The sequence below is a fragment of the Caecibacteroides pullorum genome (assembly GCF_019239235.1).
Taxonomy (GTDB): Bacteria; Bacteroidota; Bacteroidia; order Bacteroidales; family Bacteroidaceae; genus Bacteroides; species Bacteroides pullorum.
Map to the genome: position 1 here is coordinate 1 of NZ_JAAZTS010000001.1, position 57,671 is coordinate 57,671.

Here is a 57,671-nt window from a genome sequence, read left to right on the forward strand (position 1 = left end):
ATTGAGTTTCTCATATTTAATCGTTTAGTTCTTGCCGAATTTCCCTCTCCGTTTGTAATTTGTTTTACACTTATTAAGCTAATTAATTCTTCCGTTATTTCGCAGATAACGGATTAAAAGTCGTGCAAACATACGGTATTTTGCAAAACTGTGCAAATAATATCCCCTTTTTTTATAAAAAAACTACGCATTTTGAACCATTTCAAGTCGTTTACGCAATCTCTCATATAAATAAAGTGGTTATCGGTTTTCATTCGCTTTATTATTGTGTTACACAAATAGCAACACGGTTCTGCTCATTCACTTCAAAGGGCTGTTCTGTATCGCCCTTGTATTCTATCTGTATACGCTCTTCAGCAATGCCTTTGGCTTTCAGGGCTTCTGCTGTTGCCTTAGCTCGTTTTTCAGAGATACGAAGGTTGATGTTTTCATTTCCTGTTTTTACGTCAGCATATCCGCTGATAAGGACCTTGGAGTCTTTGTTTTCGTTCATGTATTGAACCAATTCATTAATCTTCTGTTCCTCAGACGGACGAATCTTTGCTGAATTCAAGGTGAAGAAGATATCCTTGCGGATTGGTTCTACTACCACTTCTTTTTCTTCTACTACAACAGGTTTCGGTTCGGGCTTCTTCTCGACAACCGGTGCGGGCTGAGGTTCCGGCTCGTAGTATACCGGTTCGGTCTTGGTGTAGCCCTTTCCGAATTTGATGGTGAAACCTGCCATCAGATTGAACTGCCAGTCGGCGTTTCCTGCCTTCTTGGAGTTGAACTTGTCTGAAAGGACATTGCCGTTGGCTTCAATGTTGAAGTTAACCCTGTCGCTCAGACGGAAATCAAGTCCCAGTCCCAGTCGGCCTGCCACGAGTACTTTGCTGTCGTTCCACAGGTAAGCCATGTCGTAACCTTTTGTGCTGAGAGCGACTGCTTCGTCGTTGTTGAATGCGCCGTTAATGCCTACTCCTGCAAAAAGGTAAGGGTTGACTACTCTCTTGGGATTAAACTTTCCAAACAAGTTGCAGAGGTCGAACATGGCATCTACATTTCCTTGCAGGTAGTTGTACTTGTAGGTTGTGTAGGGAGAAGCCCATGCACCCTTTGCTTGCCAGCCACTTAATCCGGCGCGTACTCCCAACCAGGGATTGAACTTATAGCCTACATACAGAGCTGCGGCGGGTGAAAGCAAGTCACCGAAGTCGCCTTCGCCAATCGTATGGGCTACACCACCTTGAATTTGCATAAAGAAGTGGGGATCGAAGATCGTTTTCCCTTCTTCCTTGATGCGACGCTGTGAAGTTTCTCCACTCGTCTGCTGGGCGGAAAGGCCTGTAGTCCAGAGCAGCATGACCGCCAGCATTAGTTTACTCATTGTTTTCATTGTGACTCAAATTAAAAATTGAACCCTAAATCAACGCAAATATGGCAAAAAAAGTTATAATACCAAAGATTTTTGAAATAACTTTTTTTAGGTCATGAAACAAATTGTATTAAAAGATGTGTTTACGGCAATCATAGATGATTTCCGTGACAATGAGAGATGGGGGAGTGCCCACATTTATCAGTCTGCACTAAACGCTTTTCTCGCGTTTAGCGACAATCCTCGTTTCAAACTCAAAGATTTATCGCCAGCTGTGCTGAAGCATTTCGAGCAGTATCTGAGAAAACGTAATTGTAGCTGGAATACGGTTGCAACCTATATGCGTTCGCTTCGTTCGGCTTATAACCGTTGTGTGGATATCGGACGTGTACCCTACGTGCCTCGTCTGTTTGAGCATGTTCATACAGGGGCACGAACCAACATCAAACGTGCTTTGGATACGTCGGATCTTAAACGTCTGCTGGCTTGGATTGATGATGGAGAGGATGACTGTATCTCGCCGGATGTGCGTAAGGCGGGGGTGATATTTGCCCTTATGTTCCTGTTGCGTGGCTTGCCGTTTGTCGACCTGGCTTTTTTGCGCAAAACGGATCTTTGTGGAAATGTGCTGGTTTATAGAAGAAAGAAGACGGGACGACTGCTGACGGTTGTGTTGCCCCCTGAGGCTATCCGATTGATGGTGGAAATAGAGAACCGGGATCGCAGGTCGCCTTATTTATTTTCTATTATCGGTAATTGGGAAGATCAGGAAAAGGCTTATCGGGAATATCAGTCTGCTCTTCGCTTTTTCAATTACAAATTGGTGGAACTTGGTCGGTATTTGGGAATTGATGCGCATCTGAGTACCTATGCAGCCCGTCATAGTTGGGCTACTTTGGCCTATCATTGCGAAATCCATCCGGGTATTATTTCGGAAGCAATGGGGCATTCGTCAATAGCTGTGACGGAAACTTATCTGAAACCATTCCGGGGTGAACGGATAGACGAAGCAAACAAACAAATTATAGCTTTCGTCAAGCGATGATCGGTGGAATGCAAATGCCTGCAAAATATTACAATTGGGTGACTTACTCCGTATCTGCTCCGTACTTGCTCCGTATCAACTCCGGGTTGGGGTACTTTTATTTGGAGCAAGTGCGGAGCAGGTCGGGGAGTGGTCATTTGAGATTCTTTTTGTCGCTTTTTATTGCTATGTTGAAAATTTGTTTGTGAGATAATAGACGATTTTCTGTTTGTTATCCAGTGGAGTTTTGTATCATAATATAGTGCTGTGTAGCGTTTTGGCATGCGATTTCTTGTATTCTGATGAGGCGTAGTATCAGCAGATTAGTATGTGTTATGTACACTTTCGTCTGGTTGCGTATTTAAGTTGTTTTGATATAATGAAAATTAGAAGGCTCTATTTTGATGTAAAAGTTTGGATTCTGAATTACAATAAATGTCGGAAACATTTCCGCCTAAAATTTGCTCGTTTCCCGAATAAATCGTTACTTTGCACAAATTTTGGAAAGTAATATGCAATCACAGGAAATGGGTACCAGTTTTTATTTCAGTTCGGATGATTTTCATTCGCCGGCTGGTGGTTTCTTCGTTTCCGGTAAGATATTAGTTCTTTGGTAAATGCGTTGTCCGTTGTCGGGTGACGCATTTTTTTTATTCAAAAGCAGACTGAAGCTATTTAAAAACAACTTATAAAGAGAAACAATGAAGAACGATTTGAAGAAAGTGCTCGTCTTGGGTTCAGGTGCGCTCAAGATCGGTCAGGCCGGAGAGTTCGACTACTCCGGTTCGCAGGCGCTGAAAGCGTTGCGTGAAGAAGGTATCAGCTCCGTGCTGGTGAACCCCAACATCGCTACCATCCAGACTTCGGAAGGTATCGCCGATCAGGTTTACTTCCTGCCGGTGACTCCTTATTTCGTGGAAGAAATCATCAAGAAGGAACGTCCCGACGGCATTTTGCTGGCTTTCGGTGGACAAACGGCGCTGAACTGCGGTACGGAACTCTATCAGAAGGGCATTCTCGAAAAATACGGTGTACGTGTGTTGGGTACCTCGGTAGAGGCTATCATGTACACTGAAGACCGTGACCTCTTCGTGAAGAAACTCGACGAAATACCGATGAAGACGCCCAAGAGCCACGCTGTAGAGAGCATGGAAGATGCTTTGAAGGCTGCCCGTGAAATCGGTTATCCTGTCATGGTACGTTCGGCTTACGCCTTGGGTGGTCTTGGTAGTGGTATCTGCCCCGACGAAGAAGCCTTCATTAAGCTGGCCGAAAGTTCGTTCACTTTCTCCAAACAGATTCTGGTAGAAGAGTCGCTGAAAGGCTGGAAAGAAATTGAGTTTGAAGTAATCCGCGATGCTAACGACCACTGCTTCACTGTGGCCAGCATGGAGAACTTCGACCCGCTGGGCATTCACACGGGTGAGTCTATCGTAGTGGCTCCTACCTGTTCGCTCACCAATGAGCAGGTGGAGATGTTGCAGGACCTGTCGCGCAAGTGTATCCGTCACCTGGGTATTGTAGGCGAGTGTAATATTCAGTATGCTTTCAACGCTGAGACTAACGATTACCGTGTCATCGAGGTGAATGCCCGTTTGAGCCGTTCTTCTGCTTTGGCTTCCAAGGCTACTGGTTATCCGTTGGCGTTTGTGGCTGCCAAGATTGCTTTGGGCTACACGCTCGACCAGATTGGCGAGATGGGTACCCCTAATTCGGCTTACGTTGCACCGCAGCTTGACTATTTGATCTGTAAGATTCCTCGTTGGGACTTGACGAAGTTTGTCGGTGTGAGCCGCGAAATCGGTTCCAGCATGAAGTCTGTGGGTGAAATCATGTCTATCGGCCGCTCTTTCGAAGAAATCATTCAGAAGGGGCTGCGTATGATCGGTCAGGGCATGCACGGCTTTGTGGGCAACGACGGTACTCACTTCGACGACCTCGACCACGAACTGTCTCATCCGACAGATCTGCGTATCTTCGCTATCGCACAGGCATTGGAAGAAGGTTATACCATCGACCGCATCTACGAATTGACCAAGATCGATCCCTGGTTCCTGGGTAAACTGAAGAACATTGTCGACTACAAGCATAAGCTTTCTCAGTATAATAAGGTAGAGGATCTGCCTGCCGACGTTCTTCGTGAGGCTAAGGTATTGGGCTTCTCCGACTTCCAGATTGCCCGCTTCGTTCTTCATCCTACGGGCAACATGGAGAAGGAAAACCTTATGGTGCGTGCCCGTCGTAAGGAATTAGGTATTCTGCCGGCTGTGAAGCGTATCAATACGGTGGCCAGCGAACATCCCGAACTGACCAACTACCTCTACATGACCTACGCTGTCGAGGGGTACGATGTGAACTACTACAAGAACGAAAAGTCCGTTGTCGTGCTTGGTTCGGGTGCTTACCGCATCGGCTCCAGCGTTGAGTTCGACTGGTGCTCGGTGAATGCCATTCAGACGGCTCGCAAGCTGGGTTACAAGTCTATCATGATCAACTATAATCCTGAGACCGTATCTACTGACTACGATATGTGCGACCGCCTCTACTTCGACGAGTTGTCGTTTGAACGTGTACTCGATGTTATCGACCTTGAGCAGCCGCGTGGTGTCATCGTATCCGTGGGTGGCCAGATACCGAACAACCTGGCTATGAAACTCTATCGCCAGTCGGTACCTGTATTGGGTACTTCTCCGATATCTATCGACCGTGCCGAGAACCGTAACAAGTTCTCCCACATGCTCGACCAGCTGGGCATCGACCAGCCTGCATGGCAGGAGCTGACTAGCCTTGAAGACGTGAAGGGCTTCGTGGCCAAGGTGGGTTATCCCGTTCTGGTGCGTCCGTCTTATGTTCTTTCGGGTGCAGCTATGAACGTATGCTACGATGAAGACGAGTTGCAAGAGTTCTTGAAGATGGCTGCCGAGGTGTCCAAGGAATATCCTGTAGTCGTATCACAGTTCTTGCAGAATACCAAGGAAATCGAGTTTGATGCCGTGGCACAGAACGGTGAGATTGTAGAATATGCCATTTCCGAGCACGTTGAGTTTGCCGGTGTACACTCGGGCGACGCCACGCTGGTGTTCCCTGCCCAGAAGATCTACTTCGCAACAGCTCGCCGCATCAAGAAGATCAGCCGTCAGATTGCTAAGGAGCTGAACATCTCCGGACCGTTCAACATTCAGTTCCTGGCACGTAACAACGAGGTGAAGGTCATCGAGTGTAATCTCCGTGCTTCCCGTTCGTTCCCCTTTGTCAGCAAGGTATTAAAGCGCAACTTCATCGAGACTGCTACAAAGATTATGCTTGACGCTCCTTACTCCAAGCCCGACAAGTCGGCTTACGATATCGACTGGATTGGTGTGAAGGCCAGCCAGTTCTCCTTCTCCCGTCTGCACAAGGCCGACCCCGTGCTGGGTGTCGATATGTCGTCTACGGGCGAGGTAGGCTGTATAGGCGACGACTTCTCTGAAGCTTTGCTCAACGCCATGATTGCTACCGGTTTCAAGATTCCTTCACGCGAAAAAGGCGTGATGTTCTCCAGTGGTGCCATGAAGTCCAAGGTCGATTTGCTCGACGCCAGCCGCATGCTCTTTGCCAAGGGGTATAAGATTTACGCGACGGCCGGTACAGCTGCTTTCCTTAATGCTCATGGTGTAGACACTGTACCAGTATTCTGGCCTGATGAGCGTCCCGATGCAGAGAACAACGTGATGAAGATGATTTCTGAGCACAAGTTTGATCTTATTGTCAACATCCCGAAGAATCATACCAAGCGTGAGCTGACCAATGGTTACAAGATTCGTCGTGGTGCAATCGATCATAACATTCCGTTGATTACCAATGCACGTCTGGCCAGTGCCTTCATCGAGGCCTTCTGTAGCATGAAGCTGGAAGATATTCAGATTAAGAGCTGGCAGGAGTATAAATAAGGAACTATTTTTTCTCTAAGAGATTTTTTCTGGAGGAAAAAGTACGAAGATAATGTCATTCTGAGCAAAGCGAAGAATCTCGTGGGTTATGCAGAGGTTCTTTATTTCGCTCAGAATGGCATTTTGTTTTGATAGTACACATCTTTGTTTGTCCCACTTCCGGAGATGATTGGGTAGTGCTAAACGTACTTGTGGTGTATGCTGTAGTACGTTTCTACCAAGGATAGATAATATTTTTAGAAAAAAAACAAGCATTTGTTTGCAGATATCAAAAAATGTCGTACCTTTGCAGCGCTTTTGAAACGAAAGTGACGGGCGTTTAGCTCAGCTGGTTCAGAGCATCTGCCTTACAAGCAGAGGGTCGGCGGTTCGAATCCGTCAACGCCCACAAAAATAAACCTTCACTTTCGTTATTCAACTATCGGGCGTTTAGCTCAGCTGGTTCAGAGCATCTGCCTTACAAGCAGAGGGTCGGCGGTTCGAATCCGTCAACGCCCACTTCCGACAGAGACTGCATCATAAGAATGATGTGGTCTTTTTTATTTTCTACCTTTAATAAAAGCCTGCGGTCTGGAATTAATGTTATCTTTGTGGCAGGTATAGTTCCTTTATTATTTTAATATTTTACGGACGATGAAACGTAGTAGTATTTGGAAAGCTGCCTTCGGAGCAGTATGTTTGGGCGGATTGTGTGCAGCCTGCATCTCCCGTCCGGAGATTCATATTACGGGATCCGTGCGTCATGCGGATGGGGCACTTCTGGTTTGCCAGCGGTCGGTTGGCGGAATGTTCAATTCGCAGACGTTTGATACGTTGAAGTTGCAGGCGGACAGCACGTTCACGCTGACACTGCCCGGGGGAGAATACGAGCGGGTTCAGTTCTATCTGTATGGAAAGAAGAATATGGGTTCACTTCTTGCCAAGGAAGGAACGATGCGGATCGAATTGGACGGATGGGCCGAAAAGCCGATGACCATTACCGAAGGACAGGATGACAAGACGGTCCGTGTGGCGGAACTGCTGGACCAGCTGTATGACGATGTGTTTGATATCCGTGCTTATGGAAAAGACCATTGGGAGATAACTCGCGATACCGTGGCTACATCGGTGCGCCGCAAACTGACGGACTATGCCCTGTCGCTGGATAAGGAGGTGGAAGGCGTGGACGAGGACTTGCGTACCAAGGTCCGCCAAGACATACGCATGCAGTTGCTGCTGGCTTTCCAGAACCAGGTGCTGGCTACTGTCTTCCGCTCGTCCGAGGTCACGAAGCAGGAATGGCTGGCCCAGCTGGACAGCATGACGGCCTTCTGCTCCATCAATCATCCTGGTAGCCCTTTCTCCCTTTCGTTCTACGACGCGGCAAGTTATGATACCGGCATTCGTTATTATACCAAGGGCGAGCCGAAGCCGGAAGGAGTGGAGAAAGGCGTGCAGCTGACTTTCTACGATTTTACGCACCGGCTGACAGGCAAGGCGCAGGAAGCCGCTCTGGCCCAACTCTTCCTCGAAGACGAGTCGCAGCAGCGTTATGACCCGCAGCTGCTTCCGCTGGCCGACGAGTTCCGTCGTCTCTATCCCGAAAGCGGATGGATGCCGTGGGTGGACCGTGCCGTGGCCAAGAACCGTGCCTTCAATGAAACGACTATCCCGGCCGATATCCATTTCCCCGATGTCAGCTCGGCCAAAACGATTAAGGACGTGACCGATCGTTATAAAGGGAAAGTCATCTTCATGGACATCTGGGCCACGTGGTGTGGTCCTTGCCGTGCGTCGTTTGCCCACGTCGGTCCGTTGCAGGAGTATGCCGCGGCCAACGATGTAGTGCTGCTCTACCTCTCCATCGACCGTCCGGAGGACGATGAAAAGTGGCGGAAGATGGCCGCGCACTACAACCTGAAAGGCGAACACGTCCGTGGGCAGGAGGCCTTCCATCAGGAAATCTATGATACCTTCGGCCATAAGGGTGCCCTGAGTATTCCGCGCTGCGTCATCTTCGACAAGCAGGGGAACATCCGTTTCAGCACGGCCGCCTCGCCCGAGCAATGGGACAAGCTGAAAGAACAGTTGCAGGAAGCGGCCAGGTAAAGAGAGTGGTGCGATGAACAGGCATGGGATAATGGGGCCGCTGACGGCGCTGGCCCACCGTGTAGAGCAGTTCGGCAAGGCACTGCCACAGGAAAAGGTGGCCCTGCACCTCGACAACACCAGCTATTATCAGGGCGACGACATCTGGTTTCAGTGTTACGTGGTGGCCTCCGGACTGAACCGTCCCACGGAGTGGAGCAAGACGCTGTATGTGGAACTGCTCAACCCTGGAGGCGAGATTGTGTCCAAGCAGATTCTTCCTGTCAGGAACGGCCGTTGCCACGGCCACTTCGCCCTGACGCAATTGCCGTTCTATTCCGGCTTCTACGAGGTGCGGGCCTATACCAAATACATGTTGAACTTCGATGAGGCTTCGGTCTTCTCGCGCATCATCCCCGTCTTCGACAAGCCGGAGGTGCCGGGCCACTATGTGGAAAAGGAAATCAGCCCGCGGGTAGGCAAGTATCCGCAGGAACGCAAGCGGCCGCGGAAGGAGAAGAAACTGAACCTCCGCTTCTATCCCGAAGGCGGCTATCTGGTGAAGGACGTGCCGGTGCGTGTGGCCTTCGAGGCGACGGATGCCTCACCTTTGCCACGGGCCACGAAGGGAAAGGCTGCTTTACCTATACGGCCGGCGAGGAAGAAGGTCGGGCCGAAGTCATCTGGAATGAAAAACGATACCGTTTCGACCTGCCGGAAGCCAGGGAGCAGGGCTTTGCCTGTTCGGTGGACAACCTCAGCTCGCCGGACAGCCTGCTGGTGACGGTACAGAAGAACGCCCGTACGCCGGGCAGTATGCTGGGGATGGCGGTCATCGGCGGAGGGCAGCTCTACCACTTCAGCATGCTGACGGTCACCCGCAGCCGTCCCGTCCGCTTCGGGCTGGACAAGCGGGACCTACCCGTAGGCGTGGCGCAGGTCGTGTGGTTCGACCCTTCCGGCCGGCTGGTGGCCGACCGTCTGATTTTTGCCGGGCAGCCCGACACCCTGTCGGTGGCGGTCCGTTCGGACAAGGCTGCCTATCAGCCCTACGACTCCATCCGTCTGGACGTTGAAGTCCGGGATGCGGAAGGTCGCCCCGTGCAGGCGCCTCTCTCGGTTTCCGTGCGCGACGGCTGGCAGGAGATGGAGAACCGCCACAGCCTGCTGACCGACCTGCTGCTGATGTCGGACATCAAAGGATACGTCCACCGTCCTGCCTGGTATTTCGAGTCTGGTGACCTGGCGCACCGCCGTGCGCTGGACGAACTGCTGATGGTGCAGGGCTGGAGGCGGTACGACTGGGAGAGCATGGCTGGTGTACGCCTCTTCGACCTGAAGTACCTGCCCGAACAGGGCATCGAGCTGCACGGCACGGTGGTGTCGATGGTGCGCAGCAAACCGCGTGCCGGGGTGGAAGTGTCTTCCTTCCTGAGCAGTCCCGGCGAAGACCCGGAGGTGGGCAGGCAGCAGTCCTTCGGCCTCTTTACTACCGACAGCTTGGGGCGTTTCTCCTTCGTCTCGCAGATAGAGGGGAAGTGGAATCTGATACTGGCCGTGACGAAGGAGGGCAAGAAGAAAGACCACCGCATCGTGCTGGACCGTGTGTTTGCTCCCGCGCCCCGCATGTATTCGCTGGCCGAGATGCAGGTACGGGTACCCGGCGAGGAACAGAAAGTCGGGCCGTCGGCCGACGAACCGGCCGATACGGTGCAGGTGGAGGAAGACTACAACCTGTTCCTTCAGGCCTACGAAGACTCGTTGCGCCGCCTGGGCATCGACGAGAAGATACACCACCTGGACGAGGTGGAGGTGAAAGCCCGCAAGCGCGACAAGGCCAGCGATGTCTATCAGGCCCGCACCAAGTCCATAGCCTACTACGACGTGGCCTCGGAGATGGACGACATTCAGGACCGGAACGGCTTTGTGGGCGACGACATCCACGAACTGATGAGGAACATGAATCCCGATTTCTATACGCAGTTCAGTCCGTCGGGCGAGGAGTATTTGTTCTACAAAGGCCGTCTGGCTTTGTTTGTCATCAACTATGAGCGTACCCGCCACGAGGAAATGGACTTCAACAAATATCGTAGTCTGACGCTGGAGTCCATCAAGTCCATCTACATCAGCGAGGATCTTGGGACCATGTGCCGCTACGCCGACCCGCGGTTCACGCCGATGAACATCGACAAACTGTATGGTTGTGTCGTATTGATTGAAACGAAACCGGAGGGAGAAATACCTGCCAAGGGGGCGAAAGGTGTGCGCAAGACGTGGCTTGAGGGCTATAGCAAGGTTAAAGAGTTCTATTCGCCGGATTATCGGGTGCTGCCTCGTGAGGAAGATTACCGCCGGACACTGTACTGGCAGCCGGAACTGATGACCGACGAGCAGGGATGTGCTACGGTGCGCTTCTTCAACAACAGCCGTTGCCGCTACCCGCGCGTCACGGTCAATGTGCTCGATTCTGACGGGCGTATCGGTAGCCTGGAATAATAATCCGACTTGATTTGTATGTATTTGATAAGTCGATAGTTATCAGTTTATTTTCGTTTGCGGAAAATAAACTGCCAGTTTACTGGCTTTAAACTGTCGGTTTACTCCGTTTAAACTGCGAGTTTAAAGCTTTTAAACTGACAGTTTAACGCCTTTGAACTGGTAGTATACTGCGTTTGAACTGATTGGTCAGCACAGGGGAAGCTGGCGGATAACGCTTGCTGACAAAAAAAGAGGGCATATCCCGATTGGGATACACCCTCTTTTCTTATTTCAGGCTGGCAGCCTACCGATGCGGTTGACGCATCAGAGTCCTGCCAGTTCTACAATCTTGTCGACTGCTGCATTCAGGCCGTCGGGGTTCTTGCCACCGGCTGTTGCGAAGTGGGGCTGACCGCCACCGCCACCCAGAATGAGTTTGGCGGCTTCCTTCACCAGGGCGCCGGCCTTCAGGCCATTGGCCACCAGGTTGTCGCTCAGCATGACGGTGAGCATCGGCTTGCCTTCGAACTCGGTGCCGGCCACGAAGAACAGGTTCTCCGTGATCTGGCCGCGCAGCTGGAAGGCAATGTTCTTCACTGTCTCGGCGGGCAGGGGAGCGCAGAACTTGATGAGCTTCACGCCGTTCACTTCCTTGATGCTCTGCAACAATTTTTCTTTCAGCAGGGCTTCCTTTTCCTTCATGAATTCCTCTACCTGCTTTTTCAGTCCGGCATTCTCCTCGATGTACTTGCGGATGGTTCCGCCCAGGTCGGGGGCGTTGTTGAAGAGTGCTTTCAGGTCGCGGATGGTATCTTGCAGTGTATCAATCAACTCTTCTACACGGGCACCTGTATAGGCCTCGATACGGCGTACACCAGCTGCTACAGAGCTTTCGGAGATGATTTTCACCATGCCGATATTACCCGTAGCGGCTACGTGCGTACCACCACAGAACTCGATGGACGAGCCGAACTGGATGACGCGGACGTGGTCGCCGTACTTCTCACCGAAGAGGGCGATGGCGCCCAGTTCCTTGGCTTCCTCGATAGGAATGTTGCGGTATTCCTTCAAAGGAATGTTGGCGCGGATCTTGGCGTTGACCAGATGCTCTACCTGACGCAGTTGCTCGTCGGTCACCTTTTGGAAGTGTGAGAAGTCGAAACGCAGCGAGTCTGGCGTAACCAGCGAACCTTTCTGCTCTACGTGGTCGCCCAGCACGGTGTGCAGTGCTTCGTCCAGCAGGTGCGTACACGAGTGGTTGGCGGCGCAGGCGGCGCGCTTGTCGGTGTCCACGCAGGCCATCATGGGTGCGTCGAGGTGTTCGGGCAGCTTCTTGGCCAGGTGGATGGGCAGGTTGTTCTCTTTCTTGGTGTCGATGATGTCGATGGTCTCGAACTCGCTTACCAATACACCCGTATCGCCTACCTGACCACCGCTTTCAGCGTAGAACGGAGTCTTGTCCAGCACAATCTGGTAGAGTGTTTGGTTTTTCTGCTTCACCTGGCGGTAGCGCAGGATGCTGGTTTCATATTCTGTATAGTCGTAACCTACAAATTCGGTGGTACCTTCCTTCAGCGTAATCCAGTCGCCGGTCTCTACGGCGGCGGCATTGCGGGCACGCTGCTTCTGCTGCTGCATCTCGGCATCGAATTCCTTCGTGTCGGCTGTCATACCGTTCTCGCGCAGGATGAGTTCGGTCAGGTCGAGCGGGAAGCCGAAGGTGTCGTATAGCGTAAAGGCGTCCTTGCCGCTGATTTCGGTCTTGCCGGTAGCCTTGGCCTCGGCCATGGTCTTTTCGAGCAGGCGGATACCCGTCTCCAGTGTGCGCAGGAAGGCTTCTTCCTCTTCCTTGATAACCTTGGCGATGAGGTCCTTCTGGGCGTTCAGTTCGGGGTAGGCGGCTCCCATGTTGTCTATCAGCACGGGCAGCAGCTTGTACATGAACGACTGCTTCTGACCCAGGAAAGTGTAGCCATAGCGGACGGCACGGCGCAGGATGCGGCGGATGACGTAGCCGGCCTTGGCGTTGCTGGGCAGCTGTCCGTCGGTGATGGAGAAGGCGATGGTACGGATGTGGTCGGCAATGACGCGCATGGCCACGTCCTTCTGCTTGTCTTCGCCATACTTGGCACCAGCCATGGCGGCGATGGCCTGGATGAGTGGCTGGAAGACGTCGGTGTCATAGTTGGACGTCTTGCCCTGCATGGCCATACAGAGACGCTCGAAGCCCATACCGGTATCGATTACCTTGGCGGGCAGACCTTCGAGGCTGCCGTCGGCCTTGCGGTTGAACTGCATGAACACGAGGTTCCATATCTCGATGACCTGCGGATGGTCGTGGTTCACCATGTCGCGGCCGGGTATCTGCTTCTTTTCTTCTTCGGAACGGAGGTCGATGTGGATTTCCGAGCACGGACCGCAGGGACCTGTATCGCCCATTTCCCAGAAGTTGTCATGCTTGTTACCGTTGATGATGTGGTCCTTCGGCAGGAACTGTTCCCAGTAGGAAGCAGCTTCATCGTCGCGGCTCAGGCCTTCTTCGGGGCTGCCTTCGAAGACGGTAGCATAGAGGTTTTCGGGGTTGATCTTCAGCACGTCCACCAGGTATTCCCAGGCCCAGGAGATGGCTTCCTTCTTGAAGTAGTCGCCGAACGACCAGTTGCCCAGCATCTCGAACATAGTGTGGTGATACGTGTCGTGTCCCACTTCTTCCAGGTCGTTGTGCTTTCCGCTGACGCGCAGGCACTTCTGTGAGTCGGCCACTCTTTTATATTTGGCGGGATGATTGCCCAGGATGATGTCTTTGAACTGGTTCATACCTGCGTTGGTAAACATCAGCGTAGGGTCGTCCTTAATCACCATGGGAGCGGAAGGGACGATGTGGTGTCCCTTGCTTTCGAAGAAACTCTTGAACGAGTCTCTGATTTCGTTTGCAGTCAACATATACTATCTAATTTTTTAAGTTTCAGAATACTGAGGTTTTTCAAGTTAGCTGATGGCTTGCCCCTGATTCTTTTGCAGGGTGGGAACATTCTGCTTGTTGGAAAACGGAATGTGCAAAAGCTCAATAACTTAAAAACTCAAAAAAACTGTGCAAAGATAGCTTGTTTTTATTACTTTTGCCGCATAGACCACTGAAATATTTCCAAAAAGATGCGCAAAGTATACTATATATACAATCCTCAGACGCAGACCTACGACCGCATTTATCCTACGATGAAGCAGCGGGCAATGAGTTATCTGCGCCGTCTTTTTATTGGCATGGGACTGGGAGCGGGCAGTTTTATTGTGCTTCTGCTCATCTTCGGTTCGCCCTCGGAAAAGGAATTGAGGATGGAAAACAGCCAGTTGCAGGCTCAATACAATGTGCTTTCGCGTCGGATGGATGAGGCTATCGGCGTGTTGCAGGATATCCAGCAACGCGATGACAATCTCTATCGGGTCATCTTCATGGCCGACCCTGTGCCGACAGCTATTCGCCAGGGGGGATATGGTGGAACCAACCGTTACGAACACCTGATGAAGATGGCTAACTCGGAGCTGGTAGTACATACCACGCAGAAGATGGATATGCTTACGAAGCAACTCTATATTCAGTCGCGTTCGTTCGATGACGTTGCACGCATGTGCAAGCAGCATGATGAGATGCTTCGTTGTATTCCAGCCATACAGCCCATTTCAAATAAGGATTTGAAGCAGACGGCTTCGGGCTATGGCACACGTGTCGATCCGATTTATGGCACGACTAAATTCCATTCGGGCATGGACTTCTCTGCCCATCCAGGTACAGACGTTTATGCGACGGGCGATGGTACGGTGGTGAAGATGGGATGGCAGACTGGATATGGCAATACCATCATCATTGATCATGGTTTTGGCTATCAGACGTGGTATGCCCACTTGCAGGACTTTCGTACGAAGCTGGGTAAGAAAGTGGTACGCGGTGAAGTGATAGGCGGCGTGGGCAGTACTGGTAAGAGTACCGGTCCGCATTTGCATTATGAGGTTCACGTCAAAGGGCAGGTGGTCAATCCCGTCAATTATTACTTTATGGATCTGAGTGCCGAGGATTATGACCGCATGATACAGATTGCAGCCAACCAGGGTAAGGTGCTGGATTAGTCGAGAGAGTTATGTATTATTTATCGTCAGATTGTTAAATAATTGCTTCCGTGTTGAATATCGATAAGAACTTGAAGTTGTATTACTCAATCAGTGAAGTCGCCGAGATGTTCGGGGTTAACGAGTCGCTGCTTCGATATTGGGAGAAAGAGTTTCCTCAGCTTTGTCCTAAGAAAGCTGGGCGTGGTGTTCGCCAGTATCGTAAGGAGGATGTAGAGACAGTGAGGCTGATTTACCATCTGGTGAAGGAACGGGGCATGACACTGCCCGGCGCCCGTCAGCGTCTGAGGGACAACAAGGAAGCCACGTTGCGCAATTACGAAATCGTGGATCGTTTGAAGACTATCCGTGAGGAATTGTTGTCCATGCGCGATGCGCTCGATGCCTTCACTTACGACGACCTGGAGGCGTTGAAGGAAAACATCGGGAGCTTGCAGTCACCGCCAGAGGAACGTTAGTCTTCGATTCTTGATACCTGCTTGATGTTCTGCACCTGCTTCAGGTTGTTGCAGATGGTGCGTACGTCGTCCACATCGTGTACGTAGAGCTGTATTTTCCCTTCAAAGATACCATCGTTGGTTTCCATGGTCAGTTTGCGGATATTGACATTCAGCTGACGCGAGATGACCTGTGTCACTTCATTCAGTAGTCCTACATTGTCTATACCTTTGATATAGATGGTTACAAGGAAGGAAAGTTCCTTGTGTGTATCCCATTGGGTAGCTATGATACGATTGCCGTAGCTGCTTTTCAGACGGGCTGCTACAGGGCATTGGCGCTTATGGATAATGACTTGATTGTTCTCGTTGATGTAGCCTAACACGTCGTCACCTGGGATGGGGTGGCAACAGTCGGCCATGATGTATTCTTTGGAGATCGCTTCTTCGGTCAGTTTCAGGATCTTTTTGGTATCTATCTTTTCCTGTTGTACTTTCTCTTGTGAACCTTTTCCTTCATTTGTATCTTTTTCTTCTTTTCCATTGCCGAACGAGAAGGATAGTAGCTTTTTCCAACTCTTTTCCTGTTTCTCCTTGAAGGCATTGCGGTCAGCATCGCCCAGCACCAGTTTCTTGCTGCCGATGGCAACCAACAGTTCGTCGTGGGTATGGAAGTTGTGCAGGCGTGTCAGTTTGTTCAAAGACACTTCATCCATACGGATCCCCTCTGCATTAAGGAATTCGGCTAAAATCTTTTCTCCCTCCTTTTGGTTGGCTTTGGCTTCTTTGCGCAGAATGGAGGCTATTTTGGCACGTGCACGTGCTGTGGTGGCATAGTTCATCCATTCGGGTTGCACGCGTTGCGATTTCGAGGTAAGTATTTCTACCTGGTCACCGCTTTGTAGTTTGTGGCTCAGGGGGACCAGCTTGTGGTTGACCTGTGCACCGATACAGTGGCTGCCGATATCGGTGTGTAGGGAGAAGGCAAAGTCTAGGGCCGTACAGTTCTGGGGCATGGTCTTCAGGTCGCCCTTGGGTGTGAACACAAATATCTCGGACGCGAAGAGATTCAGCTTGATGGTGTCGAGGAAGTCGATAGCGTCAGGTTGCGGATCATCTAGAATCTCTTTAATGGTTCTCAGCCATTTTTCCAGTTCGCCTTCGTCTTCACTACCGCCGCCTTCTTTGTATTTCCAGTGGGCGGCAAAGCCCTGTTCGGCCACGTCGTTCATGCGTTCGCTACGGATCTGTACTTCGATCCACTGGCCGTTGTTGCCCATCAGGGTGACGTGAAGCGCCTGATAACCGTTGGCTTTCGGGTGGCTTACCCAGTCGCGCAGTCGGTCGGGGTGGGGCTTGTATATCTTGGAAATAGCTACATAGATGTCGAAACAGTCATTCAGTTCTTCTTCCAGATTCTTGGGCGTGAAGATGATGCGGACGGCCAGGATGTCGTAGATTTCTTCGAAGGGAACATGCTTGGTCTGCATCTTGTTCCAGATGGAGTAAATGGACTTGACACGTGCCAAAATATGGTACTTCATGCCCATTTTGTCCAGTTGGGCACGGATAGGAGCCGTGAAGTCCTTGAAAACCTTGTCGCGTTCGGCGGCTGTAGCTTCCAGCTTCTTCTCGATGACTTCATATTCCTCAGGATGTTCATATTTGAAGCTGAGATTTTCCAGTTCGGTCTTGATCTTGTAGAGGCCCAAGCGGTTGGCCAGTGGGGCATAAATGTACATGGTTTCACCGGCAATTTTGTATTGCTTGCTGGGAAGCATGGAGCCGAGGGTGCGCATGTTGTGAAGTCGGTCGGCAATCTTGATGAGGATGACGCGGATGTCATCGCTCATTGTAAGCAGCAGCTTTTTGAAGTTTTCAGCCTGTGCGGAAGCCTTGTCGCCAAAGATACCACCTGAGATTTTGGTCAGTCCGTCTACAATCTGGGCAATCTTAGGGCCAAAGATGTTTTCGATGTCTTCTACTGTGTAATCAGTATCTTCTACAACATCGTGCAGCAGAGCTGAGCAGATGGAGGTTGAACCCAATCCGATTTCGGTGCACACAATCTTGGCTACGGCGATGGGGTGAAGAATGTAGGGTTCGCCCGAGCGTCGTTTGATGCCTTTGTGTGCCTGGTTGGCGAAGTTGAATGCTTTGGTGATGATTTCAACACGCTTGCGGTGTTTGGTAGCCAGATAGCAGTTCAGCAAGTCCTGAAAAGCTTCCTGTATCATCGCTTCTTCCGCTTTCTCTTTCTCTTTCAGATCAAGGTTCTCTTCCATATCCGTATCCAATTTACTTCACTTTCTGCAAAAATAAGCAAATTTTGACATCGGACAAGCATTTTGTCGTTTAAAACATCGGTTATGCCCGAATTATTTGGAAGAGGCGGTAAGGTAAGTATACTTTTACTTGTATATCTTCAGCGTCTTTCCTGCGCGGATATTGTTGCCTCGCAGGCCATTCCAGCTACGCAGCTTGCTGACACTGACACCATAACGTTGTGCGATTCCACCCAGCGTGTCACCATTCTTTATCTTGTAGTAGATGGGCTTGCCATTGCCAGCTACGGCTTTGGAAGTATTGCTACTGGCCACGGATACGGTACGGCGATTTTTGAACAGCTCGGCCTGGCGGTGGTTGTAGATGGTGTCTTGGTTGTCTATAAAGGTGCTGATGGCATTCATGGGGAGGCGCAGGGTTTGCGGCTTGCTGTCACCTGGGATAATGCTGCGTTTGTATTGCGGGTTGAGGCTCTTGAGTTCGTCCATCGGTACGTGGCAGATGTCAACGATTTGCTCGAAGTGCAGGTTGCGGCTTACCTGGATGGTGTCTGTAGCCTCAGGAATGTTGGTTTCCATCGGGCAGATATTGTGCTTGCAGTAGTAGGACATGATGTAGTTGGCCGCAATGAAAGCAGGTACGTAGCCACGTGTTTCACGGGGCAGATAGTTATAGATGGCCCAATAGTCGGTCTTGCCTCCTGCCCGACGAATGGCCTTGTTGATGGTGCCGGGACCGCAGTTGTAGGCGGCGATGACCAGATTCCAGTCGTTGTAGATGCCGTAAAGGTCTTTCAGATAGCGTGCTGCAGCCCAAGTGGCCTTGATGGGGTCGCGGCGTTCGTCTACGAGGCTGTTGCTTTCCAAACCATAGAGTTTGCCCGTCTGAAGCATGAATTGCCAAAGTCCGGCAGCGCCCGCGCGCGATACGGCCGAGGGGTTCAGGGCCGATTCGATGATGGGCAGGTATTTCAGTTCGAGAGGCAGGTCGTAGGCATCAAGGGCCTTTTCGAAAATAGGCATGTAGAAATTGCAGGCGCTGAGCATGAAGGCCACCTGATTGCGCAGGCGGGTGGCGTACATGTCGATGAACTTGCGTACGATTTCATTGTAGGGCATCTCCATAATGACCGGCATGCGTGACAGGCGGTCGATGTAGATGGAGTCGCTGAACAGCGGATTTTCATGCGAAGTGCTGCAATCCTTTCCCAAGTCGATGTAGGTCTTGGCTTTCCAGTCGTTCAGCAGGCTGTCCAGCGGATAGGTCATGCTTCGTGGCAGGTCGATGGTTTCTTCGCGTTGAGTTCCGTTTTCGTTGATGACTACGTTTACACTTTCCTGCGCATGGAGAGGGGCGGCCAGGAAGGTGGCGAACATCAGGGCGGAACTTATGATCAATTTCTTCATATTCTTTCTATATCGGTTTGGTGGTGAGTATTCGTTTTTCAGAAGCGGAAGCTGCATTGCACGCCCACGGATTTGTCTTTCAGTGTGGCTGGGTTGTAGTAGCCTCCTGTCTGATTGTTGATGAGGGTGGGTTCCACCTTCATGCTCAGGTCGGGGCCGATGTCGAAATTGGACAATTCGGCGTCCACATAAGCATCGACCACGGATATCAGATAGACGCCGATGAAGGCGAAGATACTCAAGTCGCGCCAACGGCGATAGGTGTCCTTGCGCTTACGCAGGGTTTCTGTGATTTGCGAGTGCGATACGCGGTCGATGTAGCCCGGCGGTAGCAGGTCGGTGATACTGCTGGAGTCCCATTTCTCGTTGACGGCGTCGACGTAGGCAGCTTGGTAATCTTTGTACATTTTGCCGTTCCATGTCAGGGCATAGGCACAACCAGCAAATCCGCCGTAGACGATGGGCAGCTTCCAATACTTGCGGTTGTAGATTTGTCCGCCGCCGGGGATGACCAGTGCCAGCCAAGTAGCTTTGGTCGGATTGGGTACCCATTGCTTGCGTTTCAGTTCGCGGCTCAGGCTGTCCGTCGGATCTTTTTCTTGCTTGATGTCGGGGCTGGCCGTCAGTTCAAGCATTTTTTTCTTGTTCTCGTTGGCAATGCTGTCGGCCGTTGCTTTTGCCAGAGCGTCCAGCGTGTCGGCTTTTAAGACCTGTTGCTGGGGGGAGAGTGTCTTGTGGGTCGTGTCGGCCTGCAGCTCGTGCGATCTGCGAAGGGCGGCGCGAGGGCGGTTCTGCCCATACACGACAATCCCTGCCGCCTGTAGGAAACAGAGCAGCAGGGCTGTCAGTATCTGATATTTAAGTCTTCTTCTTGTCATTTATTTTTCAGCGTGTCGAGGATGCCGATGATGCGTTCTAATTCTTCTTCGTTGCTGAAAGGGATGCTGATTTTGCCTTTTCCCTTTTCTGAACAGGTCAACTGGACCTTGGCGCTGAAGAAGTTTGAAAGTTGTTGTTTCAACAGGTTGAATTCTTCGGGCAGTTTGGCTCGTTTGGGAGCTATCTTGCGCCCTCCGCTTTTCACGGCTTCGCCTTCGCTCAGCGACTTGACGATTTCTTCCACCTTGCGGACGGAGTAGCCATGCTCCAGTATTTCCTCGTAGATCTTCACTTGCAGCTTGGGGTCGTCCAGCGTCACGAGAGCGCGGGCGTGTCCCATGTCTATCTGCTTGTTTTGCAAGCCCATCTGTACGGGCGCGGGCAGCTTCAGCAGGCGCAGGTAGTTGGCGATGGTGGTGCGTTTCTTGCCCACGCGTTCGCTCAGGCGCTCCTGCGTCAGGCCGTACTGTTCGAGCAGGTGCTGGTAGGCCAGGGCTATTTCCACCGAGTTGAGGTCTTCGCGCTGGATGTTCTCGATGAGGGCCATTTCCATGACGTTCTCGTCGTCGGCGGTGCGGATGTAGGCGGGTATGCGGGTGAGGCCTGCCATCTGCGAGGCACGGAAGCGTCGTTCGCCGGCAATGAGCTGGTACTCGTCGTCCGAGAGCTTGCGCAGCGTGACGGGCTGGATGATGCCAATCTCGGCGATGGAGTCGGCCAGTTCCTGCAGGGCAGTCGGGTCGAACTCACGTCGCGGCTGGTTGGGGTTGACGACAATCTTCGACAACTCTATCTCGTTGATGGAGGAAGAGCCTTCGGTCTGCACGTCGTCCATGGAGAGCAGTGCGTCTAGGCCGCGTCCTAATGCATTTCTTTTTAGTGCCATATCTGTCAGTTTCCTTTTTTTCTTTATTTTTCTCTTTCTATCAGCTCCTTGGCCAGTGCCATGTGGTTCTTGGCGCCTGTAGAGTCTGCGTCGTAGAGGATGGTGGGCAGGCCGTAGCTGGGCGCTTCGCTCAGTTTCACGTTGCGCTGGATGACGGTCTTGAACACCAGTTCCTGGAAGTGGCGTTTCACTTCGTCGTAGATTTGGTTGGCCTGTCGCAGGCGCGAGTCGTACATCGTCAGCAGGAAGCCTTCGATTTCGAGGGCCGGGTTCAGCTTCGACTTGATGATCTTGATGGTGTTCAGCAGCTTGCTGATGCCTTCGAGCGCGAAGTATTCGGCCTGCACGGGGATGATGACCGAGTCGGCGGCGGTAAGCGCGTTGACGGTAATGAGTCCCAACGACGGCGAGCAGTCTATTAGAATATAATCAAATTCGCTTTTCAGCGGCGAGAGCACTTCCTTCAGGATCCGTTCGCGATTCTTCAGGTTGAGCATTTCGATTTCGGCGCCTACGAGGTTGATGTGAGAAGAGATGACTTTCAGCGTGTCTATCTCCGTGTCATGGATGGCTTCACGCACGTCGGCACGGTCGATAATGCACTCGTAGATAGTACATTCGGCTTGCTTGATGTCCACTCCAAGTCCCGATGAGGCGTTGGCTTGGGGGTCGGCGTCCACAACGAGCACTTTCTTTTCAAGGGTGGCCAGCGAGGCTGCCAGGTTGATGGTGGTGGTAGTCTTGCCCACGCCTCCCTTTTGGTTTGCCATTGCAATAATTTTTCCCATATTCTCTATCATTTATCGGCGGCGAAATAAGCGATTATTTCTGATAGTGCCAGCATGAAAAGGGAAGAGATTGCAAAAACGGTTGATAAGTCGCCCTTTTTGTTAATAACTTGCGGGCGGCAGGTTGCTCCTCCTCTTCTTCCGTTATTTTTCTCTGGGTAGTTCCCCTTTCGAGCCGACGGCAAATATACACAATTATATTGGAAATCTTAGACTTTTGTGCCGTCGCTTGGGGAAGATTAAGATTTATTTTCCGCCTTTTGAGGCTTGGAGGCGGGGAGTGAACTCAGTGCTGTATCTGCCACGCCAGGGAAAGCACTGTTTTTTGCAGAGGAAAGCAGTGCTTTCTGGTGGAGAAAGCATTGCTTTCCTTTTTTTCACCATACGGCTTCCACAAACTTCCAAAGGAAATAGCCGCAGAGGGTGCACTTCACTACTGTGCCCAGCAGGAAGCCTACCAGCGAGCCAAGACCTGAACGGAGGGCTTCTTTCGTCTCGCGTCCGCCCAGCAGTTCGCCGATGAAAGCACCCAAGAAGGGGCCGAGGATGATGCCCCACGGCATGAAGAACAAGCCTACGAGGGTGCCTGCCAGGCATCCACGCTCGCCCCATCGGCTGCCACCGCTATACTTGGCGCCCAGCAGGGGGACGAAGTAGTCGAGCACCTGGACGATAACGACCAGCACGAGCCACACCACCAGCTGCGTAGGACTGAACTGTACGCGGTCGGTAAAGTGGAGCAGTAACATGCCCCCATAGGCCAGCGGAGGGCCGGGCAGGGCAGGGAGGATGCATCCCGCCAGGCCTGCCAGCAGGCAGAGGATGCCCAGAATGATTAACAAGATGTTCATAGCCGAATCATGAAGTTTTTCGCAAAAATAAACGTTACCTGCCGAATTGCCAAATTTTTGCCGTTATAGAAGTTTGACGGCTCTTTTTTTTATTTCCCCTCTAAAGTTGCTACCTTTGTCGGCAGTTAACAAAAATGTTTGTATGAGTATGGAAAATCAAAGACCTTTGATATTGGTATCGAACGATGACGGCATCGTTGCGAAAGGAATCAGTGAGCTGATCAAGTTTCTCCGTCCGCTGGGTGAAGTGGTAGTAATGGCCCCCGACAAGGCCCGTTCGGGCACGGGTTGTGCGCTCACTACAGGCGAACCTATCCACTACAGCCTTGTGCGCAAGGACGTAGGCTTGACGGTCTATAAGTGCTCGGGCAACCCTGCCGACTGTGTGAAGCTGGCTTTTGAGACGGTGCTCGACCGCAAGCCCGACCTCGTGGTGGGCGGCATCAACCACGGTGACAACTCGGCTACGAACGTTCACTACTCGGGCACAATGGGAGTCGTCATCGAAGGATGTCTCAAGGGAGTGCCTTCCATCGGCTTCTCTCTGTGCAGTCACGAGCCCGATGCCAACTTTACGGCCGCAGGTCCTTACGTGCGCGACATTGCCCGCCTGGTGCTCGAGAAGGGACTGCCCGCGCTGACCTGCCTCAATGTGAACTTCCCCGACACGCAGGAACTGAAGGGCGTCAAAATCTGCCGTCAGACGAAGGGACAATGGACCAGCGAATGGGAAAACTTTGCCCATCGCGGCGACAACCATTACTATTGGCTGACGGGTTCGTTTGTGGACGAAGATGCCGACCAGGAGGATACCGACCACTGGGCGCTGGCCAACGGTTATGTAGCCATTACACCTACTACGGTCGATGTCACGGCCTATGGCATGATTGACGAGCTGAAGACTTGGTTCTAATCGTATGAAATACTACCTGATTGTCGGCGAAGCCTCGGGCGACCTTCATGCGTCGCACCTGATGGTGGCCTTGCGTCGCGAAGACCCGCAGGCGGAGTTCCGCTTCTTTGGGGGCGACCTGATGGCTGCCGCGGGCGGTTGTGCGCCTGTGAAGCACTACCGCGACCTGGCCTACATGGGCTTCGTCCCCGTCCTGCTCCACTTGCGCACCATCTTTGCCAACATGGACTTCTGCAAGCACGACATCGTGGAGTGGCGGCCCGACGCCTTGATACTGGTGGATTACCCAGGCTTCAACCTCAGCATCGCCAAGTACATCCATGCTCGCACGCGTATCCCTGTCTACTACTACATCGCTCCCAAGATATGGGCGTGGAAGGAGTACCGCATCAAGAACATCAAGCGCGACGTGGACGAGCTTTTCTCCATCCTGCCTTTCGAGGTCGATTTCTTCGAGGGAAAGCACCAATACCCCATCCATTATGTGGGCAATCCGACGCTGGACGAGGTGGTCGCCTTCCGTGCTTCCTACAAGGAGACACGCCAGGACTTCTTCGAGCGCAACGGCTTGCAGGCCAAGCCCGTTATCGCTTTGCTTGCAGGCAGCCGCAAGCAGGAAATCAAGGACAACCTGCCTGACATGATTCGGGCGGCTTCCTCCTTCGGTGGTTATCAGCTGGTGTTGGCAGGCGCGCCAGGCATCGATGCCGACTACTATCGCGCCTATATAGGCGACGCCGACGTGAAAGTCATCTTCGGCCAAACTTACGAACTGCTGAGTCATGCCGACGCGGCGCTGGTCACTTCGGGCACGGCCACACTCGAGACGGCCCTCTTCCGCGTGCCGCAGGTGGTGTGCTACCATACGCCCATCGGACGCGTCATCGCTTTCCTGAAGCGGCATATATTGAAAGTGAAGTATATCTCGCTTGTCAACCTGATTGCAGGGCGCGAGGTGGTGCGCGAGCTGGTGGCCGACACGATGACGGTAGCGCAGATAAAGATCGAACTGGGTCGTATCCTCAACGACGAAAGCTGGCGCAGGGAGATGCTGGCAGGCTACGACGAGGTAAGCAAACGCCTGGGTGAACCAGGCGCCCCTGCCAAGGCGGCTTGTCTTATCCGTTCGTTGTTGGCAAAGGACTGATTGTAAACCAGTCTGTGTATTTCAAATAAAATGTTAAAAGCGGGCAGGTCGATGCAGTAAATGCGCGATCTGCCCGTTTTCTTGTCAGAAATCAGAAGATAAATTGTGAGGATTATGAAAAAAGTACATTGGTTTGTCCTGTTGTTATGCCTGGCTTTGTCGCCCGTCTTCCAGTCGTGCGACGATGGCGATGGCTATTCAATAGGTGATTTTACGCCTCCTTTGTGGGCGACGGTTCGTGTCGGTGGAGGCGCTTTCTATCTGGATTGTGATGTTTGGGGCACGCTTTGGCCTGTCAATACCGATATGGGGTGGTATACGCCTGTCGACGGCCAGCGAGTCATCACTTACTTCAACCCTCTGTGGGACAACTACGAGGGATACGATCATGCGGTCAAGATTTTGGGTATCCAAAACGTGTTGACCAAACAGGTGGAGACCTTGACGCCCGAGACGGACGAAGAGTTTGGTAACGACTCTGTTACTATTTACCAGGGCGATATCAGCATTAGCGGTGGATACATGAACATTATCTTCCTTCAGAATCTGCCTGCCAAGGAGAAACACCGTATCAGCCTTGTGCGTCCGCAAGACGATGCCGAGCTCTATGGTGAAGACGGCTATGTCCATCTGGAGTTGCGCTACAACGACTATGACGATGTGACGGGCTATGGCAATTGGGGAGCTGTTTCCTACAACCTCAGTAGCCTGAACTTCACAGATGCCACAAAGGGTATCAAGCTGAAACTCAATTCTTCGGTCAATGGCGAAGTAGAAGTCGCATTCGACTTTGTTTCGTCTGATGATGAAGGCGAAGGCAGCTCGGAAAAAGGCTTGCAACGTAATGTAGACCTGTCGAAGATACAGCTGAAATAATGTCTTTTTAAATTGGTATGTAAAGTCGGAGGCCCCGAAAGCGGATATATGTCCAGCTTTCGGGGCCTCGTTTTATAGGGTTGTCCCAGGTGGAAATCTTTTAGAGCAGCGTCAGTGCAAACAGGTAGCAGACGGCGGCAGGGATAGCCATCAGAGCGCTGTCGAAGCGGTCGAGCATGCCTCCATGGCCTGGCAGGATATTGCCCGAATCCTTGATGCCCAGCTGACGCTTCATGAGCGATTCGGTCAGGTCGCCCCATGTGCCGAAGATGACCACTACTACAGCCAGCCCGGCCCATTGGCCTACCGACATGAAGTCGTAGTAGTGGGCAAAGATAAATGAGGATGCGATAGAGAAGACAGCTCCTCCGATACTGCCTTCCCATGACTTTTTGGGCGAGATACGCTCGAAAAGACGGTGCTTTCCTATCAGCGAACCAACGCAATAGGCACCCGTGTCGCTCAGCCAGATGAAGACAAAGATGGAGAGCGGCAGGATGGGGTTGTAGCTCACGCTGCTCGCCGCTGGGTCGTTGTGGAAGGCCAGTACATTGAGCAAGGCGAAGGGCAGGGCCACGTAGAGCTGGCTCATCATGGAGAAAGCCCAGTTGCCCAGCGGGTTCTTGTGCTTCAGGTAGAGCTCTGTGATCATCATGTAGAGCAGCAGGGCCAGGTAGGGCAGGAAGACGCGTGCGTCGGTAGCCTGCGTGCAGAAGCCCATCAGAGCCAGACAGAGGTAAGCTCCGCCCAGCGAGGTAATGGTGCGGTTGATTCTTACTTCGCCGCTGGCGTTGACCAGGTGGCCGAACTCATGCACACTCAGGGCGGCAATGAGGGTGAACAGAAGTCCGAAAGACAGGGGGCTGTAAAGGATGCAGCCCACCAGTACGATGATGAACAGGACGCCTGTAATGGTTCTTTTCACGAGATTGCTTTGCATGGCTTTCCTCCTTTATGCTTCAGTAGGTTGTTCTCCTTTCTTCTCGTCCGCCTTGCCTTCTGCCTGTGCTTTTCCTTCGGCAGGTTCAGAGGCATTTCCCTTTTCCTGCTCTTTCACATCCAGTACGGCTTGTTCGGCACGTTTGCTTTCTTCTTCAGCTGCTTCCTTCAGCTCCTTGGAAGTCTTGTTGGCGGTGATGATCTCTTCCGAACGCGAAGCCCAAGGGCGCTTGCCGAAGATTTGCTCCACGTCTTCAGCAAAGATGACTTCCTTCTCGATGAGCAGCTGGGCCAGCTTGTTGTGTCCTTCCTTGTGTTCGGACAAGATTTGCTTGGCGCGTTCGTACTGCTCGTTCACCATGCGCTTCACTTCCTCGTCGATGAGTTCGGCGGTCTTTTCGCTATAGGGGCGGTTGAAGGAGTATTCTTCGTTGTTGTAGTAGCACAGGTTGGGCAGCTTTTCGCTCATGCCCAGGTAGGCTGTCATGCCATAAGCCTGCTTCGTCACACGCTCCAGGTCGTTCATGGCGCCTGTCGAGATGCGGCCCAGGAAGAGGTCTTCGGCGGCGCGTCCGCCCAACGTGGCGCACATTTCGTCGAGCATCTGCTCCTTGGTCGTGATCTGTCGCTCTTCGGGCAGGTACCAGGCGGCACCCAAGGCCCGTCCGCGTGGCACGATGGTCACCTTGATGAGCGGGTTGGCATATTGCAACAACCAGGAGATGCTGGCGTGTCCTGCCTCATGGATGGCGATGGAGCGGCGCTCTTCTTCGGTTGTGATCTTGGTCTTCTTTTCCAGACCTCCCACGATGCGGTCGACGGCATCGAGGAAGTCCTGCTTGCCTACGAACTTCTTACCGTGGCGGGCGGCTATCAGGGCAGCTTCGTTGCACACGTTGGCGATGTCCGCGCCCGAGAAGCCAGGTGTCTGACGTGCCAGCAGGTCGACGTCCACCGTTTCGTCTATCTTGATGGGGCGCAGGTGTACGCCGAATACTTCCTTACGTTCGTTCAGGTCGGGCAGGTCGACGTGTATCTGACGGTCGAAGCGGCCTGCGCGCAACAGGGCCTTGTCGAGCACGTCCACACGGTTGGTGGCGGCCAGGATGATGATGCCGCTGTTCGAGCCGAAGCCGTCCATCTCGGTCAGCAACTGGTTCAGCGTGTTCTCGCGCTCGTCGTTGCCACCCATGGCGGCCGCTTTCGAGCGGGCACGTCCCACGGCGTCGATCTCGTCGATGAACACGATACAAGGAGCTTTCTCCTTAGCTTGGCGGAAAAGGTCGCGCACACGCGAAGCACCCACGCCGACGAACATCTCCACGAAGTCCGAGCCTGCCAGCGAGAAGAAGGGTACGTTTGCTTCGCCTGCTACAGCCTTGGCCAGCAATGTCTTACCCGTGCCCGGAGGGCCTACCAGCAGGGCGCCCTTGGGGATCTTTCCTCCCAGGTCGGTATATTTCTGAGGCTCCTTGAGGAACTCCACGATTTCTTCCACTTCCTGCTTGGCTTCAGCCAGGCCGGCTACGTCCTTGAAAGTCACCCTGATGTTCGATCCCTTTTCGAACAGCTGTGCTTTCGACTTGCCGACGTTGAAGATACCTCCACCGCCGCCCATGCCTCCGCCACTGCTCCAGCGGCGCGACAGGTAGATCCAGAAACCTACCACCAGCAGGATGGGCACTACATTCCACAGGATGAGGCTCATGTAGTTGCCTTTCTTTTCGTAGGTGATGGCTCCGTCGAAGTGGTTTTCGTCCTTTTCTTTCTGAAGGAAGTCGCCCAGGCTTTCGCGCGAGGGAGCTTCGGTTGTGACCATCGGATTGCGTCCCACACGGGTGGAGTCGATTCCGAATACGTTTCCTACGTGTTGTGGCTTGATGTAAGCCTCTACCGAATTGTCGTCAAAGCCCGTCACGCGGCTGATGTAGCCTTTCTGCACATAGCTTTGAAATTCATCATAGGAGACGTTCTTGCTGCTGACGCCATTTTTGTTGGTCAGCCACAGGCCGGCCAGCATCATCAGGAGAATCATGTACAGCCAGTTCAGGTTGAACTTGGGCAGGTTCACCTTGTTGTTGCCGTTGCCGGTGTTCTTTTTATTGATGTTATTGTTGTCCATATTCGTTTGTTAGTCTAAGTCGGGTATTTCGGTAAGTTTGGCGTCTGCCCAAAGGTTTTCCAGATTGTAGTAGTTGCGCACTTCGGGCAGGAATACATGCACCAGTACCTCAGCATAGTCCATGGCCACCCATTGGGCGTTTCTCAGGCCGTCTACTGCATAGGGCTTGGCGTTGGCTCCCTCGCGTGCGAAGTCTTTGACAGACTCCACGATGGCAGTGACTTGGCTGGGTGAGTTTCCTTGGCAGATGATGAAGTAGTTGCAGATGGTGTCATCTATTTGCGTCAGGTCCGCAATGACGATTTTTTTTCCTTTTTTATCCTGGATTCCTTCGGTGATTTGTTCGATCAGTTTTTTTGTTTCGTCCATTTATACATTATTATATTAAACAGTCGGCAAATATACGCCGTTTTCTTATATGTAACACGTAAAATGTGAAAAGTATTTTGATTTTAGTTTTTTTTTAGTGATGTAATTGCTTGTAGAAAGCCCATTTATCATTTTTCTGCAAAAAAAATCTTCCGAAATGTTTGCGTTTCACAAAAAGTTCGTATCTTTGCAACCGCAAAACGGAAACGTTGACATGTATTGGGCTATGGTGTAATGGTAACACTACAGATTCTGGTCCTGTCATTCCTGGTTCGAATCCAGGTAGCCCAACAGAAAAGAGGACACTTCGATTGATGAGGTGTCCTTTTTTTATTGTCTGTCTGCGTGTGCGTAGGCTTAAAAAGAAGAGGGTGTGTAAAAACAGGAAGTACTTTCTCGTTTTTTACACACCCTCTTGTCAGTTGTATATCGCTTTTCCCTTATGCTCAGCCTTCTTTCTGGATGCTTTCGTCGATAACCTTGATTTTCTCCTTCACCAGGTCGATGTCGGCTTTCAGTTTCTCCACCTTGCGGTTGAGCTCTGTCAGCAGGCTGTTGCCCTTCTTCGAGGCGGCGTTCAGGAAGCCCAGGTTGTTCTCATACGTCTGCAGTTCGCTCTTCATGTTGTCGTAGGCGCGCATCAGCTTTTCGCGTTCGCGGTAGAGTGCCTGCGGGCTTCCCTCCTGAATGTTGCTGATGGTGTTCTTGAAGCTGCTCAGCTTCTTGTTCGACTGGCTGATGTTGTAGCGTTCGAACAGTTTGTCCACCAGTGCGTGGTATTGTTTGTACACCTTGTCCTTGTCCTTGAAGGGCACGAAGCCTACGGCGTTCCATTCCTTCATCAGTGTGCGCACCTGTTCGATGGCCGTGTCGGCTTCGGTTTCTTCGCCGATAGCTTCCAGCTGGGCGATGATGGCACGTTTCTTCTCCAGGTTGGCCTGCTCTTCCGAACGTTGTGAGGCGCCTGCCTGGTTCTTCTGTTCGAAGAAGTAGTCGCAAGCCGTGATGAAGCGTTTCCAGATGACGTCAGAGTGTTTCTTGGCTACAGGGCCGATGGTCTTCCATTCCTTCTGCAACTTCACCAGCGTGTCGGCCGTAGCTTTCCAGTCGGTGCTGTCCTTCAAGGCTTCCGCCTTTTCGCAGAGGGCGCGTTTCTTCTCGAGGTTCTCGTTCATGTTTTCCTTTACCGTCTTGAAGAACTCGGCTTTCTTGTTGAAGAAGGCGTCGCAGGCGGCGCGGAAGCGTTCGAAGATCTTTACGTTCATCTTCTGTGGCGCGTAGCCTATGGTCTTCCACTTGTTTTGCAGGGCGATGATCTCCTGTGTCTTGGCGTCCCAGGCGGCGAAGTTGGTCAGTTCGTTGTAGTCGATGCCCTCGATGATTTCGCAGATCACCGTCTTCTGGTCGAGGTTCTGTTGCTCGGCCTCCTTCAGGGCGTCGAAGTGCTGCTGGTGGCGGCGGTTGACGGCGGTCGATGCGGCCTTGAAGCGTGCCCATATCTCTTCGCGCAGCTCTTTGGCCACGGGGCCTGTCTCGCGGAATTCCTGATGGAGCTTCTGCAGCTGGTGGAAGGCCGACACGACGTCTGTCTCCTCGGCCAGCTTCTCGGCAGCTTCGCAGAGGTGGGTCTTTATCTCGAGGTTCTTCTTGAAGTCGTATTCGCGGAACTCATTGTTCAGCTTCAGCAGGTCGTAGAACTTCTCCACGTAGAGCTGGTAGTTCTTCCACAACTCGTTGACGCTGGCTTGCGGCACGAGCTTCACCTCGTTCCATTGTTGCTGGAGGCGCTTGAACTCCGTGTAGTTCTTGTTGGCGTCTTCGGGCGACTCCAGCAGGTCTTTCAGCTCTTCGATGATGGAGAGTTTCACCTGCAGGTTCATTTCCTTCTGTTTCTCCACCTCGGCGGCCAGTTCGTTCCGTTTGTTCTTGATGACGGACATTGCGTTTTTCATTTCCTCCTCCAGGGGGTCGGGTGTGGGCACGTAGTCTTCGGGTGCTCCTCCTGCTTCGGCAAACTTCTTGCGTGCTGCTTCCTGTTCGGCGTTGTGCAGCTTGTAGAATGTCTGCTTCAGGCCGTCTATTTCGGCTTTGGTGACGCTTTCCACGTCGCTTGCGATGTCTTTCAGCCGTGCGATGACTTCTTCCTTCGTCAGCTTCTGTGCAGGAGCGGTTTCTACTGTGCTTTCCATTGCCTGTTCCTCAGCCGGAGTTTCTGCCGTTGCCGTTTCAGAAACCTCAACTGTTTTCTTTTCTTCTTCTAATTCCACCTGCTTTTCGGGGAGATTAGTGTCATGAGTGTCCGTCATTGTATATCTTTATTTTAGAAACGGGTTTCCCCGTTTGGGTTACATGGGTTGCAAATTAATGAAATAAAACGTTTACTTCATACATTTTTCCCGATTTTTTTTACAAAAAGTTGTTGGGAGCCTTTACGCCAGCAGCACGGTGATTCCCATGTAGAGCATCATGCCGATGATGTCGTTCGTGATGGAGATGAAGGGGCCTGTGGCGATGGCGGGGTCCACTTTGAGTTTCTCCAGCGTCATGGGCACCAGGGTACCGAAGATGGAGGCGAACATCACGACGGCGAAGAGGCTGATGGACACGGAGTAGGTCACCGTGGCCGTGCTGCCAAAGCGCACGAAGTTGTAGATGTACACCAGCAGCGAGATGATGGTGGCGTTGATGCTGGCCACGACGGCTTCCTTGCCCACCTGCTTCAGCGTGTCCTTGGCGTCGAGCGAGCTGTTGGCCAGGCCCTGCACGATGATGGCCGACGACTGCGTACCCACGTTTCCGCCCGTACCGCCGATCAGGGGGATGTAGAGCGCCATTTCGGGGTGGGCGGCAAAGGTCGCGTCGAAGTTGCCCAGGATCATGGAGTTGCCGATACCGCCCAGCATGCCGATGAGCAGCCAGGGCAGGCGTGCGCTCGTCTGGCGCACCAGGTTGTCGTCCGTCTCGACGTCTTGCGAAAGACCCGAAGCCAACTGGTAGTCGCGCTCCGACTGCTCGCGCACCTCGTCCATGACGTCGTCGACGGTAATCTGTCCCACGAGCCGCCCGATGCTGTCCACTACCGGCACGGCCACGAGGTCGTATTTCTCGATGATCTGCACCACCTCGTCGATGGGTGTGTCCACGTGTACCAAGATGGGGTCTTTCTTCATCACGTGCTTCACCTTCGACACCGAGGGCGACGTGATCATCTTCTTCAGCGGGAAGACGCCCTGCAGGCGCTCGTCGTCGTCGATGACGTAGACGTAGTAGATTTCGTCCAGCTGCTCGGCCTGCATGCGCATTTCCTTCAGACACTCGGGCATACTCCAGTTCTCGTTCACGGTCACCATTTCCGTGCCCATGAGTCCGCCCGCGGTGTCCTCGTCATACTTCAGCAGGTCTACGATGTCGCCAGCCTGTTCGATGTCCTCGATGTGCGAGAGGACCTCTTCCTGCTTGTCCTCGTCGAGGCCGCGCATCAGGTCTACGGCGTCGTCCGTGTCCATGTAGTCCACGAACTTCTTGGCGATGGTTTCCGAGGGGAGCAGCTCGAGGAACTCCTTGCGGACGTCTTCGTCCATCTCTACCAGTACGTCGGCTGCCGTCTCGTTGTCCAGGAGGCGGTAGACGAAGCGTGCGTCCTCGGGGTCGAGGTCGTTGCACAGCTCGGCGATGTCGGCCGGGTGCAGGTCGGCCAGCAGGGCTTTCACGTTTTCCGTGTCCTTCTGCTCGATGTAGCCTTTGACCTTGTCAATATATTCTTCGTCTATTTCCATTTCTTTAATTGAGAATTGATAATTGAAAATGGATAATGGATAATTCTCAATTCTCCATTCTCAATTCTCCATTATTTAAGTATTCTTTCACTCGGTTCGTCAGCTCCACGAACTCCTGTACGGACAGCTGTTCGGGCCGCCGGTCGAAGAGGGCGGCTTGCGTCAGGGGGCAGTCCTTGCCCACGAGGGGTTTGATGGAGTTGCGCAGCGTCTTGCGTCGCTGGTTGAAGGTCGTCTTCACCACCTGCTTGAACAGGCGTTCGTCGCAACCCAGGTCGTGCGTGTCGTTGCGCGTCATGCGGATGACGGCGCTCTTCACCTTGGGCGGCGGGTTGAACACGTTTTCGTGGACGGTGAAGAGGTACTCCACGCTGTACCACGCCTGTACGAGCACGCTCAGGATGCCATACGTCTTGCTGCCCGGCCCTGCGGCCATGCGTTCGGCCACCTCCTTCTGTATCATGCCCGTGCAGCAGGGTATCAGGTCCTTGTTGTCCAGCATCTTGAAGAAGATCTGGCTCGATATGTTGTAAGGATAGTTGCCTGTCAGCACGAAGGGCCTTCCGTCGAAGAGCCGTGTCAGGTTCATTTTCAGGAAGTCGTCCTCGATGATGTGCTCCTCCAGCTGCGGATAGGCTTCGCGCAGGTAGGCCACCGATTCGTAGTCCACCTCCACCACCTTCAGTTCGCGCTCCTTGGGCAGGAGGAACTGGGTGAGTACCCCCATGCCGGGCCCCACTTCGAGGATGGGCAGGCCGGGACAGGCGTCTACCGTGTCGGCGATGTCCTGCGCCACCTTCAGGTCTTTCAGGAAGTGCTGGCCCAGAAACTTTTTAGGCTTTACCAGTCTCATATATCAAGTTTATTGTTACTTTTGTGCCCCACAAAGGTAGTTCTTTTTAATGAAGAATGAAGAAGGAAGAATGAAGAATTTAATGAATGGAGCGCGAAAAGTGAAGAAGGAAGAGCTTTGCGGAAACCCGCAGGGCGGGGCGGAGCGTGGCATGACGCCTCCCGAGGATCCCCGTTCCTCTCTCTTCGGCCTCCGTTCGTGGTTCAGGAACCTGCTCAAGGTGGCGCTGCCCCTGCTGCTGGGTGCCTTCATTCTCTACTGGGTGTATCGCGACTTCGACTTCGCTCAGGCCGCCGTCGTGTTGCGCCACGGCATTCGTTGGGATTGGATGGCCCTTTCGCTCTTTTTCGGCGTGTGGAGCCATGTGGAGCGTGCCCTGCGCTGGCGTCAGACGTTGGAGCCGCTGGGTTGTCGTCCGCGTCCGTCCCATCTGGTCGATGCCGTCTACCTGTCCTATGCCACGAGCCTCGTCATCCCCCGCGTGGGCGAAGTGTCGCGTTGCGGCGTCCTTTCGCGCTACGCCCATGTGCCTTTCTCCAAGTCGCTGGGCACGGTCGTCACCGAGCGCCTGGTCGACACCCTTTGCATCCTGCTCATTACGGGTGTCACCCTCCTGCTCGAGCTTCCCGTCTTCGTCACCTTCTTCCGCCAGACGGGCACCAAGATTCCCTCGCTTGTCCACCTCCTCAGCTCCCCCTGGTTCTACGTCGCCCTGTTCTGCGTGGTGGGCGTCGTCGTGCTGCTCGTATGGCTGGCCCGCATGCTCGTCGTGTTCGAGCGCGTGCGTGGCGTGGTGCTCGACGTGTGGCAGGGCGTCATGTCCCTTCGCCGTGTGCGCAACGTCCCCCTTTTTCTGCTCCACACCGTCCTGATGTGGCTTTGCTACTTCCTCCATTTCTACCTGACGTTCTACTGCTTTCCGTTCAGTGCCGACCTCGGTCTTCAGGCCGGTTTGGTCATGTTTGTGGCAGGCACGTTTGCCGTCATTGTCCCCACGCCCAACGGTGCCGGTCCGTGGCATTTTGCCGTCATCACCATGATGATGCTCTACGGTGTTTCCTCGTCCGATGCCGCCCTTTTTGCCCTCCTTGTCCATGGCATCCAGACGCTGCTCGTCATCGTCCTCGGCCTCTGGGGTTGGCTGCATCTTGTTTTGAGCGGGAAGAAGGAGTGAGAAGGTGATTAGAGAAACTGTAATTGTAATTTGTAAGAGGATAAGAAAATAATCGCTAACAGGCTTGGTATAAAAAATCCCCCGTTAAAGGACGAGGGAACCTAATGTTTTCACAACGGAATAATCCTTATTGTGAGTTGCTTCAAATTAGTGTGACAAATATACAAAGAATAAAGTGAATAACAAGTGCTTTTTCAATTTTTTTTGTAGATTTGTGGCAAATATATAGATTTCTATTACTATGAAGCGAATATTAGGTCTTGATTTGGGAACCAATAGTATTGGTTGGGCTTTGGTCAATGAAGCAGAAACGGTTAATGAAAAATCGTCCATTGTAAAATTGGGAGTAAGAGTTAATCCTTTAACGGTAGACGAACAAAAGAATTTTGAAGCTGGAAAAAGTATTCCAACCAATGCGGGCAGAACCTTGAAACGAGGTATGCGTCGTAATCTTCAGCGATATAAATTGCGTAGAGACTATCTGATTCAATGTTTGAAAGAGTATGGATGGATCACTTCAGATACGTTATTATACGAATGCGGTAACCGTACGACTTTTGAAACATATCGTTTGCGGGCAAAGGCTGTGGATGAAGAGATTGCTTTGGAAGAATTGGGGCGTGTTCTGCTGATGATTAACAAAAAACGTGGTTATAAAAGCAACAGGAAAGCCAAGTCCTCTGATGAGGGGCAATTGATTGATGGTATGGCGATAGCTATGGATTTGTATCATAATGGTATAACGCCTGGCGAATATGTTTACTCTTTGCTTTCCAAGGGAAAAAAATACGTTCCTGCTTTTTATCGTTCGGATTTGTTGGGCGAATTTGACAGAATATGGGATTATCAATGTACTTATTATTCTGATATATTGACTCCTCAATTCAAGGAACTCATACGAGGAAAGAGCAGTCAGGTAACTTCTAAACTTTTCAAGCAACAATACAATCTTTTCACGGCTGACAATAAGGAAAAGGACAAACGCCTGCAAGCTTATTGTCGAAGAGCTGATGCTTTGAAGAAACGTTTGCCCGTCGAAGAAGTGGCTGCTGCCTTGTGTGATGTGAATAGAGATGTCAATGCTTCCAGCGGTTATTTGGGAACCATCAGCGATCGTAGTAAAAAGTTGTTTTTCAACAAACAGACTGTAGGACAGTATCTGATGTTAGAGTTGGACAAAGATTCTCATTTTAGTGTAAAGAATGAAGTATTCTATCGTCAGGATTATCTGAATGAATTTGAAGCCATTTGGGAAAAACAAGCCGAGTATCATCCTGAGTTGACGCCAGACAGAAAGAAAATCCTGCGTGATGTCGTTATCTTCTACCAGCGTCCTTTGAAAAGCCAGAAAGATTTGGTAGCCTGTTGTGAATTGGAAAGACGTCGCATCGAAGTGATGAAAGACGGAAAGGTACGTTCTGTAGAAATAGGTCCAAAAGTTTGTCCGAAATCTTCTCCTTTGTTTCAGGATTTTAAGATTTGGCATGTTCTTAACAACCTGAAAGTGCGCGATAAGGCTACCGGTGACGAACGTTTTTTGGAATTGGATGAGAAAGAGATTTTGTTTTCTGAACTTGCAATCAAGAGTAAACTGTCCAAAACGGAAGCTTTGAAGCTGTTGTATCAGAAGCCGAAAGGGCTGGATTTGAATTATGATAGTGTTGAAGGGAACACTACACAAGCCGCTTTGTTTGAGGCCTATCAGACCGTTATTGCCATGACGGGCCATGGCGAGTATGTCTTTTCAAAGATGTCGGCATCGGAAGTGATGTCTGTTGTAGAGGGGGTGTTTGGAGGGCTTGGCTTTAATACCTCTGTATTACGTTTTGATTCCCTGCTTCAGGGAAAGGAGCTTGAAAAACAAGACTCTTATCGCTTGTGGCACTTGCTCTATTCGTATGAGGGGGACAATTCGGTGACGGGTACAGACGGGCTTGTGGCAAAAGTCGCATCTTTGTTGCGTTGCGACGAAGAGTATGCTAAAGTGGTGGCAGGTGTCACTTTCCAGCCGGATTATGGCAGTCTGAGTGCCAAAGCCATACGTCGGATATTGCCGCATATGCGTGCGGGCAATGAGTATAGCTTGGCCTGTGAATATGCCGGTTACAAGCATTCAAGGCGTTCGCTGACCAAAGAGGAATTGGAGCAGAAGGACTATAAGGACCATCTTGAACTTCTTCCTCGCAACAGTCTTCGCAATCCTGTTGTCGAGAAAATCCTTAATCAGATGGTTAATGTAGTTAATGCGGTGGTCGATGCGTATGGCAAGCCTGACGAAATCCGTATAGAAATGGCGCGAGAACTGAAGAAAAGCGCTAAGGAACGTGAAGAAATGACGGCTGCTATCAATAAAGCTACATCAGAACATGAACGAATAAAAGAAATCCTGAATAAAGAGTTTGGAATCCAACATGTAAGCCATAATGATATTGTACGCTACAAACTATATTGCGAACTGAAGAACAATGGATATAAAACCTTATATTCAGATACATATATTCCTCAGGAGAAACTTTTCAGTAAAGAAGTGGATATTGAACATATTCTTCCACAAGCTCGCTTGTTTGACGATTCTTTTTCTAACAAGACGTTGGAATATCGCTCGGTCAACATTGAGAAGAGCAATCAGACTGCATGGGATTATGTAGCGGCCAAATGGGGGGAAGAGGGCTCCCTCCGATACAAGAAACGGGTGGACGACCTTTTGGCGGCAGGTGTTATCGGAAAATCCAAGCATGACAAGCTGTTGATGAAACAGGAGGATATCCCGACGGACTTCATCAATCGTGATTTGCGTGATACGCAGTATATTGCCCGCAAGGCGCGTGAAATTCTGGAAGATTTGGTACCAATGGTCGTGTCTACGACAGGTGCTGTGACCGACCGTCTGCGTGAAGACTGGCAGCTGGTAGACGTCATGCAAGAATTGAATTGGGACAAGTATGCCATGAAGGGGTTGACAGAGGAATGGACCGACAAGGACGGGCGAAGAATTAGTCGTATCAAGGAATGGACAAAGCGGAACGACCATCGTCACCATGCTATGGACGCACTCACTATCGCCTTTACCAAGCATAGTTTTATTCAATATCTGAACAACCTGAATGCGCGCAGTGACAAGTCGGGCAGTATATATGCCATTGAGCAGAAAGAACTTTATAGAGATAACCATGGTAAATTACGTTTCATAATGCCTTTCGAGGGATTCAGAAGCGAGGCCAAGCGGCAGTTGGAAAATATTTTGGTTTCCATCAAAGCGAAGAATAAGGTGGTTACCCGCAACGTCAATAATGCTCGAAGAGGAAGCGGACGTCAGGCTAAAGTACAGCTTACTCCACGTGGACAGTTGCACAACGAAACCATTTATGGCTCCATACATCGTTATGTGACGAAGTTGGAGAAGGTGGGCGGTAACTTTGATGGCGAACAGATAGCAAAAGTGGCCAACCTGCGTTATCGGGAGGCGTTACAAGCAAGGCTCGAAGCGTTTGGAGGTGATGCCAAGAAAGCCTTTACAGGTAAAAACGCATTGGACAAAAATCCTCTTTATTTGAAGGATACTCGTACAGAAGTTCCTTTGAAGGTAAAAACGGTTTCTACAGAGACTCTCTATACCATCCGTAAGGCGGTGGCGCCTGATTTGAATGTAGATAAAGTAATTGATGCGAAGGTACGAAATGTCTTGGAAGAACGCCTGCAAGAGTATGGAGGCGATCCGAAGAAGGCGTTTGTCAATCTCGACGAGAATCCTATTTATTTGAATAAGGCCAAAGGTATTACCATCAAACGTGTTGCAATTACAGGAGTGAACAATGCCATTGCCCTGCATGATAAAAAAGATGTAGGCGGGCATATCATGCTCGATGCTTCTGGCAGAAAGCAGCCTGTTGACTTTGTGAATACCGGCAATAATCATCATGTAGCTATCTATCGCGATGCAGAAGGCATTCTGCAAGAAGTAGTTGTCTCTTTCTACGAAGCGGTAGCTAGAGTTTCTTTGGGGTTGCCAATTATAGATAGGGAATACCATAAGGAAGATGGATGGCAGTTTCTGTTTACAATGAAACAGAACGAATATTTTGTTTTCCCTAATTCTGAAACAGGTTTCGATCCCCAGGAAGTGGATTTGACTGATGAAACAAATTACGCATTGATAAGTCCGAATCTGTTTAGGGTACAGAAATTGGCATCAAAATATTATGTGTTCAGACATCATTTGGAAACAACCGTTGAAGATGTAGCCTCTTTACGTGATATTACATGGAAAAGAATACAAGCAACTAACTACTTAAATAATATTATAAAAGTCCGTGTCAATCACATTGGCCGGATTGTATCTGTAGGCGAATATTGAATATGATCAAGAAAACATTATATTTTGGTAATCCTGCCTACTTGTCTTTACGCAACGAGCAGCTTGTTATCAAGTTGCCCGAAGTGGAGTCCGACTCTGACATGCCTGATACACTGAAGCGGCAGACGGAAGTAACCAAACCGATAGAAGATATCGGTGTAGTGGTACTCGACCATCGTCGCATTACGTTGACCACAGGTGTGCTGGAAGCGTTGTTGGCCAATTCGTGTGCCGTCATTACCTGCGACCGTCAAAGTATGCCTGTGGGGTTGCTATTGCCCTTGTGTGGGCATACTACGCAAAACGAGCGTTTCCGCAAGCAACTTGATGCTTCCCTGCCGTTGAAGAAACAGTTGTGGCAACAGACTATCAGGGCAAAAATCAACAATCAGGCTTCTGTCCTTTTCAGTCATGCTGGCGTAGAAGTGAAGTGCATGCGTGTTTGGGCAGAAAGTGTGAAGAGCGGTGATGTCGACAATGTAGAAGCGAGGGCAGCTGCCTATTATTGGAAAAACCTTTTCCCTCAGGTTGAAGGTTTTGTAAGGGGGCGCGACGGAGTTCCTCCCAACCATTTGTTGAACTATGGCTATGCCATACTTCGTGCCGTCGTGGCGCGTTCACTGGTGATTAGTGGTTTGCTTCCTACGTTGGGCATCCATCATCACAACCGCTACAATGCCTATTGCTTGGCCGACGATATCATGGAACCCTATCGCCCGTATGTAGACGAGTTAGTGTGCCAGCTGATATCGGAGTTTGGAGTATCGGCCGAATTGCCCAAAAGCCTGAAGGCCCGTTTGTTGTCCATACCCACATTGGATGTCTTCATAGAGGGCAAACGGAGTCCGTTGATGGTAGCTGTGGGGCAAACTACCTCTTCGTTGTATAAGTGCTTCGACGGTGAATTGAGGCGGATAGCTTATCCTGAGCGATGACGAGCCGAATCAGTGAATATCGAGTTATGTGGGTATTGGTATTGTTCGACTTGCCTACCGATACGAAGAAAGACCGGAAGGCAGCTACCGATTTTCGGAACAAATTGCAGAAAGACGGTTTTACTATGTTTCAGTTTTCCATTTATATCCGTCATTGTGCGAGTTCCGAGAATGCGGATGTACATATTAAGCGGGTAAAGTCATTTTTACCGGAATATGGTAAAGTTGGCATTCTTTGTATTACCGACAAGCAATTTGGCAATCTTGAATTGTTTTTGGGTAAGAAACCTCAAGCTGTAAACACTCCTGGTCAGCAGTTGGAGCTTTTTTGAAAATGAATAATCCCATTCAAAGTGGGATTATTCATTTCTGGAGACTTTCTTTTTTATTTCTGATTTTCTTTATAAATCATTGCTATATAAGTTGTTATATATAATCAGTTGTCTCCAATGGTTCAAAGATACTAATTTGAAAGCAAATCACAACAGATTAGTAACCGAAGATAATTTGAACACGTTGTCTCCAATGGTTCAAAGATACTAATTTGAAAGCAAATCACAACGAGATACTCGTCGATAACTGTAGACGTCGAGTTGTCTCCAATGGTTCAAAGATACTAATTTGAAAGCAAATCACAACCTATTTCGCGGGTTGCAGCATAGCGTAGCGGTTGTCTCCAATGGTTCAAAGATACTAATTTGAAAGCAAATCACAACACACCCATCTTGGTACCGTCCTTGCATTGTGTTGTCTCCAATGGTTCAAAGATACTAATTTGAAAGCAAATCACAACACTACTTCGAGACACAAAATGCCGTTGAAAGTTGTCTCCAATGGTTCAAAGATACTAATTTGAAAGCAAATCACAACCGTTTTTTTTATCTTTATCATCGCAATTAAGTTGTCTCCAATGGTTCAAAGATACTAATTTGAAAGCAAATCACAACCGCAAAAGTCTTCGACTTTAGGATGTCGACGTTGTCTCCAATGGTTCAAAGATACTAATTTGAAAGCAAATCACAACGTACTCGTTCGCCAAAGTCGCCAAGGCAGGTTGTCTCCAATGGTTCAAAGATACTAATTTGAAAGCAAATCACAACTACATTTAGAGAATTGCTACACTCAGAAGTGTTGTCTCCAATGGTTCAAAGATACTAATTTGAAAGCAAATCACAACGCAGACTAATCAGCAGGCTATCGTTCGTGTGTTGTCTCCAATGGTTCAAAGATACTAATTTGAAAGCAAATCACAACCTGTTTCGTGGGTTCATGCACAGCGTCGCAGTTGTCTCCAATGGTTCAAAGATACTAATTTGAAAGCAAATCACAACGCTGGTGTCCACATTCATGCGCGCACACGGTTGTCTCCAATGGTTCAAAGATACTAATTTGAAAGCAAATCACAACAACGGCATTTTGGCTTTCAAAGTAGTTGATGTTGTCTCCAATGGTTCAAAGATACTAATTTGAAAGCAAATCACAACAGTTATGTAGCGTATAGTTTTTTCGCCTACGTTGTCTCCAATGGTTCAAAGATACTAATTTGAAAGCAAATCACAACACTTGCCGCGTCTTTCAGTAATTTGTCAAGGTTGTCTCCAATGGTTCAAAGATACTAATTTGAAAGCAAATCACAACTGTTCGGACATGTGATAGAACGTAAGAATGGTTGTCTCCAATGGTTCAAAGATACTAATTTGAAAGCAAATCACAACCCTCCGTTGTATGTTCCCCGTGACCTTTGTGTTGTCTCCAATGGTTCAAAGATACTAATTTGAAAGCAAATCACAACACCGCAAGTAAATTATATTGATATGGCTTTGTTGTCTCCAATGGTTCAAAGATACTAATTTGAAAGCAAATCACAACATTAGCCAAGGTCGCTAAGGCGGCAGCCAAGTTGTCTCCAATGGTTCAAAGATACTAATTTGAAAGCAAATCACAACAGTAGATTATCTATCCAAGCATTCATTTCTGTTGTCTCCAATGGTTCAAAGATACTAATTTGAAAGCAAATCACAACACTTGGGCTGTGATGCTTAACAAACCAAGTGTTGTCTCCAATGGTTCAAAGATACTAATTTGAAAGCAAATCACAACATGGCATAGTGACGACCTTGTGGGGCGCCTGTTGTCTCCAATGGTTCAAAGATACTAATTTGAAAGCAAATCACAACTATTGTCAGCCTTATTAGATAATTCGCCTAGTTGTCTCCAATGGTTCAAAGATACTAATTTGAAAGCAAATCACAACGATTGCAATTACCTTTTTGGAGGCTGCGTCGTTGTCTCCAATGGTTCAAAGATACTAATTTGAAAGCAAATCACAACATACCCTGTTTAGAATGATTTTAAATAAGGTTGTCTTCAATGGTTCAAAGATACTAATTTGAAAGCAAATCACAACTTCTCTTCAGCTAGTTTCTTGGCTTTTTCGTTGTCTCCAATGGTTCAAAGATACTAATTTGAAAGTAAATCACAACATGTCGATATAGAAGAGATGCTCGATGACAGTTGTCTCCAATGGCTCAAAGATACTAAAATGAAAACGATTCACAACGAAGTTAAACCTCAAATTCTGATATATCAGCTGTCCTTTGATGTCTTAAAGCTGCTAATTCTAAGTCGAATAGTAAGGTTGTGCTAGAATTTGTTTTACTGTAATTGTAATTTGTAATTGCAATATAGCTGGCTTTCGAAGCCTGATTGGGTGTAAAAGATTGTTTAGAGAAACGAGTGGCGTGAAGCAAATCACCCGCCCCTCATTCCTTTGTTTTGCAAGGTTCCTGAGGCGGCGAGTGTTTCATTCAGTGCTTGTGTTGTCGCATGCAGCGCAGGGCTACATCATGCAGCTGGTGACGCCCAGCGTAGTTCCAATGGCGGTCAGAATGGTGACCAGCGTCTGGATAATGGTTTTCCAAATAGTTTTCTTGTCCATTTCGTTAATTGATAATTGAGAATTGAAAATTAGATGCTTCGTAAGTTGAAAATAGAGAATTGATAATTAATTTCGGCCGCATTCTTAATTTTCAATTCTCCATTATTCATTCTCCACGATTACAGCGGGCTGCCTCCTTCTTCTTCGTCCTCGCCGCCGGGCTCGGGTTCAGGGGTGGTGTCTTCTTCGAGGGTACCGCCGGCGGTGTAGACCGTCAGCTCGGTCAGGCGGGCGGACTTGCGCAGCTCGGCGTTGCTCCAGGTCTTGGTGTTGCGCACGTTCAGGTGGACGCCCGTAATGAGGCTGGTGGTCCACGCCTCGGCCGTCTCGGCTCCCTTCGAGGAGATGCCCACGGAGAAGAGGCCCAGGTCGCCCAGGCGGACGGACTTTCCGTCGAGCACCAGCTCCTTCAGACAGGCGAGCATGTCGATGAGAACGCCGTGGATAACGCCGCGCGAGTAGGGCGAGTTGTGTTCAGAAATGTGGGTAACGAAGTCTTCGAATTCTACCGTGCGGTCCTGCACGGCACGGGCATACCACTTGGCGGGTGCGTCGGGGTCCTGCGGCGACTTGGCCGCGTAACGTCTGTACTTTAATGTTCCGATTGTTGACATAGCTTTGTTGTTTTAAATTGTGTTTGGCTAATTAATAATTGAGAATGGATAATTGAGAATGGATAGCGCCTCGGCCGCAGGCTAATTCTTCATTCTTCGTTCTTCATTACTCATTCACAAAAGCAAAGATAGGGCCTCTCCGCCACGTGACAAAATAAAAATGGTCGCTGGGAAGTGAAAATGTGTTAACGAAATAGAGAAATTGTGTTAATGAAAATAACGCATTGATTTACAGTGTGTAAAACGGTGTTTTCGCGTGCTAAAAGCATTGTTTTTCTACAGATGGCATGATGCTCTCTTTCGTTTACGCTCTTTATGAAGTAGCATGAAAAGATTGTTTGGTAACTGTAATCTGTAATTCGTAAGAGCTGTTTTGAATTCAGGAAAAATACAGCGTGCTATTACGAATTACAGATTACAGTAAGTGAATTTCGATTTGAAAGAGTGTGTACAGAATTTTATATTATATATATAAATATATATATATAATATAACTGTATAAGTGGCGCACACATTTCGATTTTAGCTAACTGTAATCTGTAATTCGTAATAGTGTGTTGAACTCCACGCGCAACGTGAACTTGTTGAAGCGTCGCATCGTCGAAGCCAAGGAGCGGGGCGAGGGCGTGTGGATCACGGTGAAGTGAAGAAACGGAAAAGGCGTCGTCCTGCCGCGGGGCAGGGGGCGCCTGCCTTTTTTATCGGGGCGTCCCCTTCCGACTTTCAGCAGAATTTCCTACCTTTGTTTTCATGAACCGATTTTATACTTCCGTTGAAATGCCCGAGGGGCTGCCGCGATTTTCAGGGCGCGAGCGGCTGCTGCTGATGGGCTCTTGCTTTGCCACGAACATCGGCACGAGGCTGGTGGAGGCGAAGTTTGCCTGCGACGTCAATCCCTATGGGGTGCTCTACAATCCGATGTCTATCTCCGCCGCCTTGCGCGAGGCGCTGGAGGGGAAGGTCTATAGGGCGGACGACTTGCAGGCGTATGGCGACTTGTGGCACAGCCCGATGCACCACGGCGACTTCTCCGCCCCGACGGCCGAGGAGGCACTGGAGCGCATCAACACGCGCCTGGAGGTCCTGCGCGAGGAGCTGAAGGGGCTGGACGTGCTGGTAGCGACGTGGGGGACGGCGTGGGTGTACGAAGACGCGCAGACGGGCTGCATCGTGGGCAACTGCCACAAGAGGCCCGAACGCTGCTTCCGCCGCCGGCGGCTGACGGCGGAGGAGGTGGCGGACGAGTGGTGCGACCTCGTCGGGCGGCTGAGGGCGGCGAACCCGTGCCTGAGGGTGCTGCTGACCGTGAGCCCCATCCGGCACTTGCGCGACGGGCTGCACGCCAACCAGCTGAGCAAGGCTACCCTGCTGCTGGCCGCCGACAGGCTGGTGGAGGCGATGCCCGACGTCGTGGGCTACTTTCCCGCCTACGAGCTGCTGAACGATGAGTTGCGCGACTACCGCTTCTATGCGGCGGATATGGTGCACCCCTCGGACGTGGCGGTGGACTACGTGTGGCAACGCTTCTGCGAGGCTTGCCTGACGGACGAGGCAAGGCGGGTGATGGACGAATGCGACGCCATCCGTAAAGACTTGGCACACAAACCTTTCCGCCCGGACTCGGATGGCTATAAGAAATTTTTAGAACAAATTTTGTTAAAAATCGACCGACTTAACGAAAAATACCCGTACTTAGACTTCGAAAAAGAGAGAATGACATGTCGTATCCGATTGAACAAATAGCAGAAATGATCGGGGCCCGACGCATAGGCGAGGCTCCGGCTACCATCGACTGGCTGCTGACTGACAGCCGCTCGTTGAACTTTCCCGAAGAAACTTTGTTTTTTGCCCTTCCTGCCAAGCGCAATACGGGGGCGAACTATATACCCGAACTCATCGAACGGGGCGTGCGCTGCTTCGTGGTGAGCGAGGAAGAGTACCAGAAAAATGAAGAATTAAGAATGAAGAATGAAGAATTGTCTGTAAAGAATGAAAATTCTTCATTCGGAAGCAAGGCTTCCATTCTTCATTCTTCATTGAATTTTCTCCTTGTTCCCTCGCCCCTGAAGGCTTTGCAGAAGTTGGCGGAGCTGCACAGGGCGCAGTTCAGCATCCCCGTGGTGGGCATCACGGGCAGTAACGGCAAGACGGTGGTGAAGGAATGGCTCCACCAGCTGCTGGGCGACGACCGTCGCATCGTGCGCTCGCCGCGCAGCTACAATTCGCAGATCGGCGTACCCCTGTCCGTCTGGCAGATGGGGGCGGACGACGAGCTGGCCATCTTCGAGGCAGGCATCTCCGAGCCGGGCGAAATGAGGGCGCTGGAAGCCATCATCAAGCCGACCATCGGCATCCTGACTAACATCGGAGGCGCCCATCAGGAGAACTTCTATTCGTTGCAGGAGAAGTGCATGGAGAAGCTGACGTTCTTCAAGAACTGCGACGTGCTGATCTACAACGGCGACGACGAATTCATCTGCAACTGCGTGGCCAAGTCGCTGCTTTCCGCGCGCGAGATAGCGTGGAGCCGCAAGGACCCCGAACGGCCGCTCTTCATCTCGAAGGTGGAGAAGAAGGACGACTACACGCTGATAGCCTACCGCTATCTGGACATGGACAACCAGTTTACGCTGCCTTTCATCGACGATGCTTCTATCGAAAACTCGCTGAACTGCTTGGCGGCTTGCCTCTACTTGATGCTTCCGCCGCAGAAAATCAAGGAACGGATGGCGCGGCTGGAGCCGGTGGCCATGCGTCTGGAGGTGAAGGAAGGCAAGAACGGCTGCCTGCTGATCAACGATAGTTATAACAGCGACCTGGGCTCGCTCGACATAGCCCTCGACTTCCAATACCGGCGCTCGCAAGCCAAGGGGCTGAAGCGCACGCTCATCCTGTCCGACATCCTGGAGACGGGGCAGAATGCATCGACGCTCTATCGGCGCGTGGCCCAGCTGATGAACAGCCGCGGCGTGGAGCGCATCATCGGCGTAGGGCCGAACATCTCGTCGTGTGCCTCCTGCTTCGGCATCGAGAAAGCTTTCTATCCCGACACGCAGGCATTGCTCAAAGCCATTGCCCGCGGCGAGCTGAAGTTGGAAAAGGAGCTGATCCTGATAAAGGGTGCGCGCAAGTTCGGCTTCGACATCCTGAGCGAAAACCTCGAACGAAAGGTGCACGAGACCATTCTGGAGGTGAACCTCGGAGCGATGGTGGCCAACCTGAACTACTACCGCAGCAAGCTGAAGCCTGAGACGAAGATGGTGTGCATGGTGAAGGCGTCGGCCTATGGGGCTGGTTCCTACGAGATAGCCAAGACGTTGCAGGAAAGGCACGTAGACTACCTGGCCGTGGCCGTGGCCGACGAAGGGTCGGAGCTGAGAAAGGCAGGCATCACGGCCAACATCCTCATCATGAACCCCGAAATGACGGCTTTCAAGACGATGTTCGACTACAAGCTGGAGCCTGAGGTCTATAGCTTCCATCTGCTGGATGCCCTTGTGCGCGAGGCGGAGAAAGAAGGTATCACGAACTTCCCCATTCATATCAAACTGGACACGGGCATGCACCGTTTGGGCTTCGCGCCCGAAGAGATGCCCGAGCTGGTGAAGCGTCTGCGCGGACAGAATGCCGTGCTGGTGCGTTCGGTCTTCTCCCACCTGGTGGGCAGCGACTCGCCTGTGTTCGACAGCTTCACGCGGCGGCAGATAGAGACCTTCGAAGCGGCGGCAAAGGTGCTTCAGGATGCTTTCCCCCACAAGATCTTGCGCCACATCTGCAACTCGGCAGGCATCGAGCGTTTCCCCGGCGCGCAGTTCGACATGGTGCGTCTGGGCATCGGCCTCTATGGCGTCAGCCCGATAGACAACTCGATACTGAACAACGTGAGCACGCTGAAGACCACCATCTTGCAGATACACGACGTGCCGCAGGAGGATACCGTGGGCTATAGCCGCAAGGGACATCTGGAGCGTCCTTCACGCATCGCCGCTCTGCCTATAGGCTATGCCGACGGCCTGAACCGACGCCTGGGCAACGGACATGCCTACTGTCTGGTGAACGGACAACGGGCGCCCTACGTGGGCAACATCTGCATGGACGTGTGTATGATCGACGTGACGGACATCGATTGCAAGGAGGGCGACGCGGTGGAAATCTTTGGCGACCACCTGCCTGTGACGGTCCTCTCCGATGTGCTCGAAACCATCCCCTACGAGGTGCTGACGAGCGTGTCTACCCGTGTGAAGCGAGTGTATTATCAGGATTGAGAAACAAGGGGCAAAGCTGTATGGAGAATGGATAATTTTTCTATCTTTGCCCCCAAATAGAATAGAAAAAAAAGAAAACCATGACAAACTTACTTTTATTAAGCTTCTTGCCTAGTGGCTCTGAATGGATCATTATTGCAGTTATCTTCCTGCTGCTCTTCGGCGGCAAGAAAATCCCCGAACTGATGAAGGGATTGGGCAAGGGTGTGAAGAGCTTCAAGGAAGGCGTGAACGAAGCCAAGGAAGAAATCAACAAGGCCCAGGAAGATCTCAACGAGCCGGTCAAGGACAAGAAATGACCTGAAGCATGTCGGACGACAAGGAACTGACTTTCTGGGACCATCTGGACGAATTGCGCAAAGTGCTCATCAGGGTGCTTTGTGTGTGGTTCGTATTGGGTGTGGGCTACTTTATGGCTATGCCCTACCTGTTCGACAAGGTGGTGTTGGCTCCCTGTAACAACGACTTTGTCTTCTACGACCTGCTGCGCTACATCGGCGAACGCCTCCAGCTGAAGGACGACTTCTTCACGCAGGAGTTTCACGTGAAGCTGGTCAACATCAACCTGGCAGCTCCTTTCCTGATACACATGTCTACCGCCTTCTGGATGTCGGTAGTGACAGCTGCACCCTATCTTTTCTACGAAATATGGCGTTTTGTCAGTCCCGCCCTCTATCCCCACGAGCTGCGGGGCGTGCGCAAAGCCATGTTGATAGGGGCGGGGATGTTCTTCGTGGGCGTACTGATAGGCTATTTCATGGTCTATCCGCTGACGCTTCGTTTCCTTTCTACCTATCAGCTCAGTTCGCTCATCGAGAACCAGATTTCGCTGAACTCTTACATCGACAACTTTATGATGCTGATTCTCTGCATGGGATTGGCTTTCGAACTGCCTTTGGTGACGTGGTTGTTGTCCTTGCTGGGCATTGTGCACAAGCGCTTGTTGCGCAAGTATCGGCGTCATGCGGTGGTGCTCATCGTCATCGTGGCGGCTGTCATTACGCCTACGGGCGATCCCTTCACACTGGCCGTAGTGGCCATACCGCTCTACCTGCTCTACGAGCTGAGCATCCTGATGATCAAGGACAAACCGGCGGAAGCGGAAGAATAGGCAGATTTTATCTAATTTAACGGACGGCGCATGGCGTTGGTACACTCTTTGCAAGAGGGAGGTCGATTTTGAATTCGATTGTTTAACCATCTAAAAAAAGGAGGAATGCCTTATGGGAGCCGCTGGAAACAAAAAGCCGAAAAAGCCAAAAGATAAGCATCATGTACCCGCTTACGAGAAGGAAGAAGCCTTGAACGAGGCCAGCAAGAAGCCGAGAAATCAGAAGAAGTGAGAAAGGCAGGACAAATTAATGTTCTGGTGTGAATGACACGGATAGCATGATAGGATATCTGTGGAAATCGCTATCTTTGCCTTCATGGAAAATGAAGTGAAGGAATATTACGACCGATTGCTGGATGCTTGCAGGGACGATGTGCCCCTGGAAGTGGCTTACAGACAATTGCGCGAACTGCTGGAGCAACTATGCCGCACACAGATGTCGGATGGCAGTTTGCAGATGACCGACCTTTCCGCCCGCATCAGCTACGTGGCGGCGAAAGTCGGCCTTTCTGTTGTAGAGCAGAACCGCCTGCACACTTTTCGCCTGACGTCCAATCGTGTGCTCAATCGCGAAGAAGAGCCTGTGCGCGACAATCTGTTGCGCGACGTGAAGACGCTGGCTTTCTTCGTCAAGCTCCTGACGCGCGAGGATATCCCCGACGCCCTCTACCGCCTCCTGCCTCGCGCCGACGCCACCTACGTGGTGATGCCCGTGGGACGCCGCGTGAAGCGCATGCGCGTGTGCTTTCAATACGCCGACGACACCTACCTCTATGTACAACCCCTCGACACCTTGGCAGACGAATGGTTCAAAGTGCGCTACAACGTGCCCGACGTGAACGAAGAGTTCAGGGAGACGTGTGAACTGTTGTGGCGCCATGCGCAACTCAACCTGCTGGATGTGGTGGTGGACGAGGAGGGAGTGCTGACACCTTCGTTCATCATCCTAGAGCCCGACTACCTGATCGACATCAGCTCGCTGGCCGAATGCTTCAAGGACTACGGGCACCATCCGGCCAACTACATCCTGGCCCGCCTCCAGCCGTCGGACAATACGTGTCCGCTGCTGCTGGGTAACATCGCCAACCTCTTTCTGGACGAATGGATCCATGCGGAGGACGAACCCGACTACCTGGCGTGCATGAAGAAAGCCTTCCGCACCTATCCGCTGGAGTTGGCCGCCTGTGAGGACCTGCGCGAGGCGGCGAAGGAAAGACAGTTCTTTGCCGATTGCCGCCTGCACTTCGAGAACATCCGTCGGACGGTGAACGAGACCTTTCCCGCCCCCGGCTATGGGCTCGACAAGAGCGATGCCGTGCTCGAGCCGTCGTACATCTGCGAGGCGCTGGGCCTGCAAGGACGCCTCGACTACATGCAGCGCGACATGACGTCGTTCATCGAAATGAAGTCGGGCAAGGCCGACGAATATTCCATCCGCGGCAAGGTGGAGCCGAAGGAGAACAACCGTGTGCAGATGCTCCTCTATCAGGCCGTGCTGGAGTATGTGATGGGGAGGGACCATCGGCGGGTGAAGGCCTACCTGCTCTATACGCGCTATCCGCTGCTCTATCCCGCCCGGCCGTCGTGGGCGATGGTGCGCAGGGTGATGAACGTGCGCAACCGCATTGTCGAGGCGGAGTATGGCATCCAACTACGAAACAACATCGAATATACGGCCTATAAATTCAAGGACCTGCAACCCGACGTCTTGAACGAACGCAAGCTGGACGGCAGGTTCTGGCGCGACTACCTGTGTCCGCCTATCCAGCGTCTAGCGGAGAAATTGGCCGCCTTGTCGCCGTTGGAGAAAAGCTATTTCTATACGCTCTACAACTTCATCACGAAGGAACTCTATACCTCGAAATCGGGCGATGTAGAGGGATTGAGTCGCACGGGGGCTGCTTCTTTGTGGCTTTCTACCCTCGACGAGAAATGCGAGGCGGGCGAAATCATCTACGACTTGACTATTCAGGACAACCATGCCGCCGACATCCATAAACCCTACCTGCAACTGGCCAGACGGGGTGGCGGGGAAGAAGCGTTGGCCAACTTCCGCGCAGGCGATGCCGTGGTGCTCTACGAGCGCAATTCGGAGCAGGACAACGTGACGAACAAGATGGTGTTCAAAGGCAACGTGGAGTACATCTCCGAACAGACGATCCGCCTCCGCCTGCGTGCTTCGCAACAGAATGCGGGCGTGTTGCCGGCCGATAGCCGCTATGCGGTGGAGCACGACTACATGGATACAATTTTCCGCAGCATGTATCAGGGGCTTTCGCTCTTCCTGTCTGCCACGCAGGGCCGACGCGACTTGTTGCTGGGACGTCGTGAACCAGCCTTTGACGAGAGTTTTGACGGGCAGATCCGTGCGGCGGCGGACGATTTCGAACGCATTACCCTGAAGGCTCGGGCGGCTCGCGACTACTTCCTGCTGGTGGGCCCGCCAGGGACGGGAAAGACCTCGCGTGCCTTGCGAGGGATGGTAGAAGCCTTTTATGCGGAGGGGAAACAAATCCTGCTCCTGTCGTACACGAACCGAGCGGTCGATGAAATCTGCAAGGCCCTGTCGGCCATCAATCCTTCCATCGACTACATACGTCTCGGCAGCGAACTGGCTTGCGAGGAGACTTATCGTCCGCATCTGATTGAAAATGTGCTGGAAGATTGCGCCAATCGCCGCGCCGTGCAGGAGCGCATCGTGCAGTGCAGGGTGTTTGTAGGGACGGTGGCCACGCTCTCGACCAAGGGCGACCTGTTCCGCCTGAAGCGCTTCGACGTGGCGTTGGTGGATGAGGCTACGCAGATATTGGAACCTCAGTTGCTGGGCCTGCTTTGCGCACGAAGCGCGTCGGGCGAAGATGCCATCGGCAAGTTCGTGCTGATAGGCGACCACAAGCAGCTGCCTGCCGTCGTCCAGCAGGCGTCAGAGCATTCGGAAGTGCATGACGAAGAGTTGCGCCGACTGGGCTTGTACAACCTGAAGGACTCGTTGTTCGAGCGCCTTTACCGCCACCTGACAGCACAGGATGAGGCCGATGGAAGTGAGGGCGTGGCGGGTCGTTGCCACGACATGTTGCGTCGCCAGGGGCGAATGAACGCCGACGTGGCCCAATTCCCCAACCGCGCTTTCTATGGAGGCCTGCTCGAAGTGCTCGGACTTGACCACCAGCGGGGTGATCTGAAGTTGGCGCCTTGTCTGCGCGACCATCCGCTGGCTTCCGTGCTGACCAGGCGGGTGGCTTTTCTGCCCTCTGTCGTGGATGTTTCTCTGAAGTCGGTCAAGACCAATGCGTCGGAAGCCAGGTTGGCAGCCGCCTTGAGCGAGGCGATCTACAGGCAATATTCGGCTTGCTCGACTTTCGACCCTGCGAAGACGTTGGGCATCATCACGCCCTATCGGAGCCAGATTGCCTTGATCAGGGCTGAGCTTGCCGCCTTGGGGATACCTGCCCTGAACGACGTGGCCGTGGACACTGTAGAGCGCTTTCAGGGCAGCGAGCGGGATGTTATTATTTATTCCTTCTGCGTGAATCGTGCCTACCAGTTGAAGTATCTGGCCAATGTGACCGAAGAGAAAGGAGTGGTGATCGATCGGAAACTGAATGTGGCTTTGACCAGAGCTCGTATGCAGGTGTTCATCATAGGCGTGCCTCAGTTGCTGAATCAGAACCCTATTTATGCGGATTTGCTTCGTTTTTGCAAAAATTAATCGATAAATGATACAACATATCGAAATATTTGTTATTTTTGCATCACGTTTTTTTCATAGAGATTTAGATTTAAGGTTAGAAGAATTGTGGAAGTCGTGAGACTTCCCTTTTTTTTATCCTTATGGAAATTATCCTCTTGCTTTTCACTATTTTTGAAGGTTTGTAGGACGTTTGTTTATCGTAAAAAAGAAAGGGGTTGTGTCGCTAATCTGACACAACCCCCTTTTGTTTCTATGAAAACTATGAGTTAGGGAGACTAAAGCACTGTTTTGTTTAGTCTATTACGATGGGTTTGTATTTCGGTACCAAGATCTTCATGATGCACCAGCCGATGAGGTAGGCTACAGCGCAGATGCAGAAGATGATGAAGTAGCCGGCGGGCTTTCCTTCAAATCCCATGAACTGCATGGCGGGCTGTGCATATTCGGCGCCTTGTGCCAGCAGGGCTTTGGTCATTTCCACCTCCTGGCCGTCTACGATGGTTGTACCTGCGGCGTAGGTGAACAACATACCCGAACCCTTGTTGATGAGGTAAGAGCCGATACCACCTGCCATACCTCCCAAACCGATGATGGTGGCCACGGCACTGTTGGGGAACATGTCGCTACCTACGGAGTAGATGTTGGCTGACCATGACTGGTGGGCTGCACCTGCAATACCAATGATGATGATGGGGAACCAGTAAGAGTATTCACCCAGCGGCTGGGCAAAGAGGGCCAGCAGCGGGAAGAGGGCGAAAATGAACATGGCACGCATGCGGGCGGCGTAGGGGTTCAAGCCTGTCTTGTTGATGATGATGGTAGGCAGCTTGCCGCCATAGATGGACAGCATGGTGATGGCATAGAGTACGAAAATCAGCAACTGGGCTGTGCCGCTGTCTGAGGAGAAACCATAGACGTCCGAGATATAGGCAGGAGTCCAGAAGAGGAAGAACCACCATACACCGTCGGTCATGAATTTACCTACTGCCACGGCCCATGCCTGCGGATATTTCAGGCATTCCCACAGGCTCATCTTTCTTTCTTCTTTCTTGGGAGCGGCTGCGTCTTGTGCAGGTTGCTCTGTCTGCTTGTCCAAGTTGATGTATGCCAGTTCGGCTGCATTGACGCGTGGATTGCCTTCGGGTTTCTTGTACATGAACATCCATAAGCCCATCCAGATGAAGCCCAGGCCACCGATTACGATGAAGGCCATTTCCCAACCGTTTCCTATGCCGACGCTTTGGAAGTAGCGGGCGAGGGGCGGGATGCTGACGGGCGCTATCAGGGCGCCGATGGTAGAGCCTGCGTTGAAGATGGAAGTGGCAAAGGCGCGGTCTTTCTTGGGGAAGTATTCTGCCGTCACTTTAATGGCAGCGGGGAAGTTGCCAGCTTCGCCTACGGCCAGCACGATGCGCGCTGCGATAAAGAAGTAGACGCTGGTGATGGCGATGGTAGAAGCGATGGCTCCTGTGGCCGAAATCATTTCGGCTGCGTTGTGGATACCTACCACGTGCTCTGTGGCCCATCCGCACAAGGCATGAAGACAGGCGCCCAACGACCATACGGCGATGGCCCAGAGGTAACCTTTCTTAGTGCCCATCCAGTCGATAAAACGACCGGCGAACAGGTTGGCTATGGCATAAACAAGTGAGAAAATTGCGGTGATGTCTCCGTAGTGTGCGTCTGTCCAATGGAATTCGGGAGCGATAAAGTCTTTCCACGTCAGTGACAGAACCTGACGGTCCAAATAGTTTACTGTAGTAGCGAAAAACAACATGGCACAGATGGTCCATCTGTAATTGGTCATTTTTCCGACGGCATTTTGAATTGTATTCATGATAGTAGATTCTTTTTTTCGATTGCAAAAGTAGAGGTTTTCGTGTCAGCACTTTGTGCAATAATTGGTAGAAATACTGTATAAAATGACAAAAATGGGCGTAGACCTGTGTTAGCCTACGCCCATTTGCCGTTATCAATTATTTCATGTCCAAATACTTGATTTCGTCTTTGTCGCTATATTTCAGGTTTTCACCACCCATACCCCAGATGAAGCTGTAGTTGCTGGTACCTGCAGCAGCGTGGATGCTCCATTCAGGTGAAGTGATGGCCTGCTCGTTGTGCAGCCATACGAGGCGTTCTTCCTGAGGTTCGCCCATCAGGTGGCAGATAGCGTTACCTTCGGATACATTGAAGTAGAAGTAAGCTTCCATACGACGTGTGTGCGTGTGGGCAGGCATGGTGTTCCATACAGAGCCGGGAGCCAATTCGGTCAGACCCATCTGAAGCTGGTTGGTACCGCCGTTCTTCACTCTTTCCAATACATCTTTTACGATGAGCTGGTTCACTACGCGGTCGTTGCTGTCTTCCATCTTGCCATAGTGGTCGGAGATGGCGAGGGCATATTTCTTGGGTTCAGCCTTCTGAGCTTTTACGTCGGTTGTAATCAGCTGGGTAACGTATTGCTTGTAAGCGGGAGCCGAGTTGATGTAGAACTTGGCAGGCTTCGTAGCGTCGTTGCTCTTGAAAGTCACTTCCTTGTTGCCGCAACCTACGTAGAGGGCTTCTTTATATTTCATGGGATATTCCTTGCCGTCAACCGTAACGACGCCGTCACCTCCTACATTGATGACGCCCAGTTCGCGACGCTCGAGGAAGTAAGTGATTTCAGGACCCAGTTCGCGAAAAGTTTCCAGCTTCAGGATCTTGTTGACAGGCATTACACCACCATAGATCAGGCGGTCGTAGAGGGTATAAGTCAGGTTGATTTCATCGGGAGCCATTACTTTCTCCATCATGAAAGAACTGCGCAGACGCTCTGTGTCATAGTGCTTTACGTCCAGCGGATGGCAGGCAGTCTGTACTTTGTAATTCATTTGGGCGTTGGCCGAGATGGCGGCGACGCCTAACATCATTGCAATTGCTAACTTTTTCATATTCAGTATATAAACTATTAAATAAAACTTTCTTTCTTATTTAGCTGCTTGTTTGGCTTCTTTTTCGCTGCGGATGATAATGCGACGGTTGATGAGCATCAGGGCGATAGCTATCAGAGCGAGTACAGCACCACCTACATACGAAAGCTTGATGCCGCGGTAGATGGTCCATCCGAATAATGAGGAAGCGAAGTCGAGTGCACCACCCGAGAAGCCTTCAGGGATGTGAGCTGTGGGGTCGTGGGTTTCAGCATATACATTGTTGGCAGCCAGGGTGAAGTCGGGGGCCATGTCGGTCACGAAGTAAAGTCCGACGATGAGCGCTACCAGACCTACGATCAATGTTTTCAGTACGTTGCCTTTCGTAAAGGGCAATACCATGGGGAAGAGGTAGAACATACCTGCCAGTGAAGCCAGCGGAAGGAATTGGTTACCAGGCAGGAATACGGCCAGCGCAAGGATAACGGGGATCAGGATAACAGATGCCACGAGGGTAGCGGGATGACCGATAACCAAAGCTGGACTCATACCAATGTGCACCTTCTTACCATTGAATTTGGTCTTCACCAGCTCGGAAGTCTTTTCAGAGATAGGTTTCAAGCCTTCGATGAAAAGGGAAGTGATGCGGGGGATAAGCTCCATTACGGCACCCATCGTGATACCCAGGAAGAGTACTTTCTTGATGTCCAGCTGGGCAGCCCATCCGATGAGCATACCTACGATAACACCCAGTACGAGCGGCTCGCCTATTACGCCAAATTTTTTCTTCATGCCGTCGGCGTCAATGTCCAGCTTGGAGAAGCCGGGGATCTTATCCAGAGCCTTGTTGATGAGGATGGCAAAAGGAACGAAGCTTTGGCAGAAAGGTTGGGGAATGGAGATACCGTTCAGGTCATAATATTTTTGGAATTTCTCGGCTGTGAGGTCGGCACATACCAGTGTGATGACATAGCAGATGATGGCTGCAAAGTAGCCCCATGCCAGGCTTTCGCCCATAACGAAGTAGGCTACAGCGCCGATGAAAGCAAAATGCCAGTAGTTCCACAAGTCAATGTTCACGGTACGAGTGGTCTTGGTGATAAGCATCAGCAGGTTTATGCCCAGACAGATGGGGATGATCAGTGCACCTACGGCCGTGTTGTAGGCCACGGCAGCTGCGGCAGGCCAACCCATGTCGAAAACGTTCAGCTGCAGGTGGTAGAGGTCGGAAATGGCTTTCAGGGGATTGTCGAAGTTGGTAGTCAGCAAGGCGGTAACTACACCCAGGCCCACGAAACCGACTCCTACGCAAAGGCCCGATTTCAGTGCCTTTCCAAATTTCATCCCGATACACAAACCAATAATTGTAAAGATAATAGGCATCATGACCGATGCTCCAAGGCTAATGATATAGCCGAAAACTTGTTCCATTCTCTTTTGTTTTTGATTATGATTAAATTTATGTTTTACAAGAATCTATATGAAATTTCGGTGTCAAATTTAGCTCTTTTATTCATTATTCAAAAAAGAAATTCTTTAATTATTGGAAAAAAGGACGATTTTATACCTTTTTTGTCGTTTGCGTGCACAAAAATGCTCGTTTCCGTGCACGAAAACCAAATAATGCACTAACTAGGACAAAAAAGTGCACATGTTTTCAACGTAAAAAGCGTATTTTTGTTTCCTGATAAAATTCGAGTCTAAATACAAATTGAACTACTGATCTCATGAAGAAAGAATCGATTATCCGTTTCATCGTTTCGGGGATGTTGTGCTTTGCTTCAGTTTTTGCAGAAGCACAAAATGTAAAGATTGACCAACCTTGGTCGGTCCGTATGGCCGAGTCGGAAATGATACGCTGGCCGGAGTCTTGGCAGCTCGATTTCCAGCCGAAGCTGAAGTGGGATTATTGTCATGGGTTGGAGCTTCAGGCCATGCTCGACGTGTACGATCGCTATGGCAACAAGAAGTTTTATGACTATGCCTTGGCATACGTCGATACGATGGTCAACGACGACGGTACCATCAAAAAATATAAGCTGGAAGAGTATAGCCTTGATCGTGTGAACTCGGGGAAAATCCTTTTCCGCATCTATGAACAAACCAAAGATGTGAAGTACAAGAAAGCATTGGACTTGCTTCGAAGCCAGTTCGATGGACAACCGCGCAATG

40 protein-coding genes, 3 tRNA genes and 1 CRISPR repeat array (1 of these 44 running past the window's edge) are annotated in these 57,671 nt (G+C 51.2%); of the genes, 24 read left to right on the plus strand and 19 right to left on the minus strand.

Features of this window, described 5'->3' with window-relative positions; all coding sequences use genetic code 11:
* Positions 1–262: 262 nt before the first annotated feature.
* Positions 263–1,378, minus strand: a complete 1,116-nt coding sequence (locus tag HF894_RS00005) for an OmpA family protein (RefSeq protein WP_204970666.1) — start codon at positions 1,376–1,378, stop codon at positions 263–265.
* A gap of 94 nt (positions 1,379–1,472) precedes the next feature.
* On the opposite strand from HF894_RS00005, the gene HF894_RS00010 reads away from it, so the two are divergent.
* From HF894_RS00010 to HF894_RS00035, 7 genes are all read left to right on the plus strand, one after another.
* Positions 1,473–2,402, plus strand: a complete 930-nt coding sequence (locus HF894_RS00010) for a tyrosine-type recombinase/integrase (RefSeq protein ID WP_204970667.1) — start codon at positions 1,473–1,475, stop codon at positions 2,400–2,402.
* Positions 2,403–3,082: 680 nt separating this feature from the next.
* Positions 3,083–6,310: a carbamoyl-phosphate synthase (glutamine-hydrolyzing) large subunit gene (gene carB / locus HF894_RS00015; protein WP_204969381.1), complete on the plus strand. Its 3,228-nt coding sequence runs from the start codon at positions 3,083–3,085 to the stop codon at positions 6,308–6,310.
* Positions 6,311–6,623: 313 nt separating this feature from the next.
* Positions 6,624–6,698 (plus strand) — tRNA-Val (locus tag HF894_RS00020).
* 35 nt (positions 6,699–6,733) lie between these two features.
* Positions 6,734–6,808, plus strand: a tRNA-Val gene (locus HF894_RS00025).
* Positions 6,809–6,943: 135 nt separating this feature from the next.
* Positions 6,944–8,398: a TlpA family protein disulfide reductase gene (locus HF894_RS00030; RefSeq protein WP_204970668.1), complete on the plus strand. Its 1,455-nt coding sequence runs from the start codon at positions 6,944–6,946 to the stop codon at positions 8,396–8,398.
* A gap of 13 nt (positions 8,399–8,411) precedes the next feature.
* Positions 8,412–9,161, plus strand: coding sequence for a hypothetical protein (locus HF894_RS15070; RefSeq protein WP_246593081.1), 750 nt, complete (start codon positions 8,412–8,414; stop codon positions 9,159–9,161).
* Complete coding sequence (locus HF894_RS00035) at positions 9,125–10,873, plus strand: hypothetical protein (protein WP_246593082.1); 1,749 nt, start codon at positions 9,125–9,127, stop codon at positions 10,871–10,873. Before HF894_RS15070 ends, HF894_RS00035 begins: the two co-directional genes overlap by 37 nt.
* A 306-nt stretch (positions 10,874–11,179) precedes the next feature.
* Here HF894_RS00035 and alaS read toward each other — a convergent pair whose 3' ends face one another.
* Positions 11,180–13,798 (minus strand): alanine--tRNA ligase, encoded by a 2,619-nt coding sequence (gene alaS / locus HF894_RS00040; protein WP_204970669.1) that lies wholly within the window; start codon positions 13,796–13,798, stop codon positions 11,180–11,182.
* 210 nt (positions 13,799–14,008) lie between these two features.
* On the opposite strand from alaS, the gene HF894_RS00045 reads away from it, so the two are divergent.
* Both HF894_RS00045 and HF894_RS00050 read left to right on the plus strand, forming a co-directional pair.
* The gene (locus HF894_RS00045; protein WP_075317715.1) at positions 14,009–14,977 is read left to right on the plus strand and encodes a M23 family metallopeptidase; all 969 of its coding nucleotides are present in this window, start codon (positions 14,009–14,011) and stop codon (positions 14,975–14,977) included.
* 50 nt (positions 14,978–15,027) lie between these two features.
* Complete coding sequence (locus tag HF894_RS00050; protein WP_204970670.1) at positions 15,028–15,435, plus strand: MerR family transcriptional regulator; 408 nt, start codon at positions 15,028–15,030, stop codon at positions 15,433–15,435.
* On the opposite strand, the gene HF894_RS00055 is transcribed toward HF894_RS00050, so the two are convergent.
* The 6 genes from HF894_RS00055 to HF894_RS00080 form a co-directional block, all read right to left on the minus strand.
* The gene (locus tag HF894_RS00055; protein WP_204970671.1) at positions 15,432–17,699 is read right to left on the minus strand and encodes a RelA/SpoT family protein; all 2,268 of its coding nucleotides are present in this window, start codon (positions 17,697–17,699) and stop codon (positions 15,432–15,434) included. The two genes, HF894_RS00050 and HF894_RS00055, sit on opposite strands and share 4 nt — an antisense overlap.
* A 126-nt stretch (positions 17,700–17,825) precedes the next feature.
* Positions 17,826–19,076 (minus strand): lytic transglycosylase domain-containing protein, encoded by a 1,251-nt coding sequence (locus HF894_RS00060; protein WP_246593097.1) that lies wholly within the window; start codon positions 19,074–19,076, stop codon positions 17,826–17,828.
* 68 nt (positions 19,077–19,144) lie between these two features.
* Positions 19,145–19,984 (minus strand): DUF5683 domain-containing protein, encoded by an 840-nt coding sequence (locus tag HF894_RS00065; RefSeq protein ID WP_204970673.1) that lies wholly within the window; start codon positions 19,982–19,984, stop codon positions 19,145–19,147.
* The gene (locus HF894_RS00070) at positions 19,981–20,871 is read right to left on the minus strand and encodes a ParB/RepB/Spo0J family partition protein (protein WP_021848054.1); all 891 of its coding nucleotides are present in this window, start codon (positions 20,869–20,871) and stop codon (positions 19,981–19,983) included. The genes HF894_RS00065 and HF894_RS00070 overlap by 4 nt, the downstream gene beginning before the upstream one ends.
* A 23-nt stretch (positions 20,872–20,894) precedes the next feature.
* A complete protein-coding gene (locus HF894_RS00075; RefSeq protein ID WP_021848055.1) occupies positions 20,895–21,659 on the minus strand; it encodes a ParA family protein in 765 nt (254 codons plus the stop codon).
* 377 nt (positions 21,660–22,036) lie between these two features.
* Complete coding sequence (locus HF894_RS00080) at positions 22,037–22,510, minus strand: DUF456 domain-containing protein (RefSeq protein WP_204970674.1); 474 nt, start codon at positions 22,508–22,510, stop codon at positions 22,037–22,039.
* 148 nt (positions 22,511–22,658) lie between these two features.
* Between HF894_RS00080 and surE the strand changes: the two genes are divergently transcribed.
* From surE to HF894_RS00095, 3 genes are all read left to right on the plus strand, one after another.
* Positions 22,659–23,423 carry a 5'/3'-nucleotidase SurE gene (surE, locus tag HF894_RS00085; protein WP_204970675.1) on the plus strand — a complete coding sequence of 255 codons (765 nt, stop codon included), beginning with the start codon at positions 22,659–22,661 and terminating at the stop codon, positions 23,421–23,423.
* 4 nt (positions 23,424–23,427) lie between these two features.
* Complete coding sequence (lpxB, locus tag HF894_RS00090) at positions 23,428–24,570, plus strand: lipid-A-disaccharide synthase (RefSeq protein WP_204970676.1); 1,143 nt, start codon at positions 23,428–23,430, stop codon at positions 24,568–24,570.
* A gap of 114 nt (positions 24,571–24,684) precedes the next feature.
* Positions 24,685–25,446 carry a NigD1/NigD2 family lipoprotein gene (locus HF894_RS00095; protein ID WP_204970677.1) on the plus strand — a complete coding sequence of 254 codons (762 nt, stop codon included), beginning with the start codon at positions 24,685–24,687 and terminating at the stop codon, positions 25,444–25,446.
* A 100-nt stretch (positions 25,447–25,546) separates the two neighbouring features.
* Here HF894_RS00095 and HF894_RS00100 read toward each other — a convergent pair whose 3' ends face one another.
* From HF894_RS00100 to rsfS, 3 genes are read right to left on the minus strand one after another with little or no spacing between them, the layout of a single operon-like run.
* Positions 25,547–26,386 carry a phosphatidate cytidylyltransferase gene (locus HF894_RS00100; RefSeq protein ID WP_021848064.1) on the minus strand — a complete coding sequence of 280 codons (840 nt, stop codon included), beginning with the start codon at positions 26,384–26,386 and terminating at the stop codon, positions 25,547–25,549.
* Between the two features lie 12 nt (positions 26,387–26,398).
* Positions 26,399–28,507, minus strand: coding sequence for an ATP-dependent zinc metalloprotease FtsH (gene ftsH, locus HF894_RS00105; protein ID WP_021848065.1), 2,109 nt, complete (start codon positions 28,505–28,507; stop codon positions 26,399–26,401).
* A 9-nt stretch (positions 28,508–28,516) separates the two neighbouring features.
* Positions 28,517–28,876, minus strand: a complete 360-nt coding sequence (gene rsfS, locus HF894_RS00110) for a ribosome silencing factor (protein WP_021848066.1) — start codon at positions 28,874–28,876, stop codon at positions 28,517–28,519.
* A 220-nt stretch (positions 28,877–29,096) separates the two neighbouring features.
* On the opposite strand from rsfS, the gene HF894_RS00115 reads away from it, so the two are divergent.
* A tRNA-Gln gene (locus tag HF894_RS00115) sits at positions 29,097–29,167 on the plus strand.
* Between the two features lie 155 nt (positions 29,168–29,322).
* Here HF894_RS00115 and HF894_RS00120 read toward each other — a convergent pair.
* The 3 genes from HF894_RS00120 to rsmA all read right to left on the minus strand — a co-directional run bounded on the left by HF894_RS00120 (position 29,323) and on the right by rsmA (position 33,505).
* Complete coding sequence (locus tag HF894_RS00120; protein ID WP_204969367.1) at positions 29,323–31,182, minus strand: DUF349 domain-containing protein; 1,860 nt, start codon at positions 31,180–31,182, stop codon at positions 29,323–29,325.
* Positions 31,183–31,305: 123 nt separating this feature from the next.
* Complete coding sequence (gene mgtE, locus HF894_RS00125; RefSeq protein ID WP_246593083.1) at positions 31,306–32,652, minus strand: magnesium transporter; 1,347 nt, start codon at positions 32,650–32,652, stop codon at positions 31,306–31,308.
* A 46-nt stretch (positions 32,653–32,698) separates the two neighbouring features.
* Positions 32,699–33,505 (minus strand): 16S rRNA (adenine(1518)-N(6)/adenine(1519)-N(6))-dimethyltransferase RsmA, encoded by an 807-nt coding sequence (rsmA, locus tag HF894_RS00130; RefSeq protein ID WP_204970678.1) that lies wholly within the window; start codon positions 33,503–33,505, stop codon positions 32,699–32,701.
* A 49-nt stretch (positions 33,506–33,554) separates the two neighbouring features.
* On the opposite strand from rsmA, the gene HF894_RS00135 reads away from it, so the two are divergent.
* The 4 genes from HF894_RS00135 to cas2 all read left to right on the plus strand — a co-directional run bounded on the left by HF894_RS00135 (position 33,555) and on the right by cas2 (position 40,300).
* The gene (locus HF894_RS00135; RefSeq protein WP_246593084.1) at positions 33,555–34,679 is read left to right on the plus strand and encodes a lysylphosphatidylglycerol synthase transmembrane domain-containing protein; all 1,125 of its coding nucleotides are present in this window, start codon (positions 33,555–33,557) and stop codon (positions 34,677–34,679) included.
* A 241-nt stretch (positions 34,680–34,920) separates the two neighbouring features.
* Positions 34,921–39,033: a type II CRISPR RNA-guided endonuclease Cas9 gene (gene cas9 / locus HF894_RS00140; RefSeq protein ID WP_204970679.1), complete on the plus strand. Its 4,113-nt coding sequence runs from the start codon at positions 34,921–34,923 to the stop codon at positions 39,031–39,033.
* A 2-nt stretch (positions 39,034–39,035) separates the two neighbouring features.
* On the plus strand, positions 39,036–39,968 hold the full coding sequence (gene cas1, locus HF894_RS00145; protein ID WP_204970680.1) for a type II CRISPR-associated endonuclease Cas1: 933 nt from the start codon (positions 39,036–39,038) through the stop codon (positions 39,966–39,968).
* A gap of 26 nt (positions 39,969–39,994) precedes the next feature.
* Positions 39,995–40,300: a CRISPR-associated endonuclease Cas2 gene (gene cas2 / locus HF894_RS00150; protein ID WP_204970681.1), complete on the plus strand. Its 306-nt coding sequence runs from the start codon at positions 39,995–39,997 to the stop codon at positions 40,298–40,300.
* A 107-nt stretch (positions 40,301–40,407) separates the two neighbouring features.
* Positions 40,408–42,528: direct repeats of the CRISPR family, unit length 47 nt; unit sequence GTTGTCTCCAATGGTTCAAAGATACTAATTTGAAAGCAAATCACAAC.
* 279 nt (positions 42,529–42,807) lie between these two features.
* Here cas2 and HF894_RS00155 read toward each other — a convergent pair.
* Both HF894_RS00155 and HF894_RS00160 read right to left on the minus strand, forming a co-directional pair.
* Complete coding sequence (locus HF894_RS00155) at positions 42,808–42,906, minus strand: smalltalk protein (RefSeq protein ID WP_021846582.1); 99 nt, start codon at positions 42,904–42,906, stop codon at positions 42,808–42,810.
* A 119-nt stretch (positions 42,907–43,025) separates the two neighbouring features.
* A complete protein-coding gene (locus tag HF894_RS00160) occupies positions 43,026–43,520 on the minus strand; it encodes an HU family DNA-binding protein (RefSeq protein WP_204970682.1) in 495 nt (164 codons plus the stop codon).
* A 750-nt stretch (positions 43,521–44,270) separates the two neighbouring features.
* Here HF894_RS00160 and HF894_RS00165 point away from each other — a divergent pair.
* The 6 genes from HF894_RS00165 to HF894_RS00190 all read left to right on the plus strand — a co-directional run bounded on the left by HF894_RS00165 (position 44,271) and on the right by HF894_RS00190 (position 52,605).
* Positions 44,271–45,263 (plus strand): GSCFA domain-containing protein, encoded by a 993-nt coding sequence (locus HF894_RS00165; protein ID WP_204970683.1) that lies wholly within the window; start codon positions 44,271–44,273, stop codon positions 45,261–45,263.
* Positions 45,239–47,785, plus strand: a complete 2,547-nt coding sequence (locus HF894_RS00170; protein WP_204970684.1) for a bifunctional UDP-N-acetylmuramoyl-tripeptide:D-alanyl-D-alanine ligase/alanine racemase — start codon at positions 45,239–45,241, stop codon at positions 47,783–47,785. Before HF894_RS00165 ends, HF894_RS00170 begins: the two co-directional genes overlap by 25 nt.
* Before the next feature lie 80 nt (positions 47,786–47,865).
* On the plus strand, positions 47,866–48,084 hold the full coding sequence (locus HF894_RS00175) for a Sec-independent protein translocase subunit TatA/TatB (RefSeq protein WP_021847010.1): 219 nt from the start codon (positions 47,866–47,868) through the stop codon (positions 48,082–48,084).
* Positions 48,085–48,092: 8 nt separating this feature from the next.
* Entirely contained in the window at positions 48,093–48,896 is an 804-nt protein-coding gene (gene tatC, locus HF894_RS00180) for a twin-arginine translocase subunit TatC (protein WP_204969571.1), read from the plus strand.
* Positions 48,897–49,008: 112 nt separating this feature from the next.
* Entirely contained in the window at positions 49,009–49,128 is a 120-nt protein-coding gene (locus HF894_RS00185) for a hypothetical protein (protein ID WP_021847012.1), read from the plus strand.
* An 84-nt stretch (positions 49,129–49,212) separates the two neighbouring features.
* Positions 49,213–52,605 (plus strand): DEAD/DEAH box helicase, encoded by a 3,393-nt coding sequence (locus HF894_RS00190; protein WP_204970882.1) that lies wholly within the window; start codon positions 49,213–49,215, stop codon positions 52,603–52,605.
* Between the two features lie 274 nt (positions 52,606–52,879).
* Here HF894_RS00190 and HF894_RS00195 read toward each other — a convergent pair whose 3' ends face one another.
* The 3 genes from HF894_RS00195 to HF894_RS00205 form a co-directional block, all read right to left on the minus strand.
* Positions 52,880–54,424, minus strand: a complete 1,545-nt coding sequence (locus tag HF894_RS00195) for an MFS transporter (protein ID WP_204970685.1) — start codon at positions 54,422–54,424, stop codon at positions 52,880–52,882.
* Positions 54,425–54,563: 139 nt separating this feature from the next.
* A complete protein-coding gene (kduI, locus tag HF894_RS00200; RefSeq protein ID WP_204970686.1) occupies positions 54,564–55,520 on the minus strand; it encodes a 5-dehydro-4-deoxy-D-glucuronate isomerase in 957 nt (318 codons plus the stop codon).
* 36 nt (positions 55,521–55,556) lie between these two features.
* Positions 55,557–56,930 (minus strand): PTS galactitol transporter subunit IIC, encoded by a 1,374-nt coding sequence (locus HF894_RS00205; RefSeq protein ID WP_021847016.1) that lies wholly within the window; start codon positions 56,928–56,930, stop codon positions 55,557–55,559.
* 335 nt (positions 56,931–57,265) lie between these two features.
* Between HF894_RS00205 and HF894_RS00210 the strand changes: the two genes are divergently transcribed.
* Positions 57,266–57,671, plus strand: partial view of a glycoside hydrolase family 88/105 protein gene (locus HF894_RS00210; RefSeq protein ID WP_246593098.1) — the 5' end (the start) only. It continues 779 nt past the right edge of the window; the window shows 406 of its 1,185 coding nt (coding positions 1–406); the start codon lies at positions 57,266–57,268; its stop codon lies off the right edge, out of view.

Bases quoted from the DNA above. Each gene is read 5' to 3' on its own strand.
- HF894_RS00005 (WP_204970666.1), bottom strand. From the start codon at position 1,378: ATGAAAACAATGAGTAAACTAATGCTGGCGGTCATGCTGCTCTGGACT.
- HF894_RS00010 (WP_204970667.1), top strand. From the start codon at position 1,473: ATGAAACAAATTGTATTAAAAGATGTGTTTACGGCAATCATAGATGAT.
- carB (WP_204969381.1), top strand. From the start codon at position 3,083: ATGAAGAACGATTTGAAGAAAGTGCTCGTCTTGGGTTCAGGTGCGCTC.
- HF894_RS00030 (WP_204970668.1), top strand. From the start codon at position 6,944: ATGAAACGTAGTAGTATTTGGAAAGCTGCCTTCGGAGCAGTATGTTTG.
- HF894_RS15070 (WP_246593081.1), top strand. From the start codon at position 8,412: ATGAACAGGCATGGGATAATGGGGCCGCTGACGGCGCTGGCCCACCGT.
- alaS (WP_204970669.1), bottom strand. From the start codon at position 13,798: ATGTTGACTGCAAACGAAATCAGAGACTCGTTCAAGAGTTTCTTCGAA.
- HF894_RS00045 (WP_075317715.1), top strand. From the start codon at position 14,009: ATGCGCAAAGTATACTATATATACAATCCTCAGACGCAGACCTACGAC.
- HF894_RS00055 (WP_204970671.1), bottom strand. From the start codon at position 17,699: ATGGAAGAGAACCTTGATCTGAAAGAGAAAGAGAAAGCGGAAGAAGCG.
- HF894_RS00060 (WP_246593097.1), bottom strand. From the start codon at position 19,076: ATGTTCGCCACCTTCCTGGCCGCCCCTCTCCATGCGCAGGAAAGTGTA.
- HF894_RS00065 (WP_204970673.1), bottom strand. From the start codon at position 19,984: ATGACAAGAAGAAGACTTAAATATCAGATACTGACAGCCCTGCTGCTC.
- HF894_RS00070 (WP_021848054.1), bottom strand. From the start codon at position 20,871: ATGGCACTAAAAAGAAATGCATTAGGACGCGGCCTAGACGCACTGCTC.
- HF894_RS00075 (WP_021848055.1), bottom strand. From the start codon at position 21,659: ATGGGAAAAATTATTGCAATGGCAAACCAAAAGGGAGGCGTGGGCAAG.
- HF894_RS00080 (WP_204970674.1), bottom strand. From the start codon at position 22,510: ATGAACATCTTGTTAATCATTCTGGGCATCCTCTGCCTGCTGGCAGGC.
- surE (WP_204970675.1), top strand. From the start codon at position 22,659: ATGGAAAATCAAAGACCTTTGATATTGGTATCGAACGATGACGGCATC.
- lpxB (WP_204970676.1), top strand. From the start codon at position 23,428: ATGAAATACTACCTGATTGTCGGCGAAGCCTCGGGCGACCTTCATGCG.
- HF894_RS00095 (WP_204970677.1), top strand. From the start codon at position 24,685: ATGAAAAAAGTACATTGGTTTGTCCTGTTGTTATGCCTGGCTTTGTCG.
- HF894_RS00100 (WP_021848064.1), bottom strand. From the start codon at position 26,386: ATGCAAAGCAATCTCGTGAAAAGAACCATTACAGGCGTCCTGTTCATC.
- ftsH (WP_021848065.1), bottom strand. From the start codon at position 28,507: ATGGACAACAATAACATCAATAAAAAGAACACCGGCAACGGCAACAAC.
- rsfS (WP_021848066.1), bottom strand. From the start codon at position 28,876: ATGGACGAAACAAAAAAACTGATCGAACAAATCACCGAAGGAATCCAG.
- HF894_RS00120 (WP_204969367.1), bottom strand. From the start codon at position 31,182: ATGACGGACACTCATGACACTAATCTCCCCGAAAAGCAGGTGGAATTA.
- mgtE (WP_246593083.1), bottom strand. From the start codon at position 32,652: ATGGAAATAGACGAAGAATATATTGACAAGGTCAAAGGCTACATCGAG.
- rsmA (WP_204970678.1), bottom strand. From the start codon at position 33,505: ATGAGACTGGTAAAGCCTAAAAAGTTTCTGGGCCAGCACTTCCTGAAA.
- HF894_RS00135 (WP_246593084.1), top strand. From the start codon at position 33,555: ATGAAGAATGAAGAAGGAAGAATGAAGAATTTAATGAATGGAGCGCGA.
- cas9 (WP_204970679.1), top strand. From the start codon at position 34,921: ATGAAGCGAATATTAGGTCTTGATTTGGGAACCAATAGTATTGGTTGG.
- cas1 (WP_204970680.1), top strand. From the start codon at position 39,036: ATGATCAAGAAAACATTATATTTTGGTAATCCTGCCTACTTGTCTTTA.
- cas2 (WP_204970681.1), top strand. From the start codon at position 39,995: ATGTGGGTATTGGTATTGTTCGACTTGCCTACCGATACGAAGAAAGAC.
- HF894_RS00155 (WP_021846582.1), bottom strand. From the start codon at position 42,906: ATGGACAAGAAAACTATTTGGAAAACCATTATCCAGACGCTGGTCACC.
- HF894_RS00160 (WP_204970682.1), bottom strand. From the start codon at position 43,520: ATGTCAACAATCGGAACATTAAAGTACAGACGTTACGCGGCCAAGTCG.
- HF894_RS00165 (WP_204970683.1), top strand. From the start codon at position 44,271: ATGAACCGATTTTATACTTCCGTTGAAATGCCCGAGGGGCTGCCGCGA.
- HF894_RS00170 (WP_204970684.1), top strand. From the start codon at position 45,239: ATGTCGTATCCGATTGAACAAATAGCAGAAATGATCGGGGCCCGACGC.
- HF894_RS00175 (WP_021847010.1), top strand. From the start codon at position 47,866: ATGACAAACTTACTTTTATTAAGCTTCTTGCCTAGTGGCTCTGAATGG.
- tatC (WP_204969571.1), top strand. From the start codon at position 48,093: ATGTCGGACGACAAGGAACTGACTTTCTGGGACCATCTGGACGAATTG.
- HF894_RS00185 (WP_021847012.1), top strand. From the start codon at position 49,009: ATGGGAGCCGCTGGAAACAAAAAGCCGAAAAAGCCAAAAGATAAGCAT.
- HF894_RS00190 (WP_204970882.1), top strand. From the start codon at position 49,213: ATGGAAAATGAAGTGAAGGAATATTACGACCGATTGCTGGATGCTTGC.
- HF894_RS00195 (WP_204970685.1), bottom strand. From the start codon at position 54,424: ATGAATACAATTCAAAATGCCGTCGGAAAAATGACCAATTACAGATGG.
- kduI (WP_204970686.1), bottom strand. From the start codon at position 55,520: ATGAAAAAGTTAGCAATTGCAATGATGTTAGGCGTCGCCGCCATCTCG.
- HF894_RS00205 (WP_021847016.1), bottom strand. From the start codon at position 56,930: ATGGAACAAGTTTTCGGCTATATCATTAGCCTTGGAGCATCGGTCATG.